Raw genomic sequence first — 56,049 nt, forward strand, 5'->3', positions numbered from 1 at the left:
GGCGGGCCGGGGGCCGCGCGGGGGGCTCCCGGGGGGGGGGGGCGGGCGTGGGGGGGGTGGGGGGGGTGCACCAAGAACGGGGCGGGGGGGGGGGGGGGGGGGGGGGGGGGCCCGCCCCCGGGGTCGGCCTCCAGGGCTTCGGCGTAGCGCCGGCTGAAGCGGGAGCGCTCGCCGGGCAGCAGGTCGTCGCTGACGGCCTCGCGGACCAGGGAGTGCCGGAAGCGGTAGCCGTCGCCGCCGGGTGAGGCGAGCAGGATGTTGGCGCCGACGGCGGCGCGCAGCGCCTCGATGAGGTCGTCCTCGGCGAGCCGGGCCACGGCGGCGAGCAGCCGGTACTCGACGGTGGAGCCGCCCTCGGCGACGATCCGGGCGATGCGCTGGGCGCTCTCGGGCAGTCCTTCGACGCGTACGAGCAGGAGGTCGCGCAGGGTGTCCGTGAGGCCGGTGCGGCAGCCCTGGTGGGCCGCGACGGCGAGTTCCTCGACGAAGAACGCGTTGCCGTCGGAGCGTTCGAAGATGTCGTCGACCTGGGCCGGGTCGGGTTCGTGGGCGAGGATTCCGGCTATCTGGCGGCCGACCTCGGCGCGGGTGAAGCGGCCGAGTTCGATGCGGCGGACGGTGCGCAGGCGGTCCAGTTCGGCGAGGAGGGGGCGCAGCGGGTGGCGGCGGTGGATGTCGTCGGCCCGGTACGTGGCGACGACGACCAGGCGTCCGGTGCGCAGCGTGCGGAAGAGGTAGGCGAGCAGGTGGCGGGTGGAGGCGTCGGCCCAGTGCAGGTCCTCCAGGGCCACGACGACCGTGCGGTCGGCGGCGAGGCGTTCCAGGAGGCGGGCGGTGAGTTCGAAGAGGCGGGCCATGCCCTCCTCGTCGGGCCGTCGGCCGCGGTCGGTCTCGCCGAGCTCGGGCAGCAGCCGGGCCAGTTCGTCCTCCTGTCCGGCGGCGGCCGCGGCGAGCTCGTCGGGGAGCAGGCGGCGCAGGGCGCGCAGGGCGGCGGAGAACGGGGCGAAGGGCAGTCCGTCGGCGCCGATCTCGACGCAGCCGCCGCACGCGAAGACGGCCCCCTCGCGGTCGGCGACGGTGGCGAACTCCTCGATCAGGCGGGTCTTTCCGACCCCGGCCTCGCCGCCGAGGAGCAGCGCCTGCGGTTCGCCCCCGGTGCCCGGCGCCCGGGCGCCGCTGCCGCCGGCGGCGCGGGCGAGCGCCTCGCGCAGGACGCCCAGTTCGTCCGCGCGGCCGACGAACACGGGGCTGACGGATCTGGTCTCCACGGGCCCGAGCATCGCACAACGGTCCGACGGAGCGGCACTGGTTATCGGGCGGCCGGCCATCGGTGCGGAGCCGGGTGCGGGGAGAGCGGCGAGCGTTCTCCCGGGAGGCCGGCCGACCCCCGTACGGCCGGCCTCCCCCGGTGTCCGAGGGGGGCCGCCGCCGGTGCGGGCGGCCTCCTTCGGCCCGGCGTTCACGCGGCGCGGGCGAACCGGTGCCGGCGGGGACGCGGGCTATGCGCCTGCCCCTCCGAGTCGTTCTGGCCGGATTCGCGCGCGGTGGTGCGTCGGTCGGTACGACGGCCGCGGAGGGCCTCCCGTACCAGGCGGTGGTTCTGCGCCTCGCGGATCAGCTCGGCGGATCGGATCTGGTGGAGCTCGTACTCGAACATTTCGTACCCCTTGTGAAGAGCCGGTTCTCGGCCTCGCTCGGTGCGATGCCTCAACCTTCGTCTCCCAGGGGGGTGCGGCACATCGGGAGAGTGCCGCATCTTGCGCGCACGAAGGGCCTTAGAGCGGCGGCGGATGACCTGCGCCGGCCCTAAGGCCCCTCAGAGGTACGGAGGTTCACTTGGTGGAGGGCAGTCCGAGCAGGATGTCGGAGTACTTGGCGACCGCGAGCACGAGGCCGACGACGCCGAGCGAGACGCCGGCCCAGGCGACGGACTTGATCCAGGCGGCCTGCGGCTTGCCGGGCGCCCCGAAGGCGGGCCGGGCCAGGACCACGGCGCCGACGATCAGCGCGGCCAGCGCGAAGAGACCGCCGACGAGCGCGGTGGTCGCCCAGGCGTCGCCGTAGACCTCCTTGACCTGCGTGGCGACGCTCGCGGACGACGAGGTCCGCAGCTGTCCGACGAGGGTCTCGCGGGCGGCGGCCACGGTGGCGACCCAGCTGCCGGTGAGGGACACGATGCCGAGTCCGGCGGAGACGACGGCGGCGGCGCCCTGGCCGACGCCGGGTTCGCCCTTCTCCACGGTGGCGGGGACGTCCTCGCCGGCCTCGTCGTCGGCCTCGGTGTCGTCCTGCTCGTCGGCCTCGGCGTCGGCCTCGGTCACGGCCGCGCCGTCGGGCGTCTCCTCGGTGCCGGTGCCGGTGTCGGTGCCGGTACCGGTGCCGTCCACGGTCTCCTTGTCGCTCTTCGCCTCGGTGCCGTTCGCGTCCACGGCTTCGTCAACTGTCTTGGTTCCCATGTCCCGCACCGTACGGACGGAGTCTGAGAAGTCTCTTAATGATCCCTGTGCCCGCCGGTAACGATCGGCGTACGCGTACGTGACCGTCGGGCAACGCTCAGTCGCTCGTCCGCGCGCGGGCCGCCCGCCAGTCGGGCGCGAGCACCGACCAGACCTCCATGTCGTGGCGTACGCCCCGGTACGGGAAGCTCTCCCGCAGCACCGCGTCCCTGGTCATCCCCAGCCGCCGGGCGCCGTTCACACTCGGTTCGTTCGCCGAGGCCGCGACCCACTCCACCCGGTGGATCCCGCGTTGCTCGACGGCCCAGTCGATGAGGAGCCGCATCGCGCGCGTGACCAGACCCCGCCCGGTACCGGCGGGTTCCAGCCAGCAGCCGACCTCGCAGTTGCCCTGGGCCGCGTCGAAGTTCAGGAAGAGCACGCCGCCCACGAGCCTTCCCTCCAGCCACAGGCCGTGCAGGGACCCGGTGTCGGCGGCGCGGTGGTCGGCGTACCGCTGGAGCAGTTCCCGCGCGGACGCCGCGTCGGTGGCGCCCGAACCGAACGGGATGTACTGCCCGATGAACTCCCGCCCCCGGTCCAGATGGGCGAGGAACTCCTCCGCGTGCCAGGGCTCCAGGGGGCGCAGTTCCGCGCCGTCGTCACCGAGGGATATCGCGTACATCCTCTTGCTGCTCCTTCTCCGTCGTGTGCGCCGGCTCCGTGCCCGTCGTGGCGGCCGGTCTCTCATGGGTGGTGCGGCACTCCGGCGGCTCGGTGCCGGTCGGGGGCGGGCGCCGGTCGAGGGGCCGGACTCCGCCGCACCGGGGGGGTCCGTGACAGGCCTGGGGGGACGCACCGGTCTCGGTGCGTCCCCCCAGGTGGGCGATGAGGACGCTCAGCCCTCGCTGACGCCCAGCTTCTCCAGGATGAGCTCCTTGACGCGGGCCGCGTCGGCCTGGCCGCGGGTGGCCTTCATGACCGCGCCGACCAGGGCGCCGACCGCGGCCACCTTGCCGCCGCGGATCTTGTCCGCGACGCCCGGGTTGCCGGCGATGGCCTCGTCGACGGCGGCGGTCAGCGCGCCCTCGTCCGAGACGACCTTGAGACCGCGCTTGTCGACGACCTCGTCCGGGGTGCCCTCGCCCGCGAGCACGCCCTCGATGACCTGACGGGCGAGCTTGTCGTTCAGGTCTCCGGCGGCCACGAGCTGGGCCACCCGGGCGACCTGCGCCGGGGTGATGGGCAGGTCCTCCAGGGCCTTGCCCGACTCGTTGGCGCTGCGGGCCAGTTCACCCATCCACCACTTGCGGGCGGACGCGGCGTCCGCGCCGGCCTCGGTCGTGGCGACGATCGCGTCGATGGCACCGGCGTTGAGGATCGACTGCATGTCGTGGGCGCTGACGCCCCACTCCTCACGCAGCCGGTTGCGGCGGGCCAGCGGCTGCTCGGGCAGACCCGCGCGCAGTTCCTCGACCCAGTCGCGGGACGGGGCGACGGGGACCAGGTCGGGCTCCGGGAAGTACCGGTAGTCCTCGGCCTCCTCCTTCACGCGGCCCGAGGTCGTGGACCCGGTGTCCTCGTGGAAGTGGCGCGTCTCCTGGATGATCGTGCCGCCGGAGTTCAGCACCGCGGCGTGCCGCTGGATCTCGAAGCGGGCCGCACGCTCCACCGAGCGCAGCGAGTTGACGTTCTTCGTCTCGGAGCGCGTGCCGAACTTCTCGCGGCCGTGCGGGCGCAGCGACAGGTTCACGTCGCAGCGCATCTGCCCCATCTCCATGCGGGCTTCCGAGACGCCGAGCGCCTTGATGAGCTCGCGCAGCTCGGCGACGTACGCCTTGGCGACCTCGGGAGCACGCTCGCCGGCGCCCTCGATCGGCTTGGTGACGATCTCGATGAGGGGGATGCCCGCGCGGTTGTAGTCGAGCAGGGAGTGCGAGGCGCCGTGGATACGGCCGGTCGCGCCACCGACGTGCGTGGACTTGCCGGTGTCCTCCTCCATGTGGGCGCGCTCGATCTCCACGCGGAAGACCTCGCCGTCCTCCAGCTGTACGTCGAGGTAGCCGTTGAAGGCGATCGGCTCGTCGTACTGGGAGGTCTGGAAGTTCTTCGGCATGTCCGGATAGAAGTAGTTCTTCCGGGCGAAGCGGCACCACTCGGCGATCTCGCAGTGCAGCGCGAGACCGATCTTGATGGCGGACTCGACGCCGGTCGCGTTGACGACGGGCAGCGAGCCGGGCATGCCGAGGCAGGTGGGGCAGGTCTGCGAGTTGGGCTCGGCGCCCAGCTCGGTGGAGCACCCGCAGAACATCTTGGTCTTGGTGCCGAGCTCGACATGGACTTCGAGGCCCATGACGGGGTCGTACGTCGCCAGGGCGTCCTCGTACGACACCAGCTCGTCGGTCGTGGTGGTCACGGTGAAAACTTCCCTCTCAGCCCAGCAGGACGTCGTCGTCGCCCAGGCGCTTGAGCTCCCGGTAGAGGATGGCGAGGCCGGTGACGATGGCGGCGGCGGACACGGCCGCGTCGATCAGGCGCAGCGTGTCGTGCTCCGTGCGGGCCTTCTTGGCCTGCTTGGCGACGCCGAGGGCACCGAACGCGGTGGTCGCGATGGACAGGTACGTGCCGGACTTGGACTTCTTGAAGCCCTTGGCCTTGGTCAGAGCCTTACTCACAACGACGGAGCCTCCTCGATCAGCGGGTGCCCCCACTTTTCCACGAAGGCGGCCTCGACGGCGGCGCCGACCTTGTAGAGCCGGTCGTCCTTCATCGCGGGGGCGATGATCTGCAGGCCGACCGGGAGGTTGTCCTCCGGCGCGAGACCGCAGGGCAGCGACATGGCCGCGTTGCCCGCCATGTTGGTCGGGATGGTGCACAGGTCCGCGAGGTACATCGCCATCGGGTCGTCGGCGCGCTCGCCGATCGGGAAGGCGGTGGTGGGCGTGGTCGGCGAGACGATCACATCCACCTGCTCGAACGACTTGTCGAAGTCGCGGGTGATGAGCGTACGGACCTTCTGCGCCGAGCCGTAGTACGCGTCGTAGTAGCCGGAGCTGAGGGCGTACGTGCCGAGCATGATGCGGCGCTTGACCTCGTCACCGAAGCCGGCCTCGCGGGTGAGGGAGGTGACCTCCTCGGCGGAGCGCGTGCCGTCGTCCCCGACCCGCAGGCCGTAGCGCATGGCGTCGAAGCGCGCGAGGTTGGACGAGCACTCGGACGGCGCGATCAGATAGTACGCGGAGAGCGCCAGGTCGAAGGACGGGCAGTCCAGCTCGACGATCTCGGCGCCGAGGTCCTTGAGCAGGGCGACGGCCTCGTCGAAGCGCTGCACGACACCGGCCTGGTAGCCCTCGCCGCGGAACTGCTTGACGACACCGACGCGCATGCCGGCGACGGAGCCGTTGCGGGCGGCCTCGACGACCGGGGGGACCGGCGCGTCGATGGAGGTCGAGTCGAGCGGGTCGTGCCCGGCGATGACCTCGTGCAGCAGCGCCGCGTCCAGGACCGTACGGGCGCAGGGGCCGCCCTGGTCGAGGGAGGAGGAGAACGCCACCATGCCGTAGCGGGAGACGCCGCCGTAGGTGGGCTTGACGCCGACCGTGCCGGTGACGGCCGCGGGCTGGCGGATGGAGCCGCCCGTGTCGGTGCCGATGGCGAGCGGCGCCTCGAAGGAGGCGAGCGCGGCGGACGAGCCGCCGCCCGAGCCGCCGGGGATGCGGCTGAGGTCCCAGGGGTTGCCCGTGGGGCCGTAGGCGCTGTTCTCGGTGGAGGACCCCATGGCGAACTCGTCCATGTTGGTCTTGCCGAGGATGACGACGTCGGCGGCCTTGAGCCGCTTGGTGACCGTCGCGTCGTAGGGCGGGATCCAGCCTTCGAGGATCTTGGAACCGACGGTGGTCGGGACCCCCTCGGTGGTGAAGATGTCCTTGAGCGCGAGGGGCACGCCGGCGAGCGGTCCGAGCTTCTCGCCGCGTTCCCGCTTCGCGTCGACGGCGCGGGCCTGCGCGAGGGCGCCCTCGCGGTCGACGTGCAGGAAGGCGTGCACCTTCTCGTCGACGGCCTCGATGCGCGCGAGGTGGGCCTCGGTGACCTCGACGGCCGTGAGCTCGCCCGCGGCGATCCGCGCGGCGATCTCGGCCGCCGTCAGCCTGATGATGTTGACGTTGGTGTCCGTCATGGTGATTAGTCCTCCCCCAGGATCTGCGGCACCTTGAAACGCTGCTGCTCCTGGGCCGGGGCGCCGGAGAGCGCCTGCTCGGGGGTGAGCGACGGGCGGACCTCGTCCGCGCGCATGACGTTCGTCAGCGGCAGCGGGTGAGAGGTCGGCGGTACGTCTTGGTCGGCGACCTCGCTGACGCGGGCGACCGCGCCGATGATGTCGTCGAGCTGGCCGGCGAAGTGGTCGAGCTCTTCGGCCTTCAGCTCCAGACGCGCCAGCCGTGCGAGGTGGGCGACCTCCTCGCGCGTGATGCCAGGCATGCAGCGATCCTCTGGGTGGGAGTGTGTGGTTTGGCCCAATCCTATGGGGCCGGGGCCGATGCCCGCGCCCGGGTTTGGCGCGGGGGGCCTCCGGATCCCTCCCTGCGCCCATGCGGGGGCCTCCGGCCGGGCTCGCCGTGGCGTGCGGGTCGTGCGTGGCCGGTCGCGCAGTTCCCCGCGCTCCCGGCGGGGCCGGCTGTGACGCCGTGATCAATCTGCGGGCCGTCTGTGGCCGGTCGCGCAGTTCCCCGCGCCCCTGGCAGGGACGGCTGTCCCACCGTGATCAACCTGCGGGCCGTCTGTGGCCGGTCGCGCAGTTCCCCGCGCTCCCGGCGGGGCCGGCTGTGACGCCGTGATCAATCTGCGGGTCGTGCGTGGCTGGTCGCGCAGTTCCCCGCGCCCCTGGTAGGGACGGCTGTCCCGCCGTGATCAACCTGCGGGCCGTGCGTGGCCGGGCGCGCAGTTCCCCGCGCCCCTGGCGGGGACGGCTGTCACGCCGTGATCAACCTGCGGGCCGCCCGTGGCCGGTCGCGGAGTTCCCCGCGCCCCTAGTAGGGCGCGGACGCGGGAGGGCTCCGCTTTCGGGTGGCTGTCACGGGTGGTGCGTGGGTGGGAGACGTCGGTGGGAGGCCCACCGGTCGGCACCCGACGACGTACCGACGTACCAGCAGACCGGCAGACCGGTGAAATTACTCCGCGGCAGGCAACGCGGCGCGTGGCCGCTGCCAGCCTCGGGAGCCCCGCGCCAGCAGCCATGCCGTGGCCTCGTCCGGGGGCATCGCGGCGGCGACCAGCCAGCCCTGTACCGCGTCGCAGCCCAGGTCCCGCAGGCGTTCCCACGTCTCGTCGTCCTCGACGCCCTCCGCGACGACCAGCAGGCCCAGTGAGTGCGCGAGGTCCACCGTGCAGCGCACGATCTCCGCGTCCTCGTTGTCGATGGCGAGCCGTGCGACGAAGGACCGGTCGATCTTCAGTTCGCTGACGGGCAGCCTGCGCAGATGGACCAGGGAGGAGTACCCCGTGCCGAAGTCGTCCAGCGACATCTTGACCCCGTGCCCGGTCAGCCCGGCCAGGGTGTCCGCCGCGCGCTGCGGATCCTCCAGCAGTACGTGCTCCGTTATCTCCAACTGGAGGGCCCCCGCGGGAACCCCGTGCCGGGCGAGCCGGGCGGCGACCGCGCCGGCGAAGCCGGGGGTGTGCACGTCGCGCGGCGAGACGTTCACCGCGACCGGCACCCGCAGCCCCTGCGCCCGCCACCGCGCGACCTGCGCGAGGGCCGTCTCCAGCACGTACTCGGTGAGGTGCGGCATCAGCCCGGACGACTCGGCGATCGCGATGAACTCGTCGGGCGGGACCTTGCCCCGCTCGGGGTGCACCCATCGGACGAGTGCCTCCAGGCCGGCCACCTGTCCGTCGAAGCGGACCTTCGGCTGGTAGTGCAGTTCGACGTCACCGGCGTCCAGGGCCCGCCGCAGGTCCCCCAGCAGACCGAGCCGGTCCGGTGTGTTCGAGTCCCGCTTGGACTCGTAGACCTCCACCCCCGTACGGTCCCGCTTCGCCTGGTACATCGCCACGTCCGCCCGGCGCAGCAGCCCCTCCGCGTCGAGCGCGTGGTCGGGGAAGACGGCGAGTCCGGCGCTGGCCTCCAGGACGAGGGTGAGCCCGTCGAGGTCGAGCGGCGAACCGAGCGCGGCGACGAGATTGCGGGCCACCCGGGTGGCCGACGTCGTGGAGTCGGCGACGGGCAGTAACACGGCGAACTCGTCACCGCCGAGCCGCGCGGCCTCCGCCCCGCGCGGCAGCGCCAGCCGCAGCCGTTCGGCTATCTGGAGCAGCAGCCGATCCCCGGCGAGGTGTCCCAGCGTGTCGTTCACCGAGCGGAAGCGGTCGAGGTCGATCAGCATCAACGCCGAACGCGCGCCTATGCGTTCGGCGTCGTCCAGGGCCGCCCAGGTGCGTTCGAGCAGCCACTGCCGGTTGGGCAACCCGGTCAGCGGGTCCCGCAGTTGCTCCTCGGCCCGTACGCGCGCGATCCACAGCGTGGAGTCGAGGGCGATCAGGGGGATCGAGAACAGCGGCAGCAGCATGGGCTGCGCGACGGCGACCACACAGATCAGCGGCGCGATGCCGAGCAGGGCGACCGCGACGAGGCCCTGCCGGACCAGGGCCGTACGGGCGGCGGTCGGCAGACCGCCGGTGCCCGGCGCGTGCAGGTGCCAGAGCAGGACGCGGGTGACGGCGAGATACGCGGTGGCGACCAGCACCACCTGGGGCGCGGCGTAGAAGTCCCAGCTCTGCGGGTTCCAGGGGGCCTCGACCGAGGGCACCCGCCCGAACACGGCGAGGACCAGCGCGCCGGCGCCGATGCCGAGGATGTCGGCAGCGCCGTGCAGCACCCCCTGGCGCCAGTGGCCCCGGCGGGCGGCGCCGACCAGGACGACGACGGTCAGGCTGACCATCCCGGCGGCCACCCAGCCGTACAGCAGCAGCACCGCGAGGGTCAGGGCGGCGCCGGAGCCGGTGCCGCCCCACCAGCGGGCGCGGCCGAGGGCGACCAGATGACCGACGATGACACCGGTCAGCACGGCCAGCGACCAGCCGACCGATCCGGACGGGAAGAGCGCGTGATGGTCGGTGAACGCCCGGTAGAAACCGCCGCCGAGGACGAGCGCGGCCAGCGCGACGACCGTGGCGGGCAGCGTCGGCCAGGACCGGGCGGCGGGCCGTTCGGGATCGTGACCGGGCAGGCCCGGGCCGCGCCCGGCGGTGTACCGGCCCGCGGTGGTGACGGTGAAGGGTGCGTGGTCCCGCTCGCCCGCGCCGGGGCGCGTCGACGACCGTCCCGTCCGGAGGCCCGCCATCCACGCGCCGGTCGTCCGGCGCAGTCGCAGCCGTACGTCCGGGGCGGCGCTCTCGGTCGGTTCCATTCCCGTCCCTCTCACAGCCGGCGGTGCCCACGCCACGCGGCCCGTTGACGGCGACCACCGCCAACGACACCGCGTCTCAAGAACTCTTCCCCCGGCTCCTCAGGAGCAGGGGATGCCCCAACCGCAGCCGGGCACGGCAGGCGCACCCCTCAACAGTAGGCCGCAGAAGGCTTCCACGGGCAGCGGTCGACGACGGTTGCCCGAATGCGACCCGGCCACCCGTATGCATCTGATATGCGCCGAACGGGTGACCTTCAACCGCTACTCCTCGATCGGAAGCGCGACTTCCGCGGCAGCGTCCGGTCCCTGTGCGAGCAGAACGGCGAAGCCGTCCTCGTTCAGGACGGGGACTTTGAGCTGCATGGCCTTGTCGTACTTCGATCCGGGATTCTCCCCCACCACGACAAAAGATGTCTTCTTCGAAACAGAACCGGTCACTTTCGCTCCCCGGCTCTGCAGGGCATCCTTCGCGCCGTCGCGCGTGTGGTGTTCGAGCGTGCCGGTGACGACGACGGTGAGCCCTTCGAGCGGGCGGGGGCCCTCGTCCTCGCCGGAACCCTCGTCCTCCATACGGACGCCCGCCGCCCGCCACTTGCGGATGATCTCGCGGTGCCAGTCCTCGGCGAACCACTCCTTGACCGAGGTCGCGATGATCCCGCCGACCCCGTCGACCGCGGCGAGTTCCGCCTCGGTCGCCTGCTCGATGCGGTCGACCGAACGGAACTCGCGGGCCAGCGCCTCGGCGGCCACCGGGCCGACGTGTCTGATGGAGAGTCCGTTGATGAAGCGGGCGAGCGGACGGTTCTTCGCCTCGGCGATGTTGTCCAGCAGGGCGAGCGTGTTCTTCTTCGGCTCCCCCTTCTGGTTGGCGAAGACCGTGACGACCTTCTCCTCACCGGTCCTGGGGTCCCGCTTGGGCAGGCCGCTGTCCTGGTCGAGGACGTACGCCTTGATGGGGAGCAGCTGCTCGGCCGTGAGATCGAAGAGGTCTCCCTCGTCGACGAGCGGCGGGGCGGCGGGCTCCAGCGGGCGGGTCAGCGCCGCCGCGGCCACGTTGCCGAAGTGCTCGATGTCGAGGCACTCCCGGCCCGCGAGGTAGGAGACGCGCTCCCTCAACTGGGCCGGGCAGCCCCGGCCGTTGGGGCAGCGCAGATCGATGTCGCCCTCCTTCATGGCGCGCAGCGGCGTCCCGCACTCGGGGCACTCGGCCGGCATCACGAACTCCCGCTCGCTGCCGTCGCGGAGATCGACCACCGGCCCGAGGATCTCCGGGATGACGTCACCGGCCTTGCGCAGCACGACCGTGTCCCCGATGAGGACGCCCTTGGCCTTCACGACCTCCTGGTTGTGCAGGGTCGCGAACTCGACCTCCGAGCCCGCCACGGTGACCGGCTCGACCTGCGCGTACGGAGTGACGCGCCCCGTCCGGCCGACGCCGACCTTGATGTCGACCAGCTTGGTGTTGACCTCTTCCGGCGCGTACTTCCAGGCGATCGCCCAGCGTGGAGCGCGCGCCGTGGAACCGAGGCGGCCCTGGAGACGGATCTCGTCGAGCTTGACGACCACCCCGTCGATCTCGTGCTCCACGGAGTGCCGGTTCTCCCCGTAGTACGCGATGAACTCCCGTACGCCGTCGAGGTCGTCGACCACCTTCGCGTACCGCGTGGTCGGCAGGCCCCAGGAGTGCAGCAGTTCGTACGCCCCGGAGAGGCGGGTCAGTCCCTCGAAGCCCTCCAGGGCACCGATTCCGTGGACCACCATGTGCAGCGGGCGGCTCGCGGTGACGCGCGGGTCCTTCTGACGCAGCGAACCCGCCGCCGCGTTCCGGGGGTTGGCGAAGGGCTTGTCACCGGCCTTCAGCAGACGGGCGTTGAGCTCCGCGAACTTCTCCATCGGGAAGTAGACCTCGCCGCGGATCTCCACCAGGTCCGGGAAGTGCTCGCCCTGGAGACGGTCCGGGATCTCGGCGATCGTCCGTACGTTGGGGGTGATGTCCTCGCCCGTGCGGCCGTCGCCCCGGGTGGCCGCGCGGGTCAGACGGCCGTGCTCGTAGGTGAGGTTGACCGCGAGGCCGTCGACCTTGAGCTCGCACAGGAAGTGGTGCTCGGAGGCACCGACGTCCTTCGCGACCCGCTCCGCCCAGGCGGCGAGGTCCAGGTCGCTGAAGGCGTTGTCCAGCGACAGCATGCGCTCGCGGTGCCGCACGGACGTGAACTCGGTCTCGTAGGCGCCCGCGACCTTCTGGGTCGGGGAGTCGGGGGTGCGCAGCTCGGGGTACCGCTCCTCCAGCGCCTCGAGGGAGCGCAGCAGCTTGTCGAACTCCGTGTCGCTGACGACCGGCTGGTCCTTCACGTAGTACCGGAAGCGGTGCTCCTCGATCTGCTCGGCCAGCAGCGCGTGCCGCTCGCGCGCCTCGGCGGGCAGGGGAATGGGCTGTGCGTCCTTGTCGCCGGCCACCGTGTTGTCCTCCCGTTACTCTGGGTTGTCCGCGAGGGATCTCGCCGCCCGGACGCAGTGGGCGAGCGCCCGGCGCGCGTACTCGGGGGAAGCGCCCGCGAGTCCGCACGACGGAGTGACCGTGACGGCCTTCGCGAGAAGCCCCGGATGCAGCCCCAGCCTGCGCCACAACGTCCTGACACCCATGACGCTACCGGCAGGGTCCGACAACGGGCCGTCCGTGCCGGGCACGACACCGACGAGGAGCCGGGTGCCGCCCTCCACCGCCTCGCCGATCGCGTCGTCGTCACGTTCGGTGAGCAGGGAGAGGTCGAAGGAGATACCCGCGGCGCCCGCCCTGCGCAGCAGTTCGAACGGCACGTCGGGCGCGCACGAGTGCACCACGGCCGGGCCGCCGGCGTGAACCCCCATGACGTCCCGCAGCGTCGACTCGACCAGTTGACGGTCGACGGCGCGGTGGGTGCGGTACCCGCTCGCGGACTTCACATGACCGCGCAGGACGGCGATGAGCGAGGGTTCGTCGAGCTGCAGCACGACCTGGGCTCCCGGCACCCGGCGCCGTACCTCGTCGAGATGGGTGCGCAGGCCCTCGACGAGGGAGCCTGCGAGGTCGCGGCAGGCCCCGAGGTCGGACAGGGCGGCCTCGCCGTTCCTGAGCTCCAGCGCGGCCGCCAGGGTCCAGGGCCCCACGGCCTGCACCTTCAGCGGCCCCTCGTACCCCTGGGTGCACTCCTCCAGCGCGTCGAGGTCCTCGCCCAGCCAGGATCTGGCGCGCCGGGTGTCCCGCCCCGGCCGGTCCCCGAGCCGCCAGCCGCTGGGCTCCACGCGCGCGTACAGGTCGACCAGCATCCCGGCCGTCCGTCCGATCATGTCGGCGCCGGGACCGCGCGCGGGCAGTTCCGGCAGATGGGGGAAGTCGTCGAAGGACCCGGTGACGGTCCTGGCGGTCTCCCGCGCGTCACCGCCCGGCATGGATCCGACACCGGTGGCGGCACCGAACCCGAACTCGCTGTTTTCGCTCACCCGCGAAGCGTACGTAACCCCGCGGGGGTGCGACGCGGGCGAGCCGGTCCGCACCGTGCCGCTCCGGTGCCCGGCGGGCCGCCGCGGGCCCGCGTCAACGTCCCGGTCGCACCGTCAGGTCGTTGACCTCCGCGTCGCGCGGCAGGTCGAGGGCCGTGAGGATCGTCGTCGCGACGGACTCCGGGTCGATCCACTTCGAGGCGTCGTACGGCTTGCCCTCCTGCTGGTGGACCTTGGCCTGCATGGGGCTCGCGGTACGGCCGGGGTAGACCGAGGTGACCCGGACGCCGTTGCCGTGCTCCTCGTGGCGCAGCGAGTCCGCGAGGGCCTTCAGACCGTGCTTGGAGGCGGCGTACGCGGACCAGTCGGCGCCAGCGCTGAGGCCGGCGCCGGAGTTCACGAACAGCACGTGGCCCTGGGCGAGGCGGAGTTGGGGCAGGAAGTGGCGGGTGAGCTCGGCGGGGGCGATCAGGTTGACGTTGAGCTGGTGGCGCCAGGACTTGGGGGTCAGCTCGGCGACCGGGCCGAGGTCCACCACGCCCGCGATGTGCAGGAGCGAGTCGACGCGGTCGGGCAGGGACTGGTGCGAGAACGCCCAGGAGAGCTTGTCCGGGTCCGCGAGGTCGCCGACCAGGGTCTTCGCCCCCGGGTACGCCGCGCCGAGTTCCTTGGCGCGACCCGCGTCGCGCGCGTGCAGCACGAGTTCGTCCCCGCGCGCGTGCAGACGGCGGGCGACGGCCGCGCCGATGCCGGAACCGGCCCCGGTGATCAGATGTGTAGCCATGGACGCCATGCTCGCATCACCGGGTGCCCGCGCTCTCCTCCAGGTAGGCCAGCGCGCCCACCGGCTCCTCGGCGAAGAACACCAGGTCGATGAGCGGCCTCGGCAGGAAACCCTCGGCCTCCATGCGGCGGAACTGTTCCTTGAGCCCGTCGTAGAAGCCCGCGGTGTTCAGCAGGACCACCGGCTTGTCCGTCCTCCCGTGCTTCTTCAGCTCCAGGATCTCGGTCGCCTCGTCGAGCGTCCCGGTGCCGCCGACCATCACGACCACCGCGTCGGCCTTCTCCAGGAGCAGCGCCTTGCGCTCGGCGAGGTCCCGGGCGATGACCATCTCGTCGGCGCCCGCCCGTGCCCTGGCCGCCAGGAAGTCCACGGAGACGCCCACCAGCCGTCCGCCCGCCGCCTGGACGCCGTCGGCGACCACCTTCATGAGGCCGACGTCGGAACCGCCCCACACCAGGGTGTGGCCGCCCTTGCCGAGGAGTTCCGCGAACTCGCGCGCGGGGCCCGTGTAGCGGTCGTCGAGGTCGGCGGCGGAGAGGAAGACACAGATGTTCATGCGATCACGGTACGCGGGAAGAACCCGGGCCCCGCGGGTGCTTTCCCGTTATGACCCAAGGACACACGATCACCATCGAGCAGGGCACCCAGCGCGTACGCGTCGTGCACGGCGACCAGGTCCTGGCGGAGAGCGACCGGCCGCTGCTGCTGCGCGAGACGGGCTGCCCGGTGCGCTACTACATCCCTCCGCAGGACGTCCGCCTGGACCTGCTGACCGCCTCCGACACCCGCACGCACTGCCCCTTCAAGGGCGACGCGTCCTACTGGTCGCTGCCCGACGCCGCCGACCTCGTCTGGTTCTACCCCGAGCCGAAGGCGGAGGTCGCCCAGATCAAGGACCACCTGTGCTTCTACGAGGTGGAGGTCCTGTAGTCCCGGGGCCGATGAGTTCCGGGCCGCCGGGCGGTCTGCACGGGCATGGACAAGAAGGTTCTCTCGCGCGACGGGACGCCCCTCGCGTACGCACGTCACGGTGACGGCCCGGCCGTCGTCCTGGTGGGCGGGGCCCTGTGCACGGGTGCCACGCTGGCGCCTCTCGCGAGGGCCCTGTCGGACCGCTTCGGCGCCGTCACGTACGACCGCCGGGGCCGCGGCGCCAGCGGCGACACGGCGTCGTCCTGCACGGTCGCCCGCGAGGTCGAGGACATCGCGGCGCTGATCGAGGCGTGCGGGGGCACCGCGTCCCTCTACGGCGTCTCGTCGGGCGGTGTGCTGGCCCTCCGGGCGGCGGCGAGCGGGCTGCCGGTCGACGCGGTGGCCGTCTACGAGACGCCGTTCGCCCTCCACGAGGAGCGTGCCGAGGGGCGCCGGGAGTACACCCGGCGGCTGACCGAGCTGCTCGGGCAGGACCGGCGCGGGGACGCCCTGGAACTGTTCATGGCGCTCACCGGCATGCCTCCGGAGGCGATCGCCGGCGCCCGGCGGTCCCCCGGGTGGGCCGGCATGGAGGCGATCGCTCCCACCCTCGCGTACGACGACGCCGTCATGGGCGGCGGTCTGTCGCCCCGGGAGCTGCCGGCCTCGCTGCCGGTGCCGGTGCTCTCCGTCGCGGGCGGCGCGAGCCCCTCGTGGATGCGCGAGGCCGCGCGGGCGGTCGCGGACGCGGCGCCCGCGGGCTCGTACCGGGTGCTGGAGGGGCAGACCCACGCCGTGGAGACCGCGGCCCTGGCGCCGCTCCTGGAGGAGTTCTTCGGGAGCGGCGGCGCGAGCGGCGGAACCCGTTAGGGGAGGCCTCGAAACCCGCTGGGGGCGGAGGCGGGGCCGGCCGGACCGGTCAGACCGACGCCGTCGCGCGTGTGGTCGTCGCGATCGTCGCCGAGCCCACCACGCGTGTGCCGTCGTACAGGACGATCGCCTGGCCGGGGGCGACCCCGCGGACCGGCTCGGTGAACGCGACCTCCAGACCGCCGTCGACGAGTTCGGCGGTGACCGTCGTCTCGCCGCCGTGGGCCCGGAGCTGGGCGGTGTAGGTGCCGGGGCCGGCCGGGGCGGCACCGCACCAGCGGGGCTTGATCGCCGTCAGGGCGGAGACGTCCAGGGACGCCGCCGGGCCGACCGTCACCCTGTTGTCCACCGGCGAGATGTCCAGGACGTAGCGCGGCTTGCCGTCGGCGGCCGGGGTGCCGATGCGCAGGCCCTTGCGCTGGCCGATGGTGAAGCCGAACGCGCCCTCGTGGGTGCCGACGACCGCGCCGGACTCGTCCACGATGTCGCCCTCCGCCTTGCCCAGACGGTTCGCGAGGAAGCCCTGGGTGTCGCCGTCGGCGATGAAGCAGATGTCGTGCGAGTCGGGCTTCTTGGCGACCGCGAGGCCGCGGCGCTCCGCCTCGGCACGGATCTCGTCCTTGGTGGTGAGGGTGTCTCCGAGCGGGAACAGCGCGTGCGCGAGCTGGCGGTCGTCGAGGACACCGAGCACGTACGACTGGTCCTTGGCCATGTCGGAGGCGCGGTGCAGTTCGCGGGTGCCGTCCTCGTTCACGAGGACCTTCGCGTAGTGGCCCGTGCAGACCGCGTCGAAGCCGAGCGCGAGCGCCTTGTCGAGCAGGGCGGCGAACTTGATCTTCTCGTTGCAGCGCAGACACGGGTTCGGGGTGCGCCCCGCCTCGTACTCGGCGACGAAGTCCTCGACCACGTCCTCGCGGAAGCGCTCGGCGAGGTCCCACACGTAGAACGGGATGCCGATGACGTCGGCGGCGCGGCGGGCGTCCCGGGAGTCCTCGATGGTGCAACAGCCGCGCGCGCCGGTGCGGAACGACTGGGGGTTGGCGGAGAGCGCGAGGTGCACGCCCGTCACGTCGTGGCCCGCCTCCGCCGCGCGGGCGGCGGCGACGGCGGAGTCCACGCCGCCGGACATGGCGGCGAGGACGCGGAGGGGGCGGGGGCGCGGCGAGGTCTCAGTCATAACCCCTCCAGGGTACGGGGCGCCGGGAACCGATTCCCGCGAGTATGCGTTGAGGATCGCGACGGGAGCGATAGGGGACGAACACGATGAGCGGAGCCGCGCAGGAGGCGCCGGACACGCGGGAGGCACCGGACGGGGCGAACCCGGATCCGGGGTCACCGAGCCCGGGGTCGCCGGGTCGCGAGACACCGGACCGGGACGCACCGGACCGTGGCGCACCGCGGCTGAAGGAGCGCGCGGGCAGGGACGGCGACCGGCGGGTCGGGCGGCGGACGCTGCTCGTCGGCGGCCTGGCGGCGGCCGTGGGCACGGCCGTGCTCGCACGCGGCGAGCTGGGGCATGTGTGGTGGCGGCTGCCGGGCGTGGAGAAGCCCCGCGAGGAGGGCGTGGTCGACTTCCGGGGCGCCCGGTGGGTGGCGGCGTCGAGTGCGAACTGGCGGCGGGCGGACCGGCCCGACGACTACGCCATAGACCGCGTGGTCATCCATGTCACCCAGGGCAGCTACCGCAGCGCGGTCAAGGTCTTCCAGGACCCGGGCCACGGCGCGGCCGCGCACTACATCGTCCGCAAGGACGGCCGCATCACCCAGATGATCCGCGAGCTGGACGTGGCGTTCCACGCGGGCAACCGCGGGTACAACGAGCGGAGCGTCGGCATCGAGCACGAGGGCTTCGTCGAACACGCGTCGTCGTTCACCGACGCCATGTACCGGTCCTCGGCGCGGCTGACGGCCGGGATCTGCGCCCGCTACGACATCCCCGTCGACCGCGAGCACATCATCGGACACGTGGAGGTGCCGGGCACCGACCACACCGACCCCGGCCGCTACTGGGACTGGGACCGGTACCTGCAACTGGTGCGCCGGGCGGCCACCGCGCCGGAGCCGACCGCCACCTCCGCCGGGCCGACCCGCGCCGCGCGGACGTAGCCACCGCCTGCGCCCGCCCGCGAGCCCCGCCGACGCACTCCCGTGAGCCCCGCGGGAGCCTGTTCCCCGCGTGGTCAGGCCACGGACGACCGTGCGGCGGCCCGAGGGCTCCGTCCGGCGGGCCGGGTCACCGCACGGTGCGGTTCAGCTCAGGCCCGCCGTCCGCGCCCGCTCCACGGCCGGTCCGATGGCCTTCGCGACCGCCTCGACGTCCGCCTCCGTGGAGGTGTGGCCGAGGGAGAACCGCAGGGTGCCGCGGGCCAGGTCCGGATCGGTGCCGGTGGCCAGCAGGACGTGGCTGGGCTGGGCGACGCCCGCGGTGCACGCGGAGCCCGTGGAGCACTCGATGCCCTGCGCGTCCAGGAGCAGCAGCAGGGAGTCGCCCTCGCAGCCCGGGAACGTGAAGTGCGCGTTGGCGGGCAGCCGGCCCGCGGGGTCGGGGTCGCCGCCGAGGAGGGCGTCGGGCACGGCGGCACGTACGGCGTCGACTAGGTCGTCGCGGAGCGCGCCGATCTCCCGGGCGAACCACTCGCGCTGCTCGGTGGCGAGCCGGCCGGCGACCGCGAAGGACGCGACGGCGGGCACGTCCAGGGTGCCGGAGCGCACATGGCGTTCCTGACCGCCTCCGTGCAGCACCGGTACGGGGGTGTACTCGCGGCCGAGCAGCAGCGCGCCGATGCCGTACGGGCCGCCGATCTTGTGGGCCGAGACGGTCATCGCGGCGAGGCCGGAGTGCGCGAAGTCGAGGGGGAGCTGCCCGAAGGCCTGGACGGCGTCCGAGTGCAGCGGGACGCCGAACTCGGCGGCGACGTCCGCCAGTTCGCGGATCGGCAGCACGGTGCCGATCTCGTTGTTGGCCCACATCACGGTGGCGAGGGCGACGTCGTCGGGGTTGCGGGCGATGGCCTCGCGCAGGGCGTCCGGGTGGACGCGGCCGTAGGGGTCGACGGGCAGGTACTCGACCGTGGCGCCCTCGTGTTCGCCCAGCCAGTCGACGGCGTCGAGGACGGCGTGGTGCTCCACGGGGCTCGCGAGCACCCGGGTGCGGGCCGGGTCGGCGTCGCGGCGGGCCCAGTACAGACCCTTCACGGCGAGGTTGTCGGCCTCGGTGCCGCCGGAGGTGAGGACCACCTCGCTGGGGCGGGCGCCGAGGGCCTCCGCGAGGCTCTCGCGGGCCTCCTCGACGGTACGGCGGGCCCTGCGGCCGGCGGCGTGGAGGGAGGAGGCGTTGCCCGTGACGCTCAGCTGGGCGGTCAGGGCCTCTACCGCCTCCGGGAGCATCGGGGTGGTCGCGGCGTGGTCGAGGTAAGCCATGGTGGCCCTGATTCTACGGGCCTCCGCTCCCCTGCTTTCGGCCCCGTCGGGGTGACCGTCCGCCGGCCCCCGTCCGGTGTCCGTCAGGAGGCTCCCGGAGGTTCCGGGAGACCGCGGTCGGGAGGCTGGTTCCGGGAGACCGCGGTTCAGAAGTTCCAGGACACCGTGCTGTCGAAGTGCATGAACGCCACCAGCACCACGAGGTCGGCGATGCCCAGGCCGAGGCCGAGGAAGGCGCGGCCGCGGCGGGCGGTGCCGCGCCAGAGGGCGGTGGAGGCGAGGACGATGGCGATGGGGCCCAGGAAGACGTTCAGCACCAGCAGGCCGAGCAGTCCGAGGATGAAGGAGGCGACGGCCATGCCGTCGGCGTCCCGGGTACCGGTGCGGCGGGTGGGCGTGGCGGTGAGTTCCATGGGGTGAGTCAGCTCCCTGCGGCTCAGTGGGCGGAGGTGTGGCGCCGGCGGGCGGCGCGCTCGCGGACCGCGAAGACGGTCAGCCAGATGCCGATGACGGCGGCGGCGACGAGGGAGACGGGCAGCGGGGCATGGGCCACCGAGCCCATGACGACGCCCATCAGCAGGAGTGCGGCGACGAGGAACAGCATGTGAGTGCCTCTCGTGAGTCTCTGGGTCCGGCCCCCGGAGTCATGACCTCGACGGTGAGGCCCGATTGTTTCGGGGACCTGACGATTCAGTGAACGGTTGTAGTAACACTTGTTCACTGACTCCGAAGTCTAGCGCGTCGCCCGGCTTTCCAATTACAGAGAACAGTTGTTAACTGCATGGTATGAGTCACACTCTCGGCATCCGGCAGGCGCAGAAGCAGAAGACGCGACAGGCGCTCCTGGACGCGGCGTTGGAGCTGCTGGAGGACCAGAGCCTGAGCAGCCTGGGCCTGCGCGAGGTCACCCGTGCCGTGGGCGTGGCCCCGACCGCCTTCTACCGGCACTTCCGCTCGACGGCGGATCTCGGCGTGGCGCTGGTCGAGGAGGCTCTGGGCAGCCTGCATCCGATGATCGGGGACACCGTGTCGGCGGCCGGTGACAGCGGTGAACGCATCGGTCGCGCGGTCGATCTGATCGCCCGCCATGTCGAGACCCACCCCGCCCACGTCCGCTTCATCGCCCGCGAGCGGCACGGCGGCGTCCAGCCGGTACGGCAGGCGATCAGTGGCCAACTGGCCCGGTTCGCCCAGGAGGTACGGGTCGAGCTGGCCAAACAGCCCGAGTCGCAGGGGTGGAGCGACGACGATCTGCTGATGCTCGCCGGCCTCTACGTCGATCAGATGCTGATGACGGCCTCGCTCTACCTGGAGGCGCTGGAGGCGTCCGAGGAGGAACGGGAGCGGGTGGCCCAGGTGGCGGCTCGCCAGATGCGGCTGATCGCCATCGGCCGCCGCAACTGGCTGGGTTGACACACGCGCCCCGGCAACGGGCGCGGGTGACGCGTCCGTTCACCGAACGCGTCACGCCGAAGCCGGAGCACCCGGACACCCCGGCACCCCGGCACCCCGGCACCCCGGCACCCCGGCACCCCGGCACCCCGAGTGTCCGGTCCTGGAGGGACCGCGGGCCGGCGCCTGCCGGTCCGTACGGAGCGGCGCCCCTCCGAGGCGGCCGACGCGTACGGAGACCGGCGGCCTGTCCGGGTCGGCGACCGGTGGCCGTCCGGAGCGGCGGATCGTCCGGACCGGCGGCCGGCCGGCCGACTCACCGACGACCCGATCGACTAGCCGACTAGCCGACTAGCCGAGCCTGACCCGGGCGAGCTGCCGGGACTGCGCGACCAGCCGGTCCGCGCTGTCCCACACCTCGGCGTCCTCCTCCAGGAAGCCGCCTGCCAGGTTGCGGGTGGTGATGGAGACCCGCAGCGGGCCGGGCGCGGGACGGCAGCGCACGTGCACCGTGAGCTCGACCGTCGGCACCCAGCCCGACAGTCCGATCTCGAAGGCGGTCGGCGGCAGCGCGTCGACCGCGAGGAGCAGGGAGAGCGGGTCGGCGTCGCGGCCGTCGGCGAGCCCGAACCAGGCCCGCATCTCGCCCTTGCCGGACGGCGCCCCCAGGGCCCAGCCCAGCGTCGAGGGGTCGAGCTTGAGCATCAGCCGTTCGGTGATGGCGGAGCTGCCGTCGATGGGGGCCGGCCCGTCCTCGGGCCCGAAGCAGTGCTCCATCGGCGGGATCGCGGGCGGCGTCGCCGTGGTGCGGACGTCGTCGGGCAGGGAGCCGAGGTCGCCGTACGAGGCGAGCACGCGGATGCGTTCGACCTCGCGGCCCTCGTCGTCGTACTGGAAGAGCGAGGCCTGGCCGGTCGACAGGGTGCGGCCGGTGCGGACGACGTCCGTGCGGACGACCGCGGGTCCCGGCTGGGAGGCGGTGAGATAGTGCGCCGAGATGGTGAACGGGTCGTCGTGCGGCAGGGCGTCCGCGAGGGCGCGGCCCAGAACGGCCAGCAGGTATCCGCCGTTGACGGCGCTGATGATCGTCCATCCCGGGGACAGGTCGACGTCGTAGACGCCGGGTGCACGCAGGGTGACCGCGGTGTCGCGGTCGAACTCACTGTCGCCGATCGTGGCTCGCACGGCCTGTGCCGAAGCTGCTTCTGACATGCCTGAACGGTACAACAAGGCATTACTAAGCGGTAGCTTTTGTTGTTTCGAGCACGTCACACCTCCCGCCCCTCGTGTGATTTCGGCAATTTCTTGGTAAGTGTCCGGCACTCGTCCGTGACCAACGGCTTCGGAACCCCCTCTTCAGGGACATACAACCCGATGCAGCCGCCGAGCCCGAGCCCGCCCGTCACAGGAAGAGCCGTACAGACCGTGAGCCTCACCGGAACGTCGTTCCTCCTCACCGCGATCGCCCTGGTCGCGGTCGCCCTCGTCCTCCCTCTCGTCCTGTGGTCGCGCGTCCCCGGCCCCGCGTTCCTGCGCAGCACGGCCCGGATGCTGATGCTGCTGTTCGCCCAGGGCACGGCGATCACCCTCGTCTTCGTGCTCGTGAACAACGCCAACAGCCTCTACGACAACTGGTCCGACCTCCTCGGCACGGGCAACCACGTGCAGGCGGCCGCCGACCTGGGCGCCGACGGCACCGGCGGTGTCTCGCTGCGTGAGCTGCCCCGGATCCACCAGACGTTCACGGAGGCGGACGGCCCGGCCATGCGCCAGGCGGGCGGGGTGCGCGTCACTCAGCTGCACGGCCAGGTCTCGGGAGTGAACGCCGAGGTCTACGTCTGGCTGCCGCCGCAGTACGACGAGCCCGCCTACCGCAACCGGAAGTTCCCCGTGGTCGAACTCCTGCCCGGCTATCCGGGCTCGGCCAAGGCGTGGTTCGGTTCTCTGAAGGTCCATGAACAACTGCTGCCGCTGATGCGGGACGGGCGGGTCGCGCCGTTCATCCTGGTGGCGCCGCGCACGACGTTGCTGGCGAAGGTGGACACCGGCTGCGCCAACGTCCCCGGCAAGGTGAACGCCGACACCTGGCTCAGCATCGACGTGCCGAAGATGGTGACGGACAACTTCCGCGCCAAGGCCGCGCCGGACGGCTGGGGCGTGGCGGGCTACTCGGCGGGCGCGCACTGCGCGACCAAGCTCGCCGTCGCCCACCCCGACCGCTACCGGGCCGCGGTCAGCATGTCCGGGTACAACGACCCGATCGGCGAACGCAACTCGCTGCCCGCGCGCAACCTCGAGCTGCGCCGCCGGAACAACCCCCTCCTGCTGCTGCGCGCCGAGCGCGTCCCGCCCCGCGTCGCGCTCTACTACTCCGGCGAGGTGCACGACGGCTACGAGGCGGGCGCCGCGCTCCAGGAGATCGCGAAACCGCCGACGACCGTCCGGGTGGTGCTGCTGCCGCGCAGCGCGGGCGGTCACAACATGGCGCTGTGGCGACCGCAGGTGACCGAGGTGTTCCGCTGGCTGACCGAGCAGATCGGCCCCGGTGCGCGGGCTAAGGGGTCTCCGCCTCGGTCGCTGTCGAGCGCCGGTTCCAGGCGCGCGGCGCTCGCCAGTGGAAACGCATCGCGAGAAGCCGCAGCACGAAGGCCGTGACCACCGCGAGCCCGCTGGTGAAAGGGGTCAGCGCGTCGTAGCGGATGCACAGGGCGACCATGGTGGCGCCGACGATGGCGGGGACCGCGTAGAGATCGCGGTCCCAGCGCAGCAGCGACGGCACCTCGTTGGCGAGCACGTCACGCAGCACGCCGCCGCCGACGGCCGTGGCGAGCCCGAGGGCGGCCGACGCGGTCAGGCCGAGACCGTACTCGTACGCCTTCGTGGTGCCCGCGACGCAGAACAGGCCGAGCCCGGCCGCGTCGAAGACGTTCACCGCGACCTGGATGCGCTCCACCTCGGGGTGCAGGAAGAAGACCAGGAGCGCGGCCAGCAGCGGTGTGAGGAAGTAGCCGAGGTCGGTGAAGGCGGCCGGCGGCACGGCGCCGATGACCACGTCACGCAACAGCCCCCCGCCCAGCGCGGTGACCTCGGCGAGGACGGCGATGCCGAACACGTCGAAGTTCTTGCGTACGGCCAGCAGGGCACCCGAGATCGCGAAGACGAAGATGCCGATCAGGTCGAGCGTGTGCTGGACGGAGGGACTGAAAAGTTGCTGAAGCACCCCTACATTCTCACCCGCCGCAGGGACTGCACCTTACAAAGAAAGGCCTAGACGGCAAACGGAGGCCTAGAGGGAAGGTTTTCCGGGGGTGAAGAGCCAGGTCTGGAAGAGATCGTCGAGCTGCTTCCCGGAGATCTTCTCCGCGAGCCGGATGAAGTCGGCCGTGTTCGCGTTGCCGTAGCGGTGCAGCTTGGTCCAGGCGGGCAGCAGCTTGAAGAACGCGGTGTCGCCGATGCGCTCGCGCAGCATCTGGAGCGTCATCGCGCCGCGCTGGTAGACCGCCGAGGCGAACATGGTGTCCCGCTGCGGATCGGCGACGACCGTCTGCCAGAAGGAGGACGCCGCGGGCCGTGAGTCGTACCCGGCGAGGAACGAGTCGTGCGCCGAGCGGACGCCCTGGTGCTCGGACCACAGCCACTGGGCGTAGGTCGCGAAGCCCTCGTTGAGCCAGATGTCCTTCCAGTGCTCGACCGAGACCGAGTCGCCGAACCACTGGTGCGCCAGCTCGTGCACGATGGTCGACTCCGAGCGCACCGCGGAGTACGCGGGCTTGGACTGCACCTCCAGCGAGAACCCGGCCTCCGGCATGTCGTCGACGATCGCGCCGGTCTCCTCGAAGGGATAGGGCCCGAAGATCTGCGACCAGTAGTCGGTGGCCGCGGCGGTCACGGCGTACACGTCGACGCTGTTGCTGTTGGCGAGCACCGGGTCGATGGCGACGTAGATCGGTGTGCCGGCCGGGGTCCTCCCCGACTTCACGTCGAACTTCCCGATGGTCGCGGTCGCGAGGTAGGTCGCCATGGGCCGGCTCTCGCGCCAGTGCGTGACGGTGCTGGCGCCCTTGTCGTACGTCGAGACCAGGCGGCCGTTGGAGACACCGGTGAGGCCCTTGGGAGCCTTGATACGGATGTCGTACGTGGCCTTGTCGGAGGGGTGGTCGCTGGACGGGAACCAGGTGGAGGCGGCGTTCGGCTCGCAGGCGACGAAGACGCCGTCCGCGGTCTTCATCCATCCGTAGTCGGAGCCGAAGACGATGGGGCCGTTGAGCGCTTCGGGGACACCGCCGTAGGTGACGGTCACCGTGAAGGTCCTGCCCTTCGACAGCGTGCCGCGCGGGGTGACGCGGATCTCGTCGCCGGTACGGGTGAAGTCGGCGCGTCTGCCGTTCACCTCGACCTTCGTGACCTCCAGTTTCTGCAGGTCCAGGTCGAAGGAGGAGAGGTTCTGGGTGGCACGGGCCGTGAGCGTCGTACGCCCGTCGAGGCGGTCGGTGTCCGGGTTGTAGGCCACGTCGAGGTCGTAGTGGCGGGCGTCGAAGCCGCCGTTGCCGAGCTGGGGGAAGTAGGGGTCACCGATGCCGTCCGCGCCCGGTTTGGGGGCGGAGGAGGCGGCGATGACGAGGAAGGAGGCCGCCGCGGTCGCGAGCGCTCCTAAACGTGCCGAACGGGAGAGTGCCATGAGCGTCCCTTTCGTACGTGTTCTGATCGCTGCTGATCAGATGGACACGCGAGACTCTGCACTCTCCCGTTCGGGCATGTTCATGACTTTGCCCAATCGTCACGGCCTACTCGCCGGTTGACTCCTGACGGGCGGCTTCCGGTTCGGCGGGGCCCGCGCCGTCGCCGAACCCCCGGGGTCCCCGCGCCGCCGAAAACGGACGCACGGTCCACCACTTGAACAGGCGGAGACCCGAGTAATTCCGATTCTTTACCGCACAATGCGGCAGGCTCAATTGTTCCTCAACTCCCCCGCATTCGATTGACCACCCTCGGTCATCTCCATAAGCTCACTCCAGCTCGACGGACTCCGCGAAAACCGGAGACCGGACCACTCACATGGGGGAATTCATGCGAAAGAGAGCCAAGCTCGCCACGCTCGTCGTGGCCGGAATCATGCCGGTTGTCGCGGGCGTCGCGCCGGCCTCGGCGGTCGTCACCCCGAAAAGGTCGTGCCCGATCGACTACGGGGTCCGGATCACCTCGCACACGACCTACCGGATTCCCGCGAGCGGCGCGTACTTCAAGGACGGTCCCGGCGGCACGGTCAGCGCCTCCGTCACCCGGGCGTCGACCATCACGTACAGCCTCTCGACCTCCCTGGAGGTGAGCGCCAGCTACCTGTTCGCCTCGGCGAAGGCGTCGGTGAGCGGCAGCATCACCAAGTCCGTGGCCGTCACGACCGGCCACACGTACTCGCACGACATCCACGCCCGCAAGTACGGCAACCTGCAGTACGGCTCCAACGGCTTCAAGGTCGGGTGGGAGTCGAACCGCACGAACCCGAACTGCTCGGTGACGACGCTCGCGTCGGGTACGGCCAAGCTTCCGGCGACTTCCGTCGGCTGGCACTTCTGGGAGACCAGTTCCTGATCGAAGAATGCCCGGCGAAAAGGCCTCGACCACCGAATTCGCCCTGGCCTTCACTTTCACCTTCTCTTTCACATTCGCTTACGCCTTCGCTTTCGCTTTCAACTTCGGCGTCCGATCCGGAGTCCGCAAAAACCTGTGCCCCGGTAGCCAATACTCTGGCTACCGGGGCACGGCCGTCGGCGGTTTCGCGCCGGCTTCGATACTGCGCCTGACTACTTCTGGGTGTCGGTTCCCGATTCCCTCGACGCGTCCGGCTCATCGGCGGCGGTCTCATCGGGCGCGTCCTCGGACACCACCGCGGCGGGCTCCTCGGCAGCGGTCACCGGGGACTCCTCCGCGGCGGTCACCGGGGACTCCTCCTCGGCAGCGGCCTCCGCGGACTCCTTCGCCGGGGTCTCGGCGGGGTGCAGCACCGCGGCCACCGCCGCCGACGTCTCCGCCGACTCCGCCAGCACCTCGTCGGCCACGAACTCGGCCGCCTTCTTCGCCACGGACAGCAGCACCGTGTCCTGCGGTGCCTGGTCCTCGAAGTTCTCAGGGTGGTGGCAGGCCACCCGCTGGCCGGGCTTCAGCTCCAGGAGCGGCGGCTCGGTCGTCTTGCAGATCTCCGTGGCCTTCCAGCACCGCGTGTGGAAGCGGCACCCGCTCGGCGGCGCGATCGGCGAGGGCACGTCGCCCGTGAGCAGGATGCGCTCGCTCTTCGCGTTCCGGCGCTTCGGGTCCGGGATCGGCACCGCGGACATCAGGGCCTTGGTGTACGGGTGCATCGGCGCCGAGTAGAGCGAGTCGCGGTCGGCGAGCTCCACGATCTTGCCGAGGTACATCACCGCGATCCGGTCCGAGACGTGCCGGACGACCGACAGGTCGTGCGCGATGATCACGTACGTGAGGCCGAGCTCCTGCTGCAGGTCGTCGAGGAGGTTGACGACCTGGGCCTGGATGGACACGTCCAGCGCCGACACCGGCTCGTCCGCCACGACCAGCTTCGGGTTCAGCGCGAGCGCGCGGGCGATGCCGATGCGCTGGCGCTGACCGCCGGAGAACTCGTGCGGATACCGGTTGTAGTGCTCGGGGTTGAGGCCGACGACCGACAGCAGTCGCTGGACCTCCTTCTTGACACCGCCCTCGGGGGTCACACCCTGCAACTTGAACGGCGCACTGATGATCGTGCCGATCGTGTGGCGGGGGTTGAGCGACGAGTACGGGTCCTGGAAGATCATCTGGACGTCACGGCGCATCGGGCGCATGCCGCTCACACCGAGGTGCGTGATGTCCTTGCCCTCGAACTCGACCTTGCCCGCGGTCGGTTCGAGCAGCCGGGTGATGAGCCGGCCCATCGTGGACTTGCCGCAGCCGGACTCGCCCACGACGCCCAGGGTCTCCCCGGAACGCACCTCGAAGTCGAGGCCGTCGACGGCGCGCACGGCACCGACCTGACGCTGCAACAGGCCCTTCCGGATGGGGAAGTGCTTCTGCAGTCCGGTCACCTTCAGCAGGACCTCGCCGGGGGCGGCGTCCTTGGTGAGAGTGGCGCCGCCTTCGTCCTGTGCCTGTGCGGGAATGGTCACTTCCGCGTCCTTGGCTTTCTCGCTCACAGCTTCGGCGCAATCTCTTCGATCCAGATGCGTTCCCGCTGCTCCTGGCTCATGTGGCAGGCGGCCCAGTGCCGTCCGCCGACCTCGGTCAGCTCGGGACGGACCGTGCGGGTCACGTTGTCCTTGGGAACGTCCGCGTACGGGCAGCGCGGGTTGAATGCGCAGCCGGACGGGATGTTGATCAGCGAGGGCGGGGAGCCCTTGACGGGGATGAGGCGTTCGGTCTGCTCACGGTCCAGGCGCGGCATCGAGCCGAGCAGGCCCCAGGTGTAGGGGTGCCTGGGCTCGTAGAACACCTTCTCGGCGGGACCGCGCTCGATGCAACGGCCGCCGTACATCACCAGGATGTCGTCGGAGAGTTCGGCGACGACGCCCAGGTCGTGGGTGATGACGATGACCGCGGAGCCGAACTCCTTCTGCAGGTCGCGGATCAGGTCGAGGATCTGCGCCTGGACGGTCACGTCCAGGGCGGTCGTCGGCTCGTCCGCGATGAGCAGCTCGGGGTTGTTGACCAGCGACATCGCGATCATCGCGCGCTGACGCATACCGCCCGAGAACTCGTGCGGGTAGCTGTCCACGCGCTTGTCCGGCTGCGGGATGCCCACCCGGTCGAGCATCTCGACCGCGCGGCGCTTCGCCGTCTTCTTGTCCACCTTGTGGTGGATGCGGTACGCCTCCACGATCTGCTGACCGATCGTGTAGTACGGGTGGAGCGCGGACAGCGGATCCTGGAAGATCATCGCCATCTCGCGGCCACGCAGCTTGCGTACGTAGTCCGGGTCCGCGGACAGCAGTTCGGTGCCGTTCAGCCAGATCTCGCCGGAGATCTGCGCCTTGCGCTTGCCGTACTGGCCGGCCGTGTGCAGGCCCATGATGCCGAGCGAGGTCACCGACTTGCCGGAGCCCGACTCGCCCACGATGCCGAGGGTCTTGCCCTTCTCCAGCTGGAAGCTGAGCCCGTCGACGGACTTGACCAGACCGTCGTCGGTCGGGAAGTGCACCTTCAGGTCGCGTACTTCGAGGAAGGCGGAGGGCGCGGGCGAGTCCATGACGGGCTCGGCCACCGCTCCGCTCTTGCTGAGTTCGGTCATGAGAGCCTCACTCGGGGGTCGATCACGGCGTACAGGACGTCCACTACAAGGTTGGCGACGATCACCGCGAGAGAGGTGATCAGGGTGACGCCCAGGATGACGGGCAGGTCCTTGTCGCTGATCGCCTTGAGGACGGCCTGACCGAGACCGGGAAGGCTGAACGTGGTTTCGGTGAGGATCGCGCCGCCGATGAGGGCACCGAGGTCCATGCCGAGCATGGTGAGGATCGGCGTCATCGTGGAGCGCATGGCGTGCTTGCCGATGACGACCGGCTCGCGCAGGCCCTTGGCACGGGCGGTACGGATGTAGTCCTCGCCCATGACTTCCAGCATGGTGGCCCGGGTGATCCGGGCGTACATCGCGGCGTACAGGAAGGCGAGGGTGATCCAGGGAAGGATCATGCCGCCGAGGTAGCCGCCGACGCTGTCCGTGAGGGGCACGTACTGGGCGTCGATCCAGTTCAGTCCGTAGCTGAAGATCGCCAGCGACAGAAGACCGGTGAAGTAGATGGGGAGCGAGACGCCGCCGAGGGCGACGACCATCGCGCCGCGGTCCCAGAGGGAGCCGCGCTTGAGCGCGGAGAGCACACCCGCCGAGACACCGAAGATCAGCCACAGGACGGCGGCACCGAGAGCGAGTCCCAGGGTCACCGGGAAGCGGTCGGTGATGACCGGCCAGATGGCCTGCTCATTGCGGAAGGAGTAGCCGAAGCACGGCGCCGCGCAGTGCGTGACGTCTCCGCCGCCCGAGTAGGTGCGTCCGACGAAGATGCCCTTGAAGAACTCCCAGACCTGAACGAAGATCGGGTCGCCCAGCTGGAGCTTCTGCCGGACCGCCTCGATGGCCGCGGGGTCGGCCTGCTTGCCCACGAACATCGTGGCCGGGTCGACTCCCGCCCACTTCGGGACGAGGAAGAAGATGCCGAAGACCACCAGAATGATGACCACCAGCATCACTGCGGCGGCGAAGAGCCGCCTGATGAGGTAAGCGAGCACTGCTCTCGGCCCGACGGCGGGGCCGTGGGCCACCGGAGGTCTTCCGGTGGCCCACGGTTCACGCCGCTCCGGCCTTCACCTGCCTTTCGTGCCTTATGGCGGGTGCGCCGGTCCGGGTTACTTCACGCCGAGGTTGACGAAGTCGTACTGACCGCTGTAGCCGTCGGTCGTGTAGACGTTGGTCAGCCGCGTCGAGCGCCAGTTGATGAACTTCTCGAAGACGAAGGGCAGGTAGTAGCCGCCCTCCATGACCTTGTGGTTGATCTCGGTCGAGATCGAAACCTTCTTGGCGGCGTCCAGTTCCTTGACGTAGCTGTCGAAGAGACCGTTGATCGTCTTGTCGTCGATCATGCCGAAGTTGTTGTTACCGCTGTCGAGGATGTACTTGCCGTCCCACAGCGGAAGACCGAAGCCCTGGACGGTCGGGAAGTCCGGACCCCAGCCCATGATGATGATGCCGAAGCCCTTCTTCTCCACGTTCGAAGGGCTGCCGATGATGCCGGCGGTCTGCGCACCGTCGTACTGCTCGATGTCGACGGTGATGCCGACCTTCTTCAGCGACGCCTGGAGCGACTCGGCGGTGGCCACCTCGACCGGCTTGTTGTTGCGGACCGCGATGGTGGTCTTGAAGCCGGTCGGCTTGCCGCAGGCCTTCAGTTCTTCCTTGGCCTTGGCGATGTTGGCGGCGCCGTCGTTGGCGGCGGTGCCGTACGGGTCGTACTTCTGGCCCTCGGCGCCCGGGACGGACGGCGGGAGCATGTTGGTGCCGATGTCGCCACCGGCGATCGGGCCACCACGCGCGGTCTGCAGCGACTTGTGGTCGGCACCGTAGATCACGGCCTTGCGGCAGTGCTCGTTGTCGAACGGCTTCACCGTCTTCGGCATGACCGCGTAGCGGACGTAGCCGGAGACCGGGTTGTCCAGGTTGCCCTTGTGCTGCTTCAGGGCGATGGTGCGGCCCTGCGGGGACATACCGGTCTGGCCGATGTCCAGGTCGTAGTCGCCGTTGATCAGGCGCTGGTCCATGTCATTGGCGTTGGTGAAGAAGTTGACCGTGATCTGGTCCGGGAGCGCCTTGCGGATCGGGTCCGAGGACTGCTTCCAGTTGGTGTTGCGCTCCAGCACGATCGCCTTGTTCGGCGTGTACGACTTGAACTTGTACGGGCCGGACGAGAACGGGTGCAGACCGTACTTGGACTTGGTGTCCATGTCCGCGCGGACCGGGGAGGCCGAGGTCAGCGCGAGCATCTCCTCGAAGTCCGAGTTCGCCGCGGGGAGGTGGAAGACGATCGTCTTGTCGTCGGGGGTCGAGATCGCCTTCAGACCGAGCTTGTCGGCGGACTTGTCCTTGTAGGGACCCGTGTAGGTGCCCTTCGGGTCCAGGACGTCCTTCAGGTAGACCGGACCGCCGGACAGCACGTCCTGCGCCCAGACACGCTCGATGCCGTACTTGACGTCCTTGGAGGTGATCGGCTTGCCGTCCTCCCAGGTCACCCCGTCACGCAGCGTGTAGGTGTAGGTCTTGCCGTCGTCGGTGACCTTCGCGGTGCTCGTGGCGAGGTCCGGCGTGACCTTGGCACCCTCGGCGCCCGGCTGGGTCTGGTTGGTGACGAGCTGACGGCTGTAGTACCGCATGAAGTTCCAGGCGAAGCCGTAGTAGCCGCGCGTGGTGTCCCACGAGTCGGCGTCCTGGGCACCGGCGAACTTCAGCGTGCCGCCCTTCTTGGCCGAGGCGTTGGCGACCTTGTTGTTGCCGGCGTTGAAGCCGGCAGCGCCCTGCTTGTCGCCACTCTTGCCATCGCCGCTGCCGCCGCACGCAGCCGTGCTCAGCAGCGCGGCAACCACCGCGACAGCGGCAGCGGCCTGCTTGCGCCGCCCTGTGGTGCGTTGGGTAGTCACGATCTCGGATCCTCCGTGTATGTATCGGCCCATGGTTAGGTCAAGGGCCCAAGGGGGTACGGCAGTTCAGCGAGAACCCTTCGGGTCGAGCGCATCGCGTACGCCGTCGCCGAAGAGGTTGAAGGAAAGCACGGTGATGAAGATCGCTACACCGGGAATCACCATGTACATGGGGTCCGAGTCGTAGTAATCGATCGCGGAGGAGAGCATCTGTCCCCAGGACGCGGTAGGCGGCTTGACGCCCACACCCAGGAAGCTCAGCGCGGCTTCCGTGAGGATGTTGGTCGGGATCATCATCGTCGTGTACACGATGATGGGCGCGACGAGGTTCGGCAGCAGTTCCTTGAACAGGATGTAGAACCGGCCCGCCCCGAGACTGCGGGCGGCCTCCACGTACTCGCGCTCACGCAGCGAGAGCGTCTGGCCGCGCACCACACGTCCGACATAGGGCCAGCCGAAGAAGCCGATCACCAGGATCATGACGAGCAGACGCACGCCCGTACCCGTCAGACCGAGCATCTCGTTCGGCATGACCGAGACCAGGGCGATGATGAAGAGCAGCTGCGGGAAGGCCAGCAGGCCGTCCATGACCCGGCTGATGAGGGCGTCCGCCCAGCCTCCGAAGTAGCCGGCCAGGACACCCAGAACGGTGCCGAGCACGACGGCGACGAGGGCCGACAGGAAGCCGACCAGCAGGGAGATCCGCGCGCCGTAGATGATCCGGGCGAAGATGTCGCGGCCGCTGACCGGTTCGACACCGAGAAGGTGGTCCCCGCTGATACCGCCCCAGGACCCCGTGGGGGTCGAGAAGAGCGGGTCGATGAGGTTCTCGTGGTGCGTCTCGGGGTCTTGGCCGACCAGATTGGTAATCACGGGTGCCAGCAGCGCGATCGCGATGAGTACGAGCACGACGATGCCACCCGTGAGGGCGAGTTTGTCCCGCTTGAGGCGCTCCCAGGCGATCCGCCCGAGGGACCGCCCCTGTACCGCCGCCTTGGCCTCGGCAGCGCTGGCAGCCGCCGCTTCCTGGGCCGCGCTCGGAGCCGCTTCCGCGGTCGGCTCGTGCAATGGTGCCGTCATCGTGGCAGGGACCCCTCTCAACCGGCGGTAGCCGGCCCACACGTGCCGCTGTGGCGGCATGATCAGTCCGTCGTACACGGGAGTTAAACCCCCTTGGAGCGGGAGTCTTCAACGCGTCGGCGATCTGTAGCCAGACCTGACGGTGAATGGATGCCTAAACGTGATGCTGTTTGAGGTGTTCCGTTATCCGGACGGTGGGTAACGGGTGTCGGACACGGGGCAGTTGGTACGGGCGCGGCGAATACGGGCGCTAACCGGACGATCCCTTGCCATCTACGCGCGAAGACATGCCGAACCTCCGGTGAAGAACCCGTGACAGGCCTTCACCGTTCGTCCCGTGACGACCTCAGTAGACACCCCGCGCCGGCGGGTACCCGTACCCGCCCGCCACCGGCGCCTGCGCGGGGGCCGCGTGGGCCTCGCGGTCGTAGAACGGGCGCGCGTTGGCACGCAGCCACATCGCCACCGGGTCGTACTCGTCGGACATCGCGACGGTCGACACGGGCAGCCCGTCCGGGACCGCGCCGATCGACTGCTGCATCATCGCCCGCACCGAGTCGACGTCGGGCGGCGAGGTGCCGTAGACGTCGAGCCCGATGGCCAGATACGGCGCCCCGAGCGCGGGCTGCACCCAGGCCCGCCGCAACGAACGCACGGCCGGGGTGCGATGCGCATTCTGCGTGAGCAGGGCGTAGAACTGCGGGATCTCGATGCCGGGTTCGGACAGCCTGAGCGGACCGGCGGGCTGACGCTCCAGGCCCGCGGCGATCCGGCGCAGATCCAGCCACGGGATGCCGAGGCCCCCGCCCGGGGCATGCGGATTGAGCCAGAGTCCGAAGTGGTCGGGGTAGAGGGTGCGGGCCACATCGAGGCCGTCCACGACCTCGTACGACCTGTTCCAGCCACTGGCCGAGAGCTCCTGGGCGGAGGTGACGCACGGCGCGTAGCCGAAGCCGCCCACCTCCATGTTCCCGTACTGGGCGTCCGGGGAGCCGCCCTGGCCGTGCCAGAGCAGCATCCACACCTGGCCGGACGACGGGGTCGCGAGTGCGCGAAGGAGCGCCTCGTAGGCGTCGTAACGCCCGGGCGTCACCTGGCGCAGCATGTGCTCGACCTGCCCGGCCGCGGCCGTGCCCGACGCACTCACCCTCAATCGCCCCTTCGCGAAGAAATCACGATGAACTCACCCATTACGCCAGCGACACCGGTGGCCGAGGTGTGTCGACACCTCGACCACACCCCGACCGAGCCATGAAACCAGCTTAAGCGGCGATCCTGACAGCGACTTGACGCACGGCTCGGGAGCTCTCCGCCGCGTCAGTAGCCCTGTTGGTAGAACGGGCGCACGTTCGCGCGCATCCACTCCCCCACCGGGTCCTGCGCGACGTCGAGGAACACCATGTTCACCGGCCGGTCCACCGGCACCCGGCCGAGCGCCCGGCCGAGCGCGTCCAGCGGGAGCGTCCGGGCGTCGCCCTCCCATCCGGCCAGTTCGACCCCGATGAACATCACGGGGTCGTCGCCCTCGATGCTGGCCAGGCAGCGGCGCGCGGTCAGGACCACGCCGGTCGCCGCGAACTCGCCCGAGGCCGCGGCCAGGAAGTCCACCGGGTCGTCCTGCCAGTCGGGCTCGGAGAGTTTCACCCGGCCGCCGCTCGCGGGACCGTCCAGCGGGGTGCGTCCGGCACGGCACAGCTCGGCGACCGCGAGGGGCGGCAGCGGTACGCCCACCACGCCGCCGGGGTTGATCGCGACGCCGACCTGCGGGGGCAGCCCGCGGGCGAACTCGACGGCGGGCGCGATCGTGAACGAAAGATGGCCGCCGACGACCTGGCGGAACTGCTCCTCGGAGCTGAAGACCGGTACGTACGCCTGGCCCTCGATCTCCAGCGTGGGCAGGTCGAGGGGGCCCGCGTGCGGACCGCCGCCGTTGGGCAGCGGCACCCAGACGAAGCTGCGGCCGAGGACCTCGACGATGCGGGCGCCCGCCGAGGGCACCCCGAGGGAGGCGGAGAGCACCTCCTCCAGTTCGTTGCCCGGCCAGCCGCCGTGCGGGTGGGGGTGCGGGTGCGCTGGTGCCGGGAAGTCGGGGAAGTCCATCTGTCTACCGCCTGCTGTGAACCGCTGATCCGGTGTTCCGGTGTCCTGGTGTGCCGTGCTGGTGTTCCGGCTGGAAAGGTTAGTGGGCACCCAGGACCCTCTCGTACGACGATGTCCCGTTCCCCCGCACGAGCTTCGGTACGTCCTTCGGGCCGACGCCGGCCCCGCGCCCTCTCATCCGTCGAAGTCGATCCGGCGCAGCACGTCCGCCGCGGTGCGGTCGAGGAGTACCGCCGAGCCGCAGCCCTCCGGCAGTTCGCCCCGCTCGACGGAGCGCAGCAGCCGGCTCAGCGCGCCCCGGTGCCGCGCGAACGCGTACCGCGAGACGCCCCGGCCGCGCTCGCGCTGCCCGTCCAGCGCCGTGCCCGGTGTGACGTCGAGGAGCAGGAGGTGGAGCGTGCCGCCCCGGCGGCGGGCCTCGCGGGCGAGCCAGCGGCGCACCCACGCCTGGGTACCGCAGTCGTGCACGACGACACCGGTGCCGGAACGCAGTGTGCGGCGCAGTCCCGCGTAGTGCGCGAGGCGGACGAGGGGGCGGTAGACCGCGTACGGGAGCCGGCGGGCCAGCCGGCCGTCCCAGCGGTCACGGGTGTCCTGGGAGTCCACGCGCCGGCCCGCGACCGCGCGGCGCATCAGGGTCGACTTGCCGCTGCCCGGCAGTCCGGTGACCACCACGAGGTCCGCCGGGCCGAAGTACAGGCCGTGCGGGCTGTGTCCGGCTCGCTCCCTGAGGTCGCGCACGACGGCCGCCGGAAGCGTGCCGCACGCCTCCCGGGCCGCGGCCGCGGTACCCGGCTGCCGCGGCAGCGCGAGGGCCGAGGTCGTGGCGTACGCCCTGGTCCTGTTCACCGTGATCGTCCTCCCCTTGGGTCTGGAGTCCCATCCCCGTCGAGTGTAAAGAGAAGGTAATGCGCGGTGCTTCCTGTTTCCGTGTTCGGACTGCCACAGGCCGGTTACAGATGCGGACTGCCGTCATCGGACGGCGCGTGCAATGATGTGCCCGCCAACTGCATACCGGCCGCTTGAATCCGCGCGGGAGAGTTCCCAGTGACGTGCACGCATCCGTGTGACGTACGTCGTACTGGGACGCCGAAGGAGCAAGTCCCTCCCTTGAATCTCTCAGGCCCCGTTACCGCGCGGGCGAGGCACATCTGAAAAGCGGGCCGCTGACCGGTGGCTCCACCCAAGGTGCAAGTCGTGACCTCCGTTCGCGGGGTCGTGATGAACCTCTCAGGTTCCGATGACAGATGGGGAGGAACGACCTCGCCGTCATGCCTTGGGAGCCCCACCGATGAGCAGTAACGCACCCCGCCGTACCGCGCTCGATGCCCTGCATCGCTCGCTGGGCGCGACGATGACCGACTTCGCGGGCTGGGACATGCCCCTGCGGTACGGCTCCGAGCGCGACGAGCACGTCGCCGTCCGCACCCGGGCCGGTCTCTTCGACCTCTCGCACATGGGCGAGATCACGGTCACCGGCCCGCAGGCCGCCGCGCTGCTGAACCACGCCCTGGTCGGCAACATCGCCTCCGTCGGCGTGGGCCGTGCCCGCTACACCATGATCTGCCGGGCGGACGGCGGCATCCTCGACGACCTGATCGTGTACCGGCTGGCCGAGACCGAGTACATGGTCGTCGCCAACGCCTCCAACGCCCAGGTCGTCCTCGACGCGCTGACCGAACGCGCCGCCGGTTTCGACGCCGAGGTCCGTGACGACCGCGAGGCGTACGCGCTGCTCGCCGTCCAGGGCCCCGAGTCCCCCGGCATCCTCAAGTCGCTCACCGACGCGGACCTCGACGGCCTGAAGTACTACGCGGGTCTGCCGGGCACGGTCGCGGGCGTCCCGGCGCTGATCGCGCGCACCGGCTACACGGGCGAGGACGGCTTCGAGCTCTTCGTGGCCCCGTCCGACGCCGAGAAGCTGTGGCAGGCGCTGACCGAGGCGGGCGCGCCGGCCGGGCTGGTCCCGTGCGGTCTGTCCTGCCGCGACACGCTCCGCCTGGAGGCGGGCATGCCGCTGTACGGGCACGAGCTGACCACCTCGCTCACCCCCTTCGACGCGGGTCTCGGGCGGGTCGTGAAGTTCGAGAAGGAGGGTGACTTCGTGGGGCGCGAGGCCCTGGAGGCCGCCGCCGAACGCGCCGCCGCCAGCCCCCCGCGGGTGCTCGTCGGGCTCGTCGCCGAGGGCCGCCGCGTCCCGCGCGCCGGGTTCTCCGTCGTCGCGGGCGGCGAGGTCGTCGGCGAGGTCACCTCCGGCGCTCCGTCCCCGACGCTGGGCCGGCCGATCGCGATGGCCTACGTCGACGCTGCGCACGCCGCGCCGGGCACGGCCGGGGTCGGCGTGGACATCCGGGGCAGTCACGAACCGTACGAGGTCGTGGCGTTGCCGTTCTACAAGCGCCAGAAGTAGGTCCACCGGGACTCGGGCGCGTCGACGTGACGTACCTCGTCGCGCCCTGTCCCCTGTCCCTTGTCCCTTGTCCCAGGGAACCCCGGCATCCGGACACCCGGTCCGTACCCGTTCATCAGCACTCCCCCGCGTACAGGAGAATTCAGGCCATGAGCAACCCCCAGCAGCTGCGCTACAGCAAGGAGCACGAGTGGCTGTCGGGCGCCGAGGACGGCGTCTCGACGGTCGGCATCACCGAGTTCGCGGCCAACGCGCTCGGCGATGTCGTCTACGCCCAGCTTCCGGAGGTCGGTGACACGGTGACCGCGGGCGAGTCCTGCGGAGAGCTGGAGTCGACCAAGTCGGTCAGTGACCTGTACGCCCCGGTCACCGGCGAGATCGTGGAGGCCAACCAGGACGTGGTGGACGACCCGTCGCTGGTCAACTCCGCGCCCTTCGAAGGCGGCTGGCTGTTCAAGGTGCGCGTCACCGACGAGCCGGACGACCTGATGTCCGCCGACGAGTACACCGCCTTCACCGCCGGCTGAGGAGTCACCGCATGTCGCTTCTGAACACGCCCCTTCACGAGCTGGACCCGGACGTCGCGGCCGCCGTCGACGCCGAGCTGCACCGCCAGCAGTCCACCCTGGAGATGATCGCCTCGGAGAACTTCGCTCCGGTCGCGGTCATGGAGGCCCAGGGCTCGGTCCTGACCAACAAGTACGCCGAGGGCTACCCGGGCCGCCGCTACTACGGCGGCTGCGAGCACGTCGACGTCGTCGAGCAGATCGCCATCGACCGCGTCAAGGCGCTGTTCGGCGCCGAGCACGCGAACGTGCAGCCGCACTCGGGCGCCCAGGCCAACGCGGCCGCGATGTTCGCGCTGCTCAAGCCGGGCGACACGATCATGGGCCTGAACCTCGCCCACGGCGGGCACCTGACCCACGGCATGAAGATCAACTTCTCCGGCAAGCTCTACGACGTGGTCGCCTACCACGTGGACGAGGAGTCGGGCCGGGTCGACATGGCCGAGGTCGAGCGCCTCGCCAAGGAGTGCCGGCCGAAGCTGATCGTGGCAGGCTGGTCCGCCTACCCGCGTCAGCTCGACTTCGCCGCCTTCCGCCGCGTCGCGGACGAGGTCGGCGCGTACCTCATGGTCGACATGGCGCACTTCGCGGGCCTGGTGGCGGCGGGGCTGCACCCCAACCCGGTGCCGCACGCCCACGTCGTCACCACGACCACCCACAAGACGCTGGGCGGCCCGCGCGGCGGTGTGATCCTCTCCACCGCGGAACTGGCGAAGAAGATCAACTCCGCGGTCTTCCCGGGCCAGCAGGGCGGCCCGCTGGAGCACGTGATCGCGGCGAAGGCCGTCTCCTTCAAGGTCGCCGCCACCGACGACTTCAAGGAACGCCAGCAGCGCACCCTCGACGGCGCGCGGATCCTCGCCGAGCGCCTGGTGAGGGCCGACGTCACCGAGCACGGCGTCTCGGTCCTGTCGGGCGGCACGGAGGTGCACCTGGTCCTCGTCGACCTGCGCAACTCCGCGCTGGACGGACAGCAGGCCGAGGACCGGCTCCACGAGCTCGGCATCACGGTCAACCGGAACGCGATCCCGAACGACCCGCGACCCCCGATGGTGACCTCGGGCCTGCGCATCGGCACGCCCGCCCTCGCCACCCGCGGCTTCCGGGCCGAGGACTTCACCGAGGTCGCGGACATCATCGCCGAGGCGCTGAAGCCGTCCTACGACGCGGACGCCCTCAAGGCCCGGGTGTCCGCTCTGGCCGACAAGCACCCGCTGTACCCCGGCCTGAAGTAATTCGCACGGAACGTACGATTCTTCGGGGCGCCGCGCACACTGGAGTCACAGATGTGTGCGGCGCCCACCCCATGCACCACCCCGCTTGCGAGGAGTTCCCGTGGCCATCTCGGTCTTCGACCTGTTCTCGATCGGCATAGGCCCGTCCAGCTCCCACACGGTGGGACCGATGCGCGCGGCGCGAATGTTCGCCCACCGGCTGCGCAACGAGGACCTGCTGCCCGCCGTCGCCTCCGTCCGCGCCGAGCTGTACGGCTCACTGGGCGCGACCGGGCACGGTCACGGCACCCCGAAGGCCGTACTGCTCGGCCTGGAGGGCGCCTCCCCGCGGACGGTGGACGTGGAGGGGGCCGACGACCGCGTGGAGGAGATCAAGGCCTCGGGCCGCATCAGCCTGCTCGGTGAGCGGGAGATCCCGTTCTCCTTCGACGACGACCTGGTCCTGCACCGGCGCAAGGCGCTGCCGTACCACGCGAACGGCATGACGATCTTCGCGTACGGCGCCTCCGGCGAACTCGTGCTGGAGAAGACGTACTACTCCGTCGGCGGCGGCTTCGTGGTCGACGAGGACGCGGTGGGCGAGGATCGCATCAAGCTGGACGACACCGTCCTGAAGTACGCCTTCCGTACCGGCGACGAGCTGCTGCGGCTCACCCGGGAGACCGGGCTGTCGATCTCGGCGCTGATGCTGGAGAACGAGCGGGCCTGGCGCACCGAGGAGGAGATCCGCGAGGGCCTTCTCGCCATCTGGCGCGTGATGCAGGCGTGCGTGTCGCGTGGCATGTCCCGCGAGGGCATCCTGCCCGGCGGCCTGCGGGTGCGCCGCCGCGCCGCCGTCTCGGCCCGCCAGCTGCGCGCCGAGGGCGACCCGCTGGCCCACGCGATGGAGTGGATCACCCTCTACGCGATGGCGGTCAACGAGGAGAACGCGGCGGGCGGCCGGGTCGTCACCGCCCCCACCAACGGCGCCGCGGGCATCATCCCCGCGGTTCTGCACTACTACATCAACTTCGTCCCCGGCGCGGACGAGGACGGCGTGGTCCGCTTCCTGCTGGCCGCGGGCGCGATCGGCATGCTCTTCAAGGAGAACGCGTCCATCTCGGGCGCCGAGGTCGGCTGCCAGGGCGAGGTCGGCTCCGCCTGCTCGATGGCGGCGGGCGCCCTCGCCGAGGTGCTGGGCGGCTCCCCCGAGCAGGTCGAGAACGCCGCGGAGATCGGCATGGAGCACAACCTCGGCCTCACCTGCGACCCGGTCGGCGGCCTGGTCCAGATCCCCTGCATCGAGCGCAACGGCATGGCCGCGGTCAAGGCGGTCACCGCGGCGAGGATGGCGATGCGCGGCGACGGCTCGCACAAGGTGTCCCTCGACAAGGTCATCAAGACCATGAAGGAGACCGGCGCGGACATGTCCGTCAAGTACAAGGAGACGGCGCGCGGCGGGCTGGCGGTCAACATCATCGAGTGCTAGGGAAACAGGCCCTGACCAGCGCGTTCGTTTCTTTCGGCGCTGTCAGGGCCTTCCCTGCTCACTCGGCGGAGAGCCCCCGGGAAGTCCCCGGGAAATCCCACGGGCTGGAGGCCTGACCGGGGGGTTCGTGACATCTTCTCTCAGTGACCATTTTCAGCGTTGCTTCTCCAGAGTGAGGGCGGCTTTGGTGATGACGCTCATGCGGTTGGGGCTGACGCGCGATCTGCGCGGAAGATCTGCCAGGACTTCAGCCGTGCCATGCCTCGTTCGACGGGCGCCCGGGCCGCAGACAGGGCCCGGTTCACGGTCCGCTCGGTGAGGGTGAGTTCACCGCCTGGCGGGCGGCGCTTGGCTGTGGTGACCCAGTCGCCCGCACCGATGTAGGCCATGTCGGCGAGGATCGGAACGCCCTGGAGCGCGCAGATCCGGAGGATGTTGTGGGTGCGGGCGGCCGTCAGATCGCGGGTCCGGCCCGGTAGTGCCAGCGACAGCCACAGAATCTCGCCGGCCGGGTCCGTAACGACCTGCACGTTCACCCCGTGTCGCTTGCATTTCGAGGAGTAGTCGGCCCGGCCGTCGCCGACGCGGTCGCACTCTGCGAGTGTGCCGTCCAGGAGGACGAAGTCCGGGTCGTGCGCGCGCAGCGTCTTCAGCAGGCCCGGCGCCTGCTCGGCGAGCAGAGTGGTGACTGCGGTGACGTAAGCGTGGGCGGTGCCGACGGATATCCTGAAGGCCGCGGCGATACGGGCGAGGGTGTCGTGGCGACGCAGGTACACGAGTGCGACCAGCGCACGACGGTGCGGCGGGAGTTTGCACCGCCGGTCACCCTCGCGGGTGACGATGAGCATCGTGACCCACTCGACCAGGGCGTGAGGCAGGTCGAGTGCGGCAGGATAGTTGACCAACGAGGCCCCCGAGCAGCGTGATCGAGACGGCGAACACCTCCCTCAACGGCACGGGAGCCCTGTCCGTTGCGCATCCCCACCTCATGCCGCCCCGCCACCCGATCAGTGGCCTCGCTGAAGACGCTCACCGCTGCGCGTTACCCCTGCTCTCAGGGAGACGGTCTTCGAAGAATCTTGTTCCAGGAGGACATTCGGGGTGCCGTCCCGTCAGCTGCAAGTTCCCGGGTGAGCTCCCTCAAGGTGTCCTCCGGAGTAAATGGTGTTTTTTGGAGTTCTTTTTTCAGTGCACTGGCTGCGGATCGCCAGCGGTTGGTCCAGCTGGGAATGTCACCGTTCCAGGCCGAAACTAAGGCAATGGTGTACTGCAGTGAGGGGAATCCTCCGGCCAGCAGGCGCGAAAGCTGTGGCGGAACGCCGGTGGGTGACAGGGCAGCAGCCTTCTCGTAGGTCACTGCGTGCTCTGCGAGAGCGGTACGGAGGTCTTTCAGGAAGTCGCAGGTCTTGCGGTTGGTGTATCCGGGACTGCTGATCCTTTTAGCCACCCCGGATAGTTCCCGTGGTGCCACGTCCACCCCGAGACCACTGTTGTCCTTAAGGGCTTGATCAACATTGTCCGCGGGTTCGTCACGGACATCTTCGCTTTCGAGTTCCCGGGTGAGCTCCCTCAAGGTGTCCTGCGCAGATCGTTCTTTTTGGAGTTCTTTTTTCAGTGCACTGGCTGCGGATCGCCAGCGGTTGGTCCAGCTGGGAATGTCACCGTTCCAGGCCGAAACTAAGGCAATGGTGTACTGCAGTGAGGGGAATCCTCCGGCCAGCAGGCGCGAAAGCTGTGGCGGAACGCCGGTGGGTGACAGGGCAGCAGCCTTCTCGTAGGTCACTGCGTGCTCTGCGAGAGCGGTACGGAGGTCTTTCAGGAAGTCGCAGGTCTTGCGGTTGGTGTATCCGGGACTGCTGATCCTTTCAGCCACCCCGGATGCATCCCGTGGTGCCACGTCCACCCCGAGACCGCTGCGCGGTGTGTGCTGGGCGTGGTCCTTTTGCGGCGGGGTGGTCCGTTTGGCGGCTGGTTCGGTTACGACGTCGGGCATCGAGGCGGGCAGCGCCGCAGGCGGATAGAGCAGGGCTGCAACCGCAGGTCCCTCGTTCTTCTTCGCTGTTTTGGCGATGGTTACCTTGTACTCGAGTTCGGCCCACATTTGTGGCCGCTGCTTCACCCCGGCTGTGAGGATCCGTTCGTAAACGTAGTCGTACAGCTCGTGAACACTGATCAATCCGTCGTTGTCGAGATCGGCTTCCCCGGTGCGGAGACCGTCGATCACGGCTTCAGTGAACCTGGACCGGCCCGGCTCCAGCTCGCTGATCCGATCCCCTTCCCAGGCGTATTCGGTGCGGTTAGTGGCCGTGATAACCGCCCGGCCATGCCCGGCTAATTCATCACGAACGTGCACTGTGGTGTCACCCTTGGCGCCGCGCAGGAACGCGCCGCTGTAGCAGCAGTCCAGCAGCAAAATGATGGACCGGGCCCGGCAACGGCGCATCTGGGTGTGCAGAAACGCACTGGAGACAGCCGTGGAGGCGAGGAGTTTCGGATCGGTGTCCCGGGCCGCGAAGTACAGCTCTCCGTTGTCGTTCTTGATCCCATGGCATGAGAGGTGGAGCATCAACAGGTCGTTCCGGCTGCGGTCGAGGAAGAACTGCTCGACCGCCCGGTTCACCTCGTTGACGCTGCCGTCGACCACCGTCTGCACCACGAAGTCACCCACCTGAGGATGGCGGAGGACCTCGGCCAGACCCTCGGCGTCAGGCGCCGGCGAACGCAGCCTCCTCAAACCGGGAAGGTCGTAACGACCCGTCGCGATGAGCAGAGCAAACCGGCCCCCGGACACGCCAATGTCCCCCTTCAATCCTGCCCGGCTATTCCGGAATCCGGTACCGGCCCGGCCGGGCCGGTACGCAGTGCAGGTTCCACCGCGAGTTGCGACGATGTATGCCGGGCAATGAATTCTTCGATCAAACGTCGCTGGTCAGCCGATGAGATGGCCTCCACCTCCAGGCTGTCCTCACCAAGAGCGATACTGACCGTGCGAACCGGCCGGTTCTCGATCCACGTCTGCAGCAGTTGCACCACACTGCGCACCGCAAACGGCGCCGCCGTCACCGCCAGAGCGCCCAAAGCGATCACCTCGCCCGGCTTCGCGCCCTCCGGCACGCTTTCTCCTGCCCGCCCCAACACGACATCTTCGACGTCGAGCTCCAGCAAGCGCTCACGCAACGCGAGCGCGCACGACTCCAGTTCCGCTGGATCGCTGTCCGTGCTGCCCTTGAGCACCACACTGATCTGACTCGTCGAAGCCCTCACGATGCCCCCGCGTACTAGCCGAACGGCCAGCGTAACCAGAAAGCCCCTGCACAACACCTGCGTCTGTGAAGCTCTTTGACGGAGCTTCTTCGAGGCGGCCACCGATCAGGTGATGGTCCGCGAGACGCAACGAGCGAGGCTCCCGGGCTGTTGATCGAGATGTCTGACGTCTCAATCACGCTGCTCGGCGGCCTCGTTGGTCAACTATCCTGCCGCACTCGACCTGCCCCGTGGGCTCGTGGAGTGGGTCACGATGCTCATCGTCACCCGTGAGGGGGACCGTCGCTGCAAGCTCCGCCCCGTCTCAGCGCGCGATGGTGACACCGGTATACCTGCGCGAGCACGTCACCCTGGCGAAGATCGCTGCCGGGTTCGGGATCAGCGAGTCCACCGCCCATGCCTACACCAGCGCGATCATCCACCTGCTCGCCGAACGAGCACCGGGTCTGCTGAAGGTCCTGCGCGAGGCCGACCCCGACTTCGTCATGCTGGACGGCACCCTCGCCGAGTGCGACCGCGTCGGCGACTCACGCGGGGACTACTCCCACAAGCACCGCCGGGACGGTGTGAACGTGCAGGCGGTCACCGATCCGGACGACCGACTACTGTGGCTCTCGCCCGCGCTGCCGGGCCGGGCTCACGACCTGACCGCCGCCCGCACTCACCGGATCGTCCGCATCTGCGAGCGCCAGGGCGTCCCCATCCCGGCCGATCTCGCCTACCAGGGCGGCGGCCCCTGGCTGACCACGGGCATTAAACGTCGGCCCCTGCAGGAACTCACCGTCAACAGGGCACTGGCCTCGGTACGGACACCAGTCGAGCGCGGCGTCGCCCGCCTGAAGTCCTGGCGCATCTTCTGCGTAACCCGGTGCAGTCCGAACCGCATGACGTCAATTGTCAAAGCGGCCCTCACCCTGAAGCGGCAACGCTGAAGAAGCTCGGTGTTCCGATCCGCGGCGCCGGAACCAGACCGGTCAACGACGACGTCAGGTCGCGGGGGTGGCCGTGATGCGGCACCGGGCGGACGGGCGACGACTGATGCCGGGGGCAGCGGACGGTCGGTTCTGGTGCCGTTGCCGACGACCGGCGCGAGTACCTCTCCCGCCCCTCACCCCATGCCCGTGGCCCGCAACTTCACGATGCACACCACTCATTGGGCGAGGAGTTGGCCGACCTCGACGACCTGGTCTGCATCCCAATCTGCGATCCCGAGATCCAATACGACATGGAATGGGATCGCCGGACGATCCCACCACTCACCCAGCGCTACCGGAGCCGCCCACTCTTCGGCGCTCAATTTCACAGTATCGAGAAAGGCCCGGCGCTCGATCGGCTCGTCGGCGAAGAGCAAGCCGCTGTTCCGGAACACCAGGCAGTAGGAATCTGCCGGAAGCCATTCGAGATCGGTCAGGCAATCTTTCAAAGCCGGCCAATTCCGGCCGAAATATTCGGGGAAATCCAATCTGCTCGAAATCATCGAGAAGAAGGAGTCGAGCGTCCTCGCCTCCCCGCCCTGAAGCTCGACAACCACCCCTGAATCCCCGGCGTCTTGAACATAGTTCCTGACGGTGGCGTCATCCAGGTCGGCTTTGATCACCCAAGGCGAGGAAGGGCGGGTCAAAGGGTTTGATTGGATTGCCATCCCACATTCCTCTGGTTACGGGATCTGAATGAAAGTTTGATAGTGATCACTGGTGTAGTAGGAAGATCCGTCCGAACCGGTGACGAGTCTCTCCTCGCCCCTGTCGACACCCTTGACCTTCGGGTTGACATCCCATTCCCGGTACGTGACAGGATTCCCGGCGGAGTCGACCTGCGGGAGGACTTGCCCACCCTTCGCTCCAGTATTGCCGAATGGAGCGCCGCCCTTGTACCCGGCAAATGGCGAGCCCTTGGACCTGACCCTATCAAGAACATTCTGGACCTTTTCCGTCGCCGGGCCGTATGGGATGCACGGTGCGAGGCCAAGAGGATCGAGCCAGCCGAAGGGGTTCTCCACGAAGGCGTGGTGGTTGGGCGCGGGGTCGAGGCCGAGGGGGTCGGGGGTGATGTAACGGGCGTTTTCCGGGTCGTAGTAGCGGAAGTAGTTGTAGTTCAGGCCGGTTTCGGCGTCGGCGTACTGGCCCGGGAAGCGAAGCGGGCAGTACGTGGTCGCCGTGTCGTCCATCGGGGACGGGACGTGGCTGCCCCACAGGGCTGTCCGGTGCTGCCAGGCCAACGCTCCGTCAGGAGCGACCAGTTCGGTCGGAGTGCCCACAGCATCGGTGATGACCGCATAGAAGCGGGCGGAGTGGTCGGAGGCCGTTTCCTCGGCCAGTTGCGCGAGGAAGGAGGTGGAAGGGCTGCGGACCACGGGCCTGTGCTCCGTCTGCGTGAGCGGACGGTGGGTGCCCAGCGCGTAGTCCCAGGTGATGACCTCGCCGTCGGGCCCGGTCTGTTCGGCCAGACGCGTGCCGTCCCAGGCGAAGTCCGTGCGGTCGGTGGCCGAACCATCGTCCGTTGTGCGGCACTTGGAGATGCGACGGCCGAGCGGATCGTACGTGTAGTGCCAGCTGTCACCATCGGGGGTGACCGCCCGGGTGAGGCGGTCCTCCGCGTTCCAGCTGTATGTCCAGGTGCGCTGACGGCCGTCGAGGAGTTTGCAGGTCTTGCGGACCAGGCGGCCTTGGGCGTCGTGTTCGTACGCCGTGCGGCCCGCCTGACGTATCAGGGTGCCCTCGACATCGCGGTCGCCAGGTGTCTCGTGGGCCGGCGCGGTGGCGAGGGTGAGATTACCCGTGGCGTCGTAGGCGTAGCTCTCGGTCCAACCGTGGGCGTTCACGCGCGTGACGCGCCCCTTGCCGTCGAGGTCGAAGCGGCGTGTGCCGGCGGTGAGTTCGCGGATTTCGGCGAGGTATCCGTCGGCGCGGTACGCGTAAGTGCGGTGCTGGAGGAGGTGGTCCGCTTCCCCGACGCTTGCCGATGACGTCAGGGACTGGGTGACGAGACGGTCGGTCGTGTCCCAGCTCTGGGCAAGAGTGACGTCGTCGCCCAGGCGCCGATGCGTCTCGCGGCCCGCGGCGTCGTGGACGAAGGTCAACGTCCCTACGTCAGATCGGAGTTCGGCGGCCAGCCCGGCCGGGTCGTACGTCCACTGTGAAGTCAGCCCGGAAGGGACCACTCGGCGGGTGCGACGCCCGAGGGCGTCGTGTTCGTAGGTGGTCCTGCGGCCGTTGACCGTCTCTGACGTGGTGCGGCCCAGCGCGTCGCGTTCGAAGACGACTTCCGCGTCCGGGTTCACCGCTGAGGTCATCTGTCCGGTCGCTGCGTACGTATACGTCGTCACGTGGCCGGCGTCATCCCGCTTTTCGGCCACCCGGCCGAGCGCATCCCGCGTGAAGCGCAGAGTCTCTCCGGCGCCGTTGGTGCGCGAGGTCAGCCGGCCCGCCCTGTCATGCGTGTATGTCAGCGTGCGCCCGTTGAAGTCCGTCTCCGCGACCAGGCGGCCCGCCTCGTCGTAGGTGTACGACCACGTCAGCCCCTGGGGGTTGGTGACTCCTGTCAGACGCAGTTCGGTGTCGTAGGCGAAGGAGTAGGTCGTGCCGTCCGGGTCCGTGCGCGTGGCGGTGACGTCGAAGGGGGCAGCCGTGTGGTGCGTGCTGTTGCCCGCGGCGTCGGTGTGACTGAGGAGGTTGCCCTCCGCGTCCCACTTCCACGACTCCTTTGCCCCGTCCGCCAATTCGCGCCAAGCGGGCTTGCCCTCCGGCGTCCAGCCCAGCCGAGTGCTGTGTCCCAGCGGATCGGTCACCTCGACGACACGGCCGAAGGAGTCCCGGCGTATCGACGTCGTGTGGCCCAACTCGTCCGTCAGTGCCACGGCCAGCCCGGCCGCGTCGTACACCACCGTGCGCGTGTGACCCAGCGCGTTCGTGACCGCCGTCGGGCGACCCTGCGCCTCGTACACGTACCGGGTCTCGGCGCCCATCGGGTCGACGGTCGTCAGCAGGTTCCCCTGCTCGTCGTAGGTGTGCCGCCAGGTAGCCCCGCCCGCCTCCACGACCTCTGTCGGCAGCCCGAACGCGTTGTACGCGGCCCGCGCCACCGTACCGTCGGGCAGGGTGACATCGGCCGTGTTCCCCGCCTCGTCATATCCGTACCGCGTGGTCCGTCCCAGCGGATCGGTGACGGCCAGAGGCTTGTCACCGTGTTCGTTCCACAGTGTGCGCGTGACATGGCCCAGCTGATCCGTCTCCTCGACGACCAGGCCCTCCGAGTTGTAACGGTGGGTCGAGACGCGGCCCAGAGAGTCGGTGTACGTCGTGGTGAGGGCGGTGTCGTCGTAGGCCAGGGTGCCCGACAGGATGCCGTCGACACCCTCGGTACGGACCACCCGGCCGTGCTCGTCGTAGGCGTACGAGAACCAAGTCCCGTTGCGGTCCGTCCACTTGGTGATTCGGCCCTGTTCGTCGTACGAGAACCGCAGAGGCTCCCCACTGGAGTTGACGACTTCCGTGAGATTGCCGGTGCCGTCGTAGCCGTAGCGCATGACGACCGTGCCCTCGCCCACCGGGCCGTCGGGGCCGTAGCACGAGGGGGGTTCGTCGAGCAGGCGCAAGGCGGTGATGCGGGGGCCGGTCGTGTCGACGGCGACGTAGTGGCCGCCCGAGTGGCGGAGGCCGAACGGGATTCCCTCGTCGTCGCGTTCGACGTCGACGCGGGTGCCGTTGCGGTCGCTCCAGGAGTCAAGCGCGAGGTGGAAGACGCCGAAGGTCGGGGACGGGACCGGGGCGCCGAACGTGCGGACGACTCCCGTCGCCGGGTCGGTGACCGTCATCGCGCTGTCCGGCTTGCCGTCCCATTCCAGGGGCCAGCGCACGCCCTTGACCGGCATCGTCGGGACACCTGGCTCCGGCACGGGGTAGACCAGGCGCATGCCGTCCGCCGCCGCGAAGACCACGCCCTCGCCGTCGATCTGGAGGCACTCGTCGAGCGTCGAGATCCAGGTCGAACCAAAGCACACGCCGCCGCGATACGACGACAGGTGGGTGCGGGTGAACTCCAACGGCAGGCTGCCCGGCAGCGCCAGGTCCGTCGCCGTCATCAGCATCGCGCCGGTCGCCACGTCGATCGGCTCGCCCACACAGGGGGTGCGGTCGGCGTTGCGGGCCGCCGGGCCCAGCTCCACCAGGTCGGGGCGGAGCGAGGGCGGACGTAGCAACAAGGGTGTCGTGTCGCTGAACGCGCCCTCGATGCCCGCCTTGACGACCCCGCCGCCGGCGCCCAGGGCGCCGCCGAAGATCATGCCGTCCTTGGCGGCCTGGTTGACCTCGTCGAGGCTGAAACCCTGCTGCAGTCCGGTCGCCATCTTCAGCGGCTGGGCGACGGCGAGATCGACGGTGACCGACTCGATCCCGCCGAAGGTGGCGGCGACCAGGGTGCCCGCGGCGATCTCGGCGATCGTCGTGGAGACGGCGACGCCGAGGCCGGCGCCGAACTCGATGACGAGGTCGGCCGCCGCGACGGCGGCTCCGGAGGCGAGGCCCGCGGTGAAGAAGGCGAGCGCCACCCCGCCCGCGATCACGGCCGCGTCGATGCCGATCTGCGTCCAGAGCTTGTTGACGGCGTCGTCGATGGCGTCGGCGAACTTGTCGAGCGCGGTGGCCATTTGGCGCCCGGAGCCGGCCAGGTCGCTCAGCCAGCCGCTGTCCTTGTCCTTGGCGTAACGGCCCCAGAACTTCCCGAACGCCTCGATCGACTCACCGGTGTTGTGGTGAATGATCGACGACGCGCTCTGGTTGACCGGGCCCCGTACATCGTCCACGGCGTCCGCGAAGGTGCGCCAGGCGGTCGCCGCCGACCGCAGCTTCCCGGAATCCGCCTCCGGCCACCACAGGCCCAGATGCAGCAGGATCTTCCGGGCCTCGTCCTCAACGCTCACCGGCACCGTCCGACTTCGTGACCTTCACGTCGGTGAACATCCCGGCGATCAACTCGTCGTTGTCGACATGGCCGTCCGCCAGGTCGGCCATCGCCTCGTGGATGCTCGTCAGACCGAGCACCAGCGTGCCCGCCGCGCTCTCGATCTTCTTCTGCAACGGCTTGTAGGAGTCGCCGAACTCCTTGCCCTGCTTGTCGTTTCCCCAGGGTTCGCCCAGTCCGTCGAGGGACTTCACGAGCGCAGTCAGCGCCTTGCCCAGATCAACTGCCGCCGTCTGGAAGTCCGGTGCCGCCCGCTTCAGATCCGCGGTTTTGATGTCGAGGACCTTGGCCGGGTCCTTGCCGTCACCCATCGCACGTTCCCCCGTTCGCAGTCGCGTCCATGACACTAGAGGGGACGAGTCAAGAACAGGTCATGCCCATCTCACGTGCGAGCAATGAGCCCTTCTCGGCAACCTCTCGTGACGGCATGTGAACTCCGCTCAGGCGGTGCGTTCGCGTTCCAGCTGGAGCAGACCCCGTGTGGCGCATCAGCGGTCGAGGCGGACCCCGGGGTTCGGTGACCAGGGATCTCCGGGCTACCGCCTCATTCGGGCCCCGGTGCCACGCGAGCCGCGTTCGCCGCGCCGAAACACCAGGTCAGCTCCGGGATCAAAGGCGGCCGACATGAGCGTCGAGCACAAGGAGACGGTGCGGGGCGGGCCGGCGGTCGACATCATCGAAGTCCGAGCGAACAGGTCGGCCCCGACCCGGACGTTCATGGGCCACCACGCCGTCGGGCCCGCCCCTCCCGACCCGATCTCCGCTCCGTCCGCGCCGTCTCCCGTACGCCGAAGGCGGGGCTCATCCGGTGGCGTACCCCGGTCGCAGCAGCACCCGGGACGTCTCGTCTACCAGCTGCCGGAGAATCGGCAGGTACCTCTCGTCGCCGCCCAGGTCGCCGAGGATGCGGTGCGCCTCGTCGCGGAACTTGTGGATGTCGTCCTCGTAGCGGTCGAGGACGGCGGGTGCGTGGAGGCGGGCGGCCAGGGCCGATCGTGCCACGGCGGAGGTCCGCGCACCGGCGTGCAGCTCCAGGACGCGGTTCCTGAGAGCGGGCGGCGCGTCCTCCAGGGCGCAGGCGAAAAGATAGGTCACGGTGCCGTTCAGCAGGTCCTCGTTCCGTTCGGACACGATGTCCTCCTGGTCGTTGAACAGCTGCCACAGAATTCCGAATACGGAGCCGAACTCCCGCCACAGTTTCGTGCGCTCGGCCTCGGCGCCCGCCAGGATCGCGGCCATCGCCGTGATCATGCCGAAAGGGGCGCCCGATTTCTCGCGGTACGCCGTGACGACCGAGTTCCGGGACGCGGTGCCCACGTCCGCGCGCATGTCGCCCAGCTGCCCCTGGGCGGCGGTGATCCCGCAGTCGAGGAGCTCCGCCGTCAGGGCGCCGCGGACCGGCTCCGGGACCCGTCGTGAGTCGATCGCCTTCAGGGAGAGCACGTGTCCCGTGACCACGGCTGCCAGGAGCGCTTCGTGCAGGGTGAGGCCGGCGGGCCTGTGATCGCCGTTCCCGTCCGCCAGATCGTCGAGATAGCAGGCGGACGTCCACCACAGCACGTGCACGGCGGACAGCGGGACGGCGGGTCCGGCGCTGCCCGTCTCGACGCCGTGCACGACCAGCGGCAGCACCGACAGGGGGTATTTCATCCTCTGATGGCGCAGGAGTTCCGTGACGACGCTCCTGAGGGAATCGGCCGACGGGCCGAGCCGCTCGAGGATCGCCTCGATTTCCTCCGCTATTTCCGAGGAGTATTCCCGATGGAGATCCAGATAGGATGCGGAATTCATGTGATATTCCGTGATTTCTGCGATGGAATGGAACGGGCGCCTTTCGGACCTGGGCGCCGGGTCGTCCGGGGCGGGGAACGCGCGACGGTGGCCCCGCCCGAACGGCATCAGCCGGTGGCTGCCGCGCGCTCGCGCTCCGTCAGGGGCGGGCCTTCCAGCAGGGGCTTCTTCCGGCCGAGGTAGACCAGGGCGAGCATGTCGGGCATGAGCAGCCGGGCAGGCGGTTTCTCCATGCTCATCACGTCCAGCAGGATGCGGAGGGCGTGGGGGTTGCGCGAGCCGGCGTCGACGGCCTTGTCCACGAAGGCGGCGAGGTTCCGTTCGAGCCGGGTGGGCGGCTGTGCGCTGGCGCCCGGGTAGAACACGTCCTGTCCCACCGCCAGACTCCACGCGTTCTCGACCGGGCGGGCCGCGGCCCTCTGGATCCGCCGGGACGTACCGGGAGCGCGAAGGTCCTGCCGTCGCAGGACGCCGCGCAGGGCGACGACGCTCTGCGCGGCGGCGCTCAGCCCGTGGCCGTAGACGGGGTTGTAGCCGGCGACGGCCTCGCCGAGGACGGCGAACCCGTCCGGCCAGCGGTCGGCCTTCTCGTAGTAGCGCCGCTTGTTGGCCGTGCTGCGGCTGGTGACGACGTCCGTCTCGGGCTCGGCGCAGGCGAGGAGTTCGCCGATGACGGGGTGCGGCAGCCCGAGCGCGAAGGGAACGAACGCCTCGTTGTCGCCACTGGGTTGGCCGCCGCGGGTCCCGGCGAGCGTGACCAGCCAGCGGCCGCCCTCGATGGGGGTGATGATGCCGCCCCTGCCGGGGTTCTGGCGGGGGTCGGCCTGCACGTTGACGATCGGGAAACCGGCGGCGGCGGTACCGGGAGCGCGGTAGATCCGGCTGGCGTAGCGGACGCCCGCGTCGACCGTGCGCTCGGTCACGGGGGGAAGTCCCAGGCTCCGCAGCCAGTCGGGGGCGCGGCTGCCCCGTCCACTGGCGTCGACGACCAGATCGGCGGCGATGGTGCCGTGGGTGTCCCCCTCGCGTACGCGCACTCCGGACACCCGTCCGGCGTCGCCTTCCAGGGACAGTGCTTCGGCCCGCTGCCGCAGCGATATGCGCGGGTCTTCGAGCACCCTGGCGCGGATCACGGCGTCGAGCAGATCACGGCTGCACAGCAGGTTGACGTGGCGGGCGTGGTGGAAGCGGCGGAACCACTGGCCGGACGGAGCCTTGGACACCAGATCGGTCATGATCCGGTTTCTCCGGGCGCCCTGGCCGACGAGCTGGTCGACGACGCCCGGCAGCAGTTCCTCGAGGGCTTTGACCCCTCCGGACCACAGCACGTGGGCGTGCCGGGCCTGCGGCAGCCCCTTGCGGGGTCGTGGGCCGTCGGGAAGGACGTCGCGCTCGACGAGGGTGACGTCGGCGTGGTCGGCGAGCACGGCTGCCGCGAGCATGCCCGTCATGCCCCCTCCGATGACCACGGCGGTGCGGCGGGGAGCGGATCTGTCGGGCATGTACGGATCTCTCTTCTGTTGCGCGGACCGTGCGGACGGCTGACGTGGGCCGCCGCACACCACACCGCATCATGCGCGACGCCGGGTCGCGGCTGCGAGCGAAGTGGTCGGAGGCCGGCCGGCCACCGGGGTGTTGCGGGACACGGCCGCGACGGTGCGACGCACGTGTCCGGCCGAAGACTGCCCACCTGAGGGCCGGTTCGATCTCCCGCGGGCGTCCTCGCCGCGTGTCACCGGACGGCGGTGCGGGACAGCCGCCTGCCGGGCTTCACCGGTTCGTCCGTTCTCCGGCCCTCACCGGTTCCGGACCCGGCAGCGCGCCCGTCGGTCATCGGCGCACGCCGGCGCCTCCCCCCGCGTACGCGGCCCGCGCCACGGTCGCCGGCGCCCGGCGGGAGCCGCGCCCGGAGGTCAAGGGGTCAGGGTTCACAGGGGAGTTCTCTCGTCGTCCGCCGCCGGCGCCGCGGCATCGGCATCGGCACGGGCAGCCACGACGATGGGGGACGTACGCAACGCCCGCGCCACACCCACCAGCGTGGTCCGCGACGCGAAGCCCTCGGTGTTCCGCGTGACGTTCCGGGTGACCGCCGTCCGGGCGGCGGGCGCGTCGTCGCGGTGGGAGCGGACGGCGGCGGCGATCATCGCCGCGAGGCCGATGCGGAAGGCGTCCTCCGTGCCGTACCCCGCGGCACGGGCCAGGGTCTGCGCGTGGGAGCGGACCTCGTCGTCGAGGTGCGGGCGGACGAGGTTCAGGCCGTCCTGGATGCCGGCCTCCCGCCGGGTGAGGCGCACCGCGCAGGACGAGTACCAGGGGATCGGCGCGGCGAGCGGCACACCGGGGGAGGCACTGCCGAGTTCACGCCACAGCGGGCCGAGCCGTCTCCAGGCCACCACCGCACGCCCGAGGACGGCCAGCCGCGGGCCGTACAGCGGCAGCGTGAAGCCGACGGTGGCGACGGTGGCGGCCAGACCGACGAGACCGGGCGCCAGGACGGTGCTCAGCACGTCCCACCTCCTGCCGGCCCACCGCGCCACCACCGCGGTCAACTTCAGTGTGCTGAAGGACAGGTTGAGCAGCCAGCCGGCCACGAGCAGCCACAAGCCGGCCCGCAGCCATCCGTGCACCTGGATCGCCCAGCGCCAGCAGAGCACCGTGGTGGCGACCGCGGCGGTCATGTGGCCGAGCAGGTACAGCACGATCATCTGCCCGATCCAGGGCGAGGTGGCGTAGTAGGTGTCGAGGTCCGTCCGCCGCTCGACAGGGGCGTCCCCCAGGACGAAGAGGAGGATCAGCAGGACGATCACGACGGCGTAGCCGATCTGCCAGCGCCGTGCGAGACGGCGCACGTGGTCGGCCGGACCTCCGCGCCAGTGCAGGATGAGCACCAGGCAGGAGGCGCTGTAGGCGCTGACGACGGCGTAGACCAGAAGGGCGGCGAGATTGGGCACGCCGCTCGTCCTGTTCACGGCGGCGACGGTGGGCGGGGCGGCGAAGGCGAACCCGGCGCCCCCCAGGAAGATCACCCAGCAGACCCAGCGCACCAGCGGATCGCGCCAGGATCGCACCAGCTCGGGCAGCTTCGCGGCGAGGCCGGCCCAGAGGGCCAGCGCGGGTATGTAGTAGGTCGAGGCGCCCACGGCTCAGCCCCTGGAGCGGTGTTGTCCCGGTGCCGCGGTGGTCCGGCCGGCGACGATGACGTCCTGCTCGGGCGGGCGGATCAGGTACCGCGTCTCCCTGGCTCTGCCTGTACGCACTGTTCTCCCCGCGAACCTTTGCGTGGGCGCCCGTGGCCGGAATCCGCCGAGCCTCACCCCGCAGGCAAATATGCCAAACCAGGTACCCCTTCGGCCAGATCAGGCTCTGTCCGGCGCAACAAGCTGTGGGGCCGAAGTACCGATCAGACCGGACTTGCGCCGGTCTGGCACCGGCGGGGCGTCGTCCGGTCGTTCGAGGGTGGGGTGGGCGATGCGGGGGAACGTCACTCGGAGAGGTCGCAAGACCCGTGAAACCCGGAACGCACCCCGCCCGCAGAGGCAGAATCGCTCGCACCCGTCCCCCCACGCACGGAGGAGTCCCCCATGCTCCGCGGCATCGACGTCAGCGCCTACCAGTCGTCCGCCTACTCCACCGACGGGCTCTCCTTCGTCTTCGTCAAGGCGACCGAGGGCCGTTCGTACGTCAATCCGAAGCTCACCGCCCAGGTGAAGACGGCCCGCGACGCCGGCTGCGTCGTCGGTTTCTACCACTTCCTGTGGCCCGGCGATCTCACCGCCCAGGCCGAGTACTTCGTCGGCAAGGCCCCGGAGCGCGCCGGTGACCTGCTCGCCGTCGACTGGGAGACCACCGGTGACGGCACGCACGCCAGCAACGCGGAGAAGGACCGCTTCGTGCGCAAGGTGAAGGAGCTGCGGCCGGACCACCGGGTCCTGCTCTACACGAACCGCAACTTCTGGCTCAACGTCGACACCACCTCGTACGCCGGAGACGGTCTGTGGATCGCCGACTACGTGACCGCGGGCGAGCCCCGCATCAAGGCCAAGTGGCGTTTCCACCAGTACACCGACAACCCCGTGGACAAGGACGTCGCCCAGTTCTCCAGCAAGGCGGCGCTGCGCGAATGGGCCGCGGTCGACTGACCGGCGCGGACGCGACGGAGGTCCTACGGCCGTCCGACGGCGATCCGGCAGCGGCCCGGACGCGAGTGCGCCGGGGGGCGCGGGGCGGGGGGGCGCGCCCCCCCCCCCCCGCGCCCGCCCCCCCCGCGCCCCCGCGGCGCGGACCCCCACCCCCGGCACCCCGCGCCCCG

At 70.2% G+C, this 56,049-nt stretch carries 47 protein-coding genes, 2 pseudogenes and 1 riboswitch; of the genes and pseudogenes, 12 read left to right on the top strand and 37 right to left on the bottom strand.

Annotation, left to right across the window (positions count from 1 at the left end; genetic code table 11):
- The 13 genes from ACFV2J_RS26675 to ACFV2J_RS26735 all read right to left on the bottom strand — a co-directional run.
- Positions 1-1,280 (bottom strand): ATP-binding protein (locus ACFV2J_RS26675; protein ID WP_385441023.1); only part of this gene is annotated, 1,280 nt, incomplete at its 3' end.
- Between the two features lie 179 nt (positions 1,281-1,459).
- Positions 1,460-1,657, bottom strand: a complete 198-nt coding sequence (locus ACFV2J_RS26680) for a hypothetical protein (RefSeq protein ID WP_385097443.1) — start codon at positions 1,655-1,657, stop codon at positions 1,460-1,462.
- 175 nt (positions 1,658-1,832) lie between these two features.
- Positions 1,833-2,456, bottom strand: a complete 624-nt coding sequence (locus tag ACFV2J_RS26685; protein ID WP_385097446.1) for a hypothetical protein — start codon at positions 2,454-2,456, stop codon at positions 1,833-1,835.
- A 97-nt stretch (positions 2,457-2,553) separates the two neighbouring features.
- Positions 2,554-3,120: a GNAT family N-acetyltransferase gene (locus tag ACFV2J_RS26690; RefSeq protein ID WP_385097449.1), complete on the bottom strand. Its 567-nt coding sequence runs from the start codon at positions 3,118-3,120 to the stop codon at positions 2,554-2,556.
- Positions 3,121-3,333: 213 nt separating this feature from the next.
- Positions 3,334-4,851, bottom strand: coding sequence for an Asp-tRNA(Asn)/Glu-tRNA(Gln) amidotransferase subunit GatB (gene gatB, locus ACFV2J_RS26695; protein WP_385095823.1), 1,518 nt, complete (start codon positions 4,849-4,851; stop codon positions 3,334-3,336).
- 16 nt (positions 4,852-4,867) lie between these two features.
- On the bottom strand, positions 4,868-5,110 hold the full coding sequence (locus ACFV2J_RS26700; protein ID WP_153288465.1) for a hypothetical protein: 243 nt from the start codon (positions 5,108-5,110) through the stop codon (positions 4,868-4,870).
- The gene (gatA, locus tag ACFV2J_RS26705; RefSeq protein WP_385095820.1) at positions 5,107-6,612 is read right to left on the bottom strand and encodes an Asp-tRNA(Asn)/Glu-tRNA(Gln) amidotransferase subunit GatA; all 1,506 of its coding nucleotides are present in this window, start codon (positions 6,610-6,612) and stop codon (positions 5,107-5,109) included. The genes ACFV2J_RS26700 and gatA overlap by 4 nt, the downstream gene beginning before the upstream one ends.
- 5 nt (positions 6,613-6,617) lie before the next feature.
- Positions 6,618-6,914, bottom strand: a complete 297-nt coding sequence (gatC, locus tag ACFV2J_RS26710; protein ID WP_010984178.1) for an Asp-tRNA(Asn)/Glu-tRNA(Gln) amidotransferase subunit GatC — start codon at positions 6,912-6,914, stop codon at positions 6,618-6,620.
- A 689-nt stretch (positions 6,915-7,603) separates the two neighbouring features.
- On the bottom strand, positions 7,604-9,841 hold the full coding sequence (locus ACFV2J_RS26715) for a putative bifunctional diguanylate cyclase/phosphodiesterase (RefSeq protein ID WP_385441029.1): 2,238 nt from the start codon (positions 9,839-9,841) through the stop codon (positions 7,604-7,606).
- Positions 9,842-10,102: 261 nt separating this feature from the next.
- Positions 10,103-12,298 carry an NAD-dependent DNA ligase LigA gene (ligA, locus tag ACFV2J_RS26720; RefSeq protein ID WP_385087359.1) on the bottom strand — a complete coding sequence of 732 codons (2,196 nt, stop codon included), beginning with the start codon at positions 12,296-12,298 and terminating at the stop codon, positions 10,103-10,105.
- Positions 12,299-12,313: 15 nt separating this feature from the next.
- Entirely contained in the window at positions 12,314-13,321 is a 1,008-nt protein-coding gene (locus tag ACFV2J_RS26725; RefSeq protein ID WP_385087361.1) for a methionine synthase, read from the bottom strand.
- 94 nt (positions 13,322-13,415) lie between these two features.
- On the bottom strand, positions 13,416-14,114 hold the full coding sequence (locus tag ACFV2J_RS26730) for an SDR family oxidoreductase (RefSeq protein WP_385087363.1): 699 nt from the start codon (positions 14,112-14,114) through the stop codon (positions 13,416-13,418).
- Positions 14,115-14,121: 7 nt separating this feature from the next.
- Complete coding sequence (locus ACFV2J_RS26735; protein WP_356270080.1) at positions 14,122-14,661, bottom strand: TIGR00730 family Rossman fold protein; 540 nt, start codon at positions 14,659-14,661, stop codon at positions 14,122-14,124.
- Between the two features lie 50 nt (positions 14,662-14,711).
- On the opposite strand from ACFV2J_RS26735, the gene ACFV2J_RS26740 reads away from it, so the two are divergent.
- Together ACFV2J_RS26740 and ACFV2J_RS26745 are read left to right on the top strand one after the other, a co-directional pair.
- Complete coding sequence (locus tag ACFV2J_RS26740; protein WP_385087365.1) at positions 14,712-15,035, top strand: DUF427 domain-containing protein; 324 nt, start codon at positions 14,712-14,714, stop codon at positions 15,033-15,035.
- Between the two features lie 45 nt (positions 15,036-15,080).
- Positions 15,081-15,887 (top strand): alpha/beta fold hydrolase, encoded by an 807-nt coding sequence (locus ACFV2J_RS26745; RefSeq protein WP_385087367.1) that lies wholly within the window; start codon positions 15,081-15,083, stop codon positions 15,885-15,887.
- A gap of 49 nt (positions 15,888-15,936) precedes the next feature.
- On the opposite strand, the gene mnmA is transcribed toward ACFV2J_RS26745, so the two are convergent.
- A complete protein-coding gene (gene mnmA / locus ACFV2J_RS26750) occupies positions 15,937-17,064 on the bottom strand; it encodes a tRNA 2-thiouridine(34) synthase MnmA (protein ID WP_385087369.1) in 1,128 nt (375 codons plus the stop codon).
- A gap of 86 nt (positions 17,065-17,150) precedes the next feature.
- Between mnmA and ACFV2J_RS26755 the strand changes: the two genes are divergently transcribed.
- A complete protein-coding gene (locus ACFV2J_RS26755) occupies positions 17,151-17,993 on the top strand; it encodes an N-acetylmuramoyl-L-alanine amidase (RefSeq protein ID WP_385087371.1) in 843 nt (280 codons plus the stop codon).
- Between the two features lie 144 nt (positions 17,994-18,137).
- Here ACFV2J_RS26755 and ACFV2J_RS26760 read toward each other — a convergent pair whose 3' ends face one another.
- From ACFV2J_RS26760 to ACFV2J_RS26770, 3 genes are all read right to left on the bottom strand, one after another.
- A complete protein-coding gene (locus ACFV2J_RS26760; protein ID WP_385087372.1) occupies positions 18,138-19,307 on the bottom strand; it encodes a cysteine desulfurase family protein in 1,170 nt (389 codons plus the stop codon).
- A 146-nt stretch (positions 19,308-19,453) separates the two neighbouring features.
- The gene (locus tag ACFV2J_RS26765; protein ID WP_385087374.1) at positions 19,454-19,720 is read right to left on the bottom strand and encodes a DUF4190 domain-containing protein; all 267 of its coding nucleotides are present in this window, start codon (positions 19,718-19,720) and stop codon (positions 19,454-19,456) included.
- A gap of 23 nt (positions 19,721-19,743) precedes the next feature.
- On the bottom strand, positions 19,744-19,911 hold the full coding sequence (locus ACFV2J_RS26770) for a hypothetical protein (protein WP_385087376.1): 168 nt from the start codon (positions 19,909-19,911) through the stop codon (positions 19,744-19,746).
- Between the two features lie 182 nt (positions 19,912-20,093).
- On the opposite strand from ACFV2J_RS26770, the gene ACFV2J_RS26775 reads away from it, so the two are divergent.
- Positions 20,094-20,720, top strand: a complete 627-nt coding sequence (locus ACFV2J_RS26775) for a TetR family transcriptional regulator (protein ID WP_385087378.1) — start codon at positions 20,094-20,096, stop codon at positions 20,718-20,720.
- A 330-nt stretch (positions 20,721-21,050) separates the two neighbouring features.
- On the opposite strand, the gene ACFV2J_RS26780 is transcribed toward ACFV2J_RS26775, so the two are convergent.
- Complete coding sequence (locus ACFV2J_RS26780; protein WP_385087380.1) at positions 21,051-21,911, bottom strand: thioesterase family protein; 861 nt, start codon at positions 21,909-21,911, stop codon at positions 21,051-21,053.
- Positions 21,912-22,124: 213 nt separating this feature from the next.
- Between ACFV2J_RS26780 and ACFV2J_RS26785 the strand changes: the two genes are divergently transcribed.
- Positions 22,125-23,354 carry an alpha/beta hydrolase gene (locus ACFV2J_RS26785; RefSeq protein ID WP_385087382.1) on the top strand — a complete coding sequence of 410 codons (1,230 nt, stop codon included), beginning with the start codon at positions 22,125-22,127 and terminating at the stop codon, positions 23,352-23,354.
- Here ACFV2J_RS26785 and ACFV2J_RS26790 read toward each other — a convergent pair.
- Together ACFV2J_RS26790 and ACFV2J_RS26795 are read right to left on the bottom strand one after the other, a co-directional pair.
- Complete coding sequence (locus tag ACFV2J_RS26790; protein ID WP_266701486.1) at positions 23,254-23,919, bottom strand: trimeric intracellular cation channel family protein; 666 nt, start codon at positions 23,917-23,919, stop codon at positions 23,254-23,256. The genes ACFV2J_RS26785 and ACFV2J_RS26790 overlap by 101 nt on opposite strands.
- A 66-nt stretch (positions 23,920-23,985) precedes the next feature.
- On the bottom strand, positions 23,986-25,377 hold the full coding sequence (locus ACFV2J_RS26795; RefSeq protein ID WP_385087384.1) for a M1 family metallopeptidase: 1,392 nt from the start codon (positions 25,375-25,377) through the stop codon (positions 23,986-23,988).
- Positions 25,378-25,766: 389 nt separating this feature from the next.
- Here ACFV2J_RS26795 and ACFV2J_RS26800 point away from each other — a divergent pair, with 389 nt between their 5' ends.
- Positions 25,767-26,288 carry a hypothetical protein gene (locus ACFV2J_RS26800; protein ID WP_385087386.1) on the top strand — a complete coding sequence of 174 codons (522 nt, stop codon included), beginning with the start codon at positions 25,767-25,769 and terminating at the stop codon, positions 26,286-26,288.
- A gap of 212 nt (positions 26,289-26,500) precedes the next feature.
- On the opposite strand, the gene ACFV2J_RS26805 is transcribed toward ACFV2J_RS26800, so the two are convergent.
- From ACFV2J_RS26805 to ACFV2J_RS26840, 8 genes are all read right to left on the bottom strand, one after another.
- A complete protein-coding gene (locus ACFV2J_RS26805; protein WP_385441039.1) occupies positions 26,501-27,856 on the bottom strand; it encodes an ABC transporter ATP-binding protein in 1,356 nt (451 codons plus the stop codon).
- A gap of 23 nt (positions 27,857-27,879) precedes the next feature.
- On the bottom strand, positions 27,880-28,974 hold the full coding sequence (locus ACFV2J_RS26810) for an ABC transporter ATP-binding protein (protein ID WP_385083770.1): 1,095 nt from the start codon (positions 28,972-28,974) through the stop codon (positions 27,880-27,882).
- A complete protein-coding gene (locus ACFV2J_RS26815) occupies positions 28,971-29,969 on the bottom strand; it encodes an ABC transporter permease (protein WP_351420904.1) in 999 nt (332 codons plus the stop codon). Before ACFV2J_RS26815 ends, ACFV2J_RS26810 begins: the two co-directional genes overlap by 4 nt.
- A 117-nt stretch (positions 29,970-30,086) precedes the next feature.
- Positions 30,087-31,868: an ABC transporter substrate-binding protein gene (locus ACFV2J_RS26820; RefSeq protein ID WP_385083769.1), complete on the bottom strand. Its 1,782-nt coding sequence runs from the start codon at positions 31,866-31,868 to the stop codon at positions 30,087-30,089.
- Between the two features lie 66 nt (positions 31,869-31,934).
- Complete coding sequence (locus ACFV2J_RS26825; protein ID WP_385083768.1) at positions 31,935-32,948, bottom strand: ABC transporter permease; 1,014 nt, start codon at positions 32,946-32,948, stop codon at positions 31,935-31,937.
- A 346-nt stretch (positions 32,949-33,294) separates the two neighbouring features.
- Positions 33,295-34,095: an enhanced serine sensitivity protein SseB C-terminal domain-containing protein gene (locus ACFV2J_RS26830; protein ID WP_385083767.1), complete on the bottom strand. Its 801-nt coding sequence runs from the start codon at positions 34,093-34,095 to the stop codon at positions 33,295-33,297.
- A gap of 170 nt (positions 34,096-34,265) precedes the next feature.
- Positions 34,266-35,048, bottom strand: coding sequence for an enhanced serine sensitivity protein SseB (locus ACFV2J_RS26835; protein WP_385083766.1), 783 nt, complete (start codon positions 35,046-35,048; stop codon positions 34,266-34,268).
- Positions 35,049-35,222: 174 nt separating this feature from the next.
- Positions 35,223-35,903 (bottom strand): AAA family ATPase, encoded by a 681-nt coding sequence (locus tag ACFV2J_RS26840; RefSeq protein WP_385083773.1) that lies wholly within the window; start codon positions 35,901-35,903, stop codon positions 35,223-35,225.
- A 168-nt stretch (positions 35,904-36,071) separates the two neighbouring features.
- Positions 36,072-36,193, top strand: a riboswitch (glycine riboswitch).
- A gap of 146 nt (positions 36,194-36,339) precedes the next feature.
- Between ACFV2J_RS26840 and gcvT the strand changes: the two genes are divergently transcribed.
- From gcvT to ACFV2J_RS26860, 4 genes are all read left to right on the top strand, one after another.
- The gene (gcvT, locus tag ACFV2J_RS26845) at positions 36,340-37,458 is read left to right on the top strand and encodes a glycine cleavage system aminomethyltransferase GcvT (protein WP_385083765.1); all 1,119 of its coding nucleotides are present in this window, start codon (positions 36,340-36,342) and stop codon (positions 37,456-37,458) included.
- 149 nt (positions 37,459-37,607) lie between these two features.
- A complete protein-coding gene (gene gcvH / locus ACFV2J_RS26850) occupies positions 37,608-37,985 on the top strand; it encodes a glycine cleavage system protein GcvH (protein WP_385083764.1) in 378 nt (125 codons plus the stop codon).
- An 11-nt stretch (positions 37,986-37,996) separates the two neighbouring features.
- Positions 37,997-39,259, top strand: coding sequence for a serine hydroxymethyltransferase (gene glyA / locus ACFV2J_RS26855; protein WP_385083763.1), 1,263 nt, complete (start codon positions 37,997-37,999; stop codon positions 39,257-39,259).
- A gap of 100 nt (positions 39,260-39,359) precedes the next feature.
- Positions 39,360-40,727: an L-serine ammonia-lyase gene (locus ACFV2J_RS26860; protein WP_385083762.1), complete on the top strand. Its 1,368-nt coding sequence runs from the start codon at positions 39,360-39,362 to the stop codon at positions 40,725-40,727.
- 153 nt (positions 40,728-40,880) lie between these two features.
- On the opposite strand, the pseudogene ACFV2J_RS26865 reads toward ACFV2J_RS26860, so the two are convergent.
- The 3 genes and pseudogenes from ACFV2J_RS26865 to ACFV2J_RS26875 all read right to left on the bottom strand — a co-directional run bounded on the left by ACFV2J_RS26865 (position 40,881) and on the right by ACFV2J_RS26875 (position 43,961).
- A pseudogene (locus tag ACFV2J_RS26865) lies at positions 40,881-41,632 on the bottom strand (transposase family protein).
- Between the two features lie 149 nt (positions 41,633-41,781).
- Complete coding sequence (locus tag ACFV2J_RS26870) at positions 41,782-43,518, bottom strand: caspase domain-containing protein (protein WP_385441053.1); 1,737 nt, start codon at positions 43,516-43,518, stop codon at positions 41,782-41,784.
- A 14-nt stretch (positions 43,519-43,532) separates the two neighbouring features.
- Entirely contained in the window at positions 43,533-43,961 is a 429-nt protein-coding gene (locus tag ACFV2J_RS26875) for a hypothetical protein (RefSeq protein WP_385083761.1), read from the bottom strand.
- Between the two features lie 226 nt (positions 43,962-44,187).
- Here ACFV2J_RS26875 and ACFV2J_RS26880 point away from each other — a divergent pair.
- Positions 44,188-44,923: pseudogene (locus tag ACFV2J_RS26880) on the top strand (transposase family protein).
- A 218-nt stretch (positions 44,924-45,141) separates the two neighbouring features.
- On the opposite strand, the gene ACFV2J_RS26885 reads toward ACFV2J_RS26880, so the two are convergent.
- The 6 genes from ACFV2J_RS26885 to ACFV2J_RS26910 form a co-directional block, all read right to left on the bottom strand.
- On the bottom strand, positions 45,142-45,633 hold the full coding sequence (locus ACFV2J_RS26885; protein WP_385083760.1) for a barstar family protein: 492 nt from the start codon (positions 45,631-45,633) through the stop codon (positions 45,142-45,144).
- Between the two features lie 15 nt (positions 45,634-45,648).
- A complete protein-coding gene (locus tag ACFV2J_RS26890; RefSeq protein ID WP_385083759.1) occupies positions 45,649-49,914 on the bottom strand; it encodes a DUF6531 domain-containing protein in 4,266 nt (1,421 codons plus the stop codon).
- Positions 49,898-50,260, bottom strand: a complete 363-nt coding sequence (locus tag ACFV2J_RS26895) for a hypothetical protein (protein WP_385083758.1) — start codon at positions 50,258-50,260, stop codon at positions 49,898-49,900. The genes ACFV2J_RS26890 and ACFV2J_RS26895 overlap by 17 nt, the downstream gene beginning before the upstream one ends.
- Before the next feature lie 490 nt (positions 50,261-50,750).
- On the bottom strand, positions 50,751-51,740 hold the full coding sequence (locus ACFV2J_RS26900) for a polyprenyl synthetase family protein (RefSeq protein ID WP_385083757.1): 990 nt from the start codon (positions 51,738-51,740) through the stop codon (positions 50,751-50,753).
- Between the two features lie 107 nt (positions 51,741-51,847).
- Positions 51,848-53,242 (bottom strand): FAD-dependent oxidoreductase, encoded by a 1,395-nt coding sequence (locus tag ACFV2J_RS26905; RefSeq protein ID WP_385083756.1) that lies wholly within the window; start codon positions 53,240-53,242, stop codon positions 51,848-51,850.
- A gap of 426 nt (positions 53,243-53,668) precedes the next feature.
- Positions 53,669-54,880 (bottom strand): MAB_1171c family putative transporter, encoded by a 1,212-nt coding sequence (locus tag ACFV2J_RS26910; protein ID WP_385083755.1) that lies wholly within the window; start codon positions 54,878-54,880, stop codon positions 53,669-53,671.
- Positions 54,881-55,321: 441 nt separating this feature from the next.
- Between ACFV2J_RS26910 and ACFV2J_RS26915 the strand changes: the two genes are divergently transcribed.
- Positions 55,322-55,879 carry a glycoside hydrolase family 25 protein gene (locus ACFV2J_RS26915; protein WP_385083754.1) on the top strand — a complete coding sequence of 186 codons (558 nt, stop codon included), beginning with the start codon at positions 55,322-55,324 and terminating at the stop codon, positions 55,877-55,879.
- Positions 55,880-56,049 lie beyond the last annotated feature (170 nt).

Source organism: Streptomyces sp. NPDC059668 (assembly GCF_042734135.1).
In the GTDB taxonomy this organism is placed as follows: domain Bacteria; phylum Actinomycetota; class Actinomycetes; order Streptomycetales; family Streptomycetaceae; genus Streptomyces.

What these genes read in the sequence shown, in the direction of transcription:
- ACFV2J_RS26770 (WP_385087376.1), bottom strand. Translation starts at nt 19,911, where the DNA reads ATGCTGTTCCTCGTCGCCGCACTCCTGCTGATGGGCGTCGTCATGGGC.
- ACFV2J_RS26690 (WP_385097449.1), bottom strand. Translation starts at nt 3,120, where the DNA reads ATGTACGCGATATCCCTCGGTGACGACGGCGCGGAACTGCGCCCCCTG.
- ACFV2J_RS26780 (WP_385087380.1), bottom strand. Translation starts at nt 21,911, where the DNA reads ATGTCAGAAGCAGCTTCGGCACAGGCCGTGCGAGCCACGATCGGCGAC.
- glyA (WP_385083763.1), top strand. Translation starts at nt 37,997, where the DNA reads ATGTCGCTTCTGAACACGCCCCTTCACGAGCTGGACCCGGACGTCGCG.
- mnmA (WP_385087369.1), bottom strand. Translation starts at nt 17,064, where the DNA reads ATGACTGAGACCTCGCCGCGCCCCCGCCCCCTCCGCGTCCTCGCCGCC.
- ACFV2J_RS26730 (WP_385087363.1), bottom strand. Translation starts at nt 14,114, where the DNA reads ATGGCGTCCATGGCTACACATCTGATCACCGGGGCCGGTTCCGGCATC.
- gatA (WP_385095820.1), bottom strand. Translation starts at nt 6,612, where the DNA reads ATGACGGACACCAACGTCAACATCATCAGGCTGACGGCGGCCGAGATC.
- ACFV2J_RS26740 (WP_385087365.1), top strand. Translation starts at nt 14,712, where the DNA reads ATGACCCAAGGACACACGATCACCATCGAGCAGGGCACCCAGCGCGTA.
- ACFV2J_RS26800 (WP_385087386.1), top strand. Translation starts at nt 25,767, where the DNA reads ATGCGAAAGAGAGCCAAGCTCGCCACGCTCGTCGTGGCCGGAATCATG.
- ACFV2J_RS26755 (WP_385087371.1), top strand. Translation starts at nt 17,151, where the DNA reads ATGAGCGGAGCCGCGCAGGAGGCGCCGGACACGCGGGAGGCACCGGAC.
- ACFV2J_RS26915 (WP_385083754.1), top strand. Translation starts at nt 55,322, where the DNA reads ATGCTCCGCGGCATCGACGTCAGCGCCTACCAGTCGTCCGCCTACTCC.
- gcvH (WP_385083764.1), top strand. Translation starts at nt 37,608, where the DNA reads ATGAGCAACCCCCAGCAGCTGCGCTACAGCAAGGAGCACGAGTGGCTG.
- ACFV2J_RS26765 (WP_385087374.1), bottom strand. Translation starts at nt 19,720, where the DNA reads ATGGAACTCACCGCCACGCCCACCCGCCGCACCGGTACCCGGGACGCC.
- ACFV2J_RS26895 (WP_385083758.1), bottom strand. Translation starts at nt 50,260, where the DNA reads ATGGGTGACGGCAAGGACCCGGCCAAGGTCCTCGACATCAAAACCGCG.
- ACFV2J_RS26900 (WP_385083757.1), bottom strand. Translation starts at nt 51,740, where the DNA reads ATGAATTCCGCATCCTATCTGGATCTCCATCGGGAATACTCCTCGGAA.
- ACFV2J_RS26885 (WP_385083760.1), bottom strand. Translation starts at nt 45,633, where the DNA reads ATGGCAATCCAATCAAACCCTTTGACCCGCCCTTCCTCGCCTTGGGTG.
- ACFV2J_RS26905 (WP_385083756.1), bottom strand. Translation starts at nt 53,242, where the DNA reads ATGCCCGACAGATCCGCTCCCCGCCGCACCGCCGTGGTCATCGGAGGG.
- ACFV2J_RS26835 (WP_385083766.1), bottom strand. Translation starts at nt 35,048, where the DNA reads ATGGACTTCCCCGACTTCCCGGCACCAGCGCACCCGCACCCCCACCCG.
- ACFV2J_RS26810 (WP_385083770.1), bottom strand. Translation starts at nt 28,974, where the DNA reads ATGACCGAACTCAGCAAGAGCGGAGCGGTGGCCGAGCCCGTCATGGAC.
- ACFV2J_RS26775 (WP_385087378.1), top strand. Translation starts at nt 20,094, where the DNA reads ATGAGTCACACTCTCGGCATCCGGCAGGCGCAGAAGCAGAAGACGCGA.
- ACFV2J_RS26745 (WP_385087367.1), top strand. Translation starts at nt 15,081, where the DNA reads ATGGACAAGAAGGTTCTCTCGCGCGACGGGACGCCCCTCGCGTACGCA.
- ACFV2J_RS26795 (WP_385087384.1), bottom strand. Translation starts at nt 25,377, where the DNA reads ATGGCACTCTCCCGTTCGGCACGTTTAGGAGCGCTCGCGACCGCGGCG.
- ACFV2J_RS26825 (WP_385083768.1), bottom strand. Translation starts at nt 32,948, where the DNA reads ATGACGGCACCATTGCACGAGCCGACCGCGGAAGCGGCTCCGAGCGCG.
- gcvT (WP_385083765.1), top strand. Translation starts at nt 36,340, where the DNA reads ATGAGCAGTAACGCACCCCGCCGTACCGCGCTCGATGCCCTGCATCGC.
- ACFV2J_RS26715 (WP_385441029.1), bottom strand. Translation starts at nt 9,841, where the DNA reads ATGGAACCGACCGAGAGCGCCGCCCCGGACGTACGGCTGCGACTGCGC.
- ACFV2J_RS26760 (WP_385087372.1), bottom strand. Translation starts at nt 19,307, where the DNA reads ATGGCTTACCTCGACCACGCCGCGACCACCCCGATGCTCCCGGAGGCG.
- gatC (WP_010984178.1), bottom strand. Translation starts at nt 6,914, where the DNA reads ATGCCTGGCATCACGCGCGAGGAGGTCGCCCACCTCGCACGGCTGGCG.
- ACFV2J_RS26680 (WP_385097443.1), bottom strand. Translation starts at nt 1,657, where the DNA reads ATGTTCGAGTACGAGCTCCACCAGATCCGATCCGCCGAGCTGATCCGC.
- ACFV2J_RS26735 (WP_356270080.1), bottom strand. Translation starts at nt 14,661, where the DNA reads ATGAACATCTGTGTCTTCCTCTCCGCCGCCGACCTCGACGACCGCTAC.
- ACFV2J_RS26685 (WP_385097446.1), bottom strand. Translation starts at nt 2,456, where the DNA reads ATGGGAACCAAGACAGTTGACGAAGCCGTGGACGCGAACGGCACCGAG.